We start from the raw sequence: 57,671 nt of genomic DNA, 5'->3' as shown, positions 1-57,671 counted from the left end.
GACGCTTTACTTCAAACACTTACACATGCGAGTGAAGGGAATGTAAAGTCGTTCTTGTTTGAGCTATGTATGAAGAATAGTGACATTTATGACAAGTTCATGAAAGAAATCGCAAGACTAAATGAGCAGAAAGTTGTTCAACTTAATAAACCACAGTCACTTCAGACGTATAAAGAAGAGATTCGTGGCATATATAAATCATATATGAGAAAAAACTTCATTGACTATACCGATGCGATGGATATGTTTAACGAGTTAGAGAGCTACTTAGAAGATGAAGTACCAAAGTTATACGACAATCCTGTACGTGCAATCAAGATGTTGAATTACGCTGTTATGTTGTTTGGTAAATATGATATTGATGATTCAGCTGGTGGCTATACATCACTGATGAACTTAGTAACAGATTTAAGTTCTGACATTATTGATGAAGCAAATGATAAGCAACAGGATGAAATCTTCAACATTTATTTAGAGTTATTGAAAGGTGAATTACTATATGAAAGAGAGATGATTGAAGAAATATTCTTTGAACATTTCGAAAGTGAAGCACAATTAAACGCTAAACTTATTTATCTGGAACGCAAGGCTGCGCAGGCGACACCAGATTCATATGCACAGAAGAATACTTTAGAGCATTTAATTATAGTATATGAAGTGCTAGGGCTTTCATCAGATGAAATCATACTCAAGCTCAAACCGTATCGACATACTGATCAAGTTCGAGACTTTCTCATAGAAGTTGAAATAAATAAAGGACATCACAAAAAAGCCATTGAACTGATTAAAGAAGGGATGCAGTCTAAGTACCCGGGAATTGCTCGTATGTATCACACACGTTTAATTAGATACTTTAAAGAAATTGGCCATATAGATTATGTATACGAACTATTTAATTACGTTATTCGTGAGCATTGGTCTGAGATGGAAAGTTATCGTGAACTAAAATCATTCTATACACAAGAAGAATGGGAACAAGTGAGACAATATATATTTAGGCAGAGCAATGATGAACAAATAGTACATTACTTTATTGAAGAAAAATTGTATGACCGTCTGCTTGAAGGGCTTATAGAAGGAAGATTTTACTATAGAATTTTCTTACATATGAAAGAGGAATTTCTGTCATATGATAAAGAGAAATCACTGCGTGTATACACACAGATTATACAAACATTAGCAGATGAAGCGAAGAATTGTAAGGAATATAAAGGCGTGATGCGATACTTGCAGGATATGAAATATATTACAGGTGGAGAAATCGTCGCACACCGTATCGCGAAAGAATGGCGCATGCTTTATAAGAAGCGACCAGCGATGATTGATGAACTGAATAAGGTGATGAAATAATCATAGTTCATCCCCATTACAGACTGCGAATCCAGTAAGTAATGGGGATGATGTGTTTATTTGTGAAAAATTGAAATTAATCAATCTGCTTTACAATAGCACCATCTTTAACGACGAGCTTAATGCTGTTATTGTCCTTTAATACACTAATATTCTCTAGCGGGTCTTGATCAACTAAGATTAAATCAGCAAGATAGCCTTCTTTAATTAAACCTAACTGGTCAATGCATAAACACTCAGCAGCAACTTGAGTAGAAGCTCTTATCGCATCGATTTCTGACATGCCGTATTCAACCATCAATTCTAACTCACGCAAGTTTGTACCATGTTTGAATACACCGGCATCTGTCCCCATCGCAATCTTAACATCTTGTTTATAAGCAGTCTTAAAGCCATTAATATGATCTTCTAGTACTTCTTTAGCTTGATCGATTGCAACTTGGCTCATGCCTAATTCTTCAGCGAACTCTAATACGGAAATGGGTGCTAACAACGTAGGAACTAGGTAAGTCCCGTGTTCAACCATACGCTTGGCAGTTGGTTCATCTAAATAAATTCCATGTTCAATTGAATGTATACCAGCATCAATACATTGATTGATACCTTCTAGACCTTGTGCATGTGCCATAACCTTTCTGCCATTTCTAAAAGCAGCTTCTTCTACGATAACTTTGAGTTCTTCTAATGAAAACTGTGTATAATTTGGATGATCGGTAGGAGAAGTGACACCACCAGTAGCATGTACTTTCAATACATCAGCGCCAGCTCTCAGCATTTCGCGTGCTTTCTTTCTGACTTCTTCAACCCCGTCACAAATCCCGTTTGGCATACCTGGATAATCAGTAGTAACGATATCAATCGAATTACCAGAATATTGATATCCATCCCCATGACCACCGGTAATCGTCAATGCATTAATGCTGCATACAGTTCTTGGTCCAATGAATAAGCCATCTTCAATCGCTTTCTTATAACCAATATCAGCACCTAATGCGTCTCTTACAGTTGTGATACCAGCATCAATAGTACTTTTTGCGTAATCCATCGCCTGATAGAAATTATATGAAAAGGGCGTTGCCAATCGACTTTCAACCGGTTTAAATTCAAATACCATATGCACGTGACTATCAATCATACCTGGAAGTAAGTATCGGTCTTCACCATCAATAATAATATCGGCATTATCAGTATCATCAAACGAAATAATTCTATTATCTTCAATTACAACAGAGCGATGATTCATATATGCACCGCGTTCAACATCAAGAATATTAACATTATTAATTAAAGTCTTCATATAAACCCTCCACTAAACTTATATTAAATCCATAACAACATTCGCGATAATAACAGAAGAAATCGTAACTGTCACAAAACCACCTATTAGCATCGGAGTGACAAGCTCGTTCAAAATACTTTCAACTTCTTCATCCGTCTGTCCGTGGCTACGTGCAACTTCCTGACATAATATATAATCTCCAGGGAAACCGAACAATGCAGTTAAAGCAACAGGCATTCCTTTATGAATCGGCCACTTCAGTAGCTTTGAAGCAACAAAGCCGCCTAATACAATACCGAGCGCACCTAAGCCTAATATACAAAGCACAGGTAAGATATTCTTCATAACATCCTCAGGCTTGACACCACCCATTGAACCGATAACTACAAATATTACTGCAATGATAAAGAAATTAAGAGAATTCGCCTTCTCTAACGTATTCTGAGGCAACACTTTAGTATTTAATAAAAGTACACCGAAAAATAAACAGAAAATGGTGAAATGAATACCAGTTACTTTACCTAACCATACACCTATAGCTGCAAATACAAAGACAATAAACAAACGAATCGTATTATTATTTAAAACCGAAATCTTAGATTGTGCATAAGTATCATCAGTTAAAGCACGCAGATCTGCAGGCGTGTTTCTTAATCGATGAATATAATCCTGCTTCACATATTGATTCATGAAATGCGAAGCAAGCGGCATGCCGATAACCCCTTGTAATGCCTGTACAAGTGAGGGCACTACAATTAAAGCAGACATACCAAGCGCAGTTAACTTCTCATTAGTGATCAGTAAAGCGATAACACCACCAGCAACTGGCCCAAGACCACTAGCCGCAGTCGGAAAACCGTAGATAGGGGTGATAATACCGAGAATAAGAATCGTTGCACCAACTAAACCGGATAAAGAGATGATAACGGCTTTCCATTGTGACTTGAGAACATGAAGCGGCATAATTGTGCCCATATGTAAGATCAAAGGACCGATAAGTACAGCACCTAATGCTGGGACTGTAGAATATTCAAGTATTTTAGGTGGAAATACGCCGAGCCATGATAAAACGAGGAATCCTAACATAGCGGTTAATAACATAGGAACACGCGCACGCGTGTAGATGGAAATAATTTCTCCAAGCGCTATTAAAGCGAATAGCATGGTTGTTGCAATGATTGGTTCTTTAATCATGACATCAGTCCTTTCAAATTTAAATTACTGATTAGTTTAACACTTTAAAGCGTTATGTCAACAATAAAACTGAAAATTCTGTGGATTAAGAAAATTATTTGAGAAAAGAAGATATAAATTCAATAGTTATCTCTGAATATATGAACAGCGACTTTACTGGAAGACTTAGACCAGAAGAAGTTTGATGAAATCAGTATGAACATTGAAGAAAAAAGCAAAATCTCTAAAGAAGAATTAGAAGTGTACTTAGCGTACCTTAGACTTATGGGATTCATTGCATACCTTGATGCCTATAAAGAGGACGATGTCGACAGTTCAGAAAGTGACACAGAGGAAAGGACTGATAGGGAAGAAGATTATGATACTGAGAGTGAAGAAGAACCCGAAGAGTCATCAGAGGAAATATATGATAGTGAAACGAGTGTTGAAGAAGATACAGTGGAGTAGGATGGAAATCGCAGTCGTTAGAGATTGCGGTTTATTTGTATACGACTAGGGATTATGAATTTCTATCGTATTTAATTATCTGGATTTTCTATTGTACAGAGATGGGTATGAAGATGAACAAAAGCAAGTTATTACTAAGTTATCAAACTGGGAGTTCCAGTTTAGAAACTCGATTGAACATTTCTATCCACAACATCCTTTGAATGGAGATATATGGGATGAACACGATGAATTAAATAGCTTCGGTAATCTCGCACTTATATCAGTAAGTGGCAATTCAATGTTCTCCAATCGTATACCGGAAGAGAAAGCTAAAGTTGAGCATATCATTAACCAAAGCTTGAAACTGGAAATTATGGCACATATAACGAAAAAATTAGGGTGGAGTAAAGAAAAGGTTAAATGTCATTGTGATGAAATGATAGCGATAATAGATAATGATATTAGAAAAGCCGATTCATAATCGAATCGGCTTTATTTATTGAATGAGGCTTAATTGTGTGGCGCCAGCAACAGTTCATAGCGTTCAGCTATCTTTTCATAACCTTGTCGCTGATACATATCGCGTGCGGTGTCATTTCCATCTGCAATAAGGAATACCTGCTTGCCATGTGCCAAGTCATACACCGCTTCTTGCAGACGACTCCCGATACCACGTTTACGATACGTTTCAATCACATAGAAGTCATCGATTTCTACCGTCTCGTCTTCTATAATCGCTTCTATCTTACCTGCAGGCATATTGTCTATGTATGCGACAATCTGTAGTATGTTATGCTTTAACAAATCACGTCTATGTGTCTCGTCTTTCAGCTTTACAAAGTCTTCTCCGTACTCGATTTCTCCAGCTGCACAGACCTTTAGGAAGTCATCGAATATTGGTCCGTCCTGTGTAACTACCTCGCAAACGACCTCATCGTTACGTCTTAACTGTTTCGGATGCTTTAGTTCATACAATTCCATCATCTCTAGGTTACAACCATGGGATTTCGCATAAGCGACAATTGATTCCGGAATCACTTCGTTGTCAGGAAAGATGAATAGTAGGTGCTGTTGATGATATTTCTTATGAAAATCACGCTGATACGATAAATCTTCTTTAAATAGTTCTAGTGTCGGCATCTCTTTATATTCGAAGTAGTTTGCGTAATACTTAATTAACTGGCTCGGCGTATGATAGTGAATATAACGGGCGCTTTCTTCTAATATGTCCGCACTATTATGTGTATCTTTAAATGACAGCATGTTATTACCTCGCTTTTTATTATTTATTATACATGATTTTATATACACTATATATTTTACAGTAATTGTATTAAAATGGTATTAATATGATAAAAGAGGTGCTACATGGATAAAAAGGATTTCAAGAGAACATTTCAATATTTTATAAAGAATTTATTTAACTTTAAAGGAGAACTGCCGTTTCATCTGTATAAGAAGCTGATGCTTATTCCGCAAATATGTGCTTTTATTATACTTGCATTATTCATGATCTATTTATTTAAAGATATATTCAGTGGTTATCCTTATCACGATTTGTCGCTGAAAGAAGCAGAACGTCTAGAGGCACTGGATCAGTTCAAACGCTTTAGTGCTATTATCTTTTTCTTCGTATTCTTGTATTTATCATCTTTATCTACAGAGATAAAACGATTCAGATTTCTAAGGAAGTCACCAGCTGTGTATTTAGCGCTTGGATGCATAGGTTTACCTTTAATCTATGCTTATAGTTATTATTCTAACGTTATTATGCATAGTACGAGTACCGTCGGCATATTACTCATCATTTTAATACCGTGGTTTGCAAACAATAAGAATAAACCGACTGACCGTGACAAATTGTATGAAGACTATGATCTTGAGGATATCGAGCATTTTAATCAGTGAAGTTATATTAAAACATATAGAAAGGTGGTCGTAATATGACGAAGAAACTATGGCTAAATTATCTTATCTACGGAATTATTGTAGTGATGTTATTATGGTTATTGATTGATAGTGGCGTGCAGCAGGAACCGTTTATATTTACTTTTCTTATAGTAGTTTTAATTGGACCATTCTTTATCATTTCTCACGAAACGAGACTCAGGCAGTTACTTCATAGAAATCGACTGGCAGGGTTAGAGCAACGTGTAGCACAGAAGAAGTACGAATATACAGTGCTTGCAGTAATATTGATTTTCTCTTTGTTATTGCATATGTATTACAAGATGAATGATATGGATACATCATGGTTGTTCAATTTTACCGTTGCTATTTTCGGTGCAGCGGTAGGTACGAACATGAGGCATATTGTTGATAGACAGGAGATAAAAGAAATAAAAGAGAAATCCATATTGAAGTGAATAGAATGCACCCCGAAAGTTAGATTTTAAGGCAAACGTTCAGGGTGCAGTTTATTTGTATTAAGCCTTTTATTTCTTGGGTAATGACTTAATCTCATCACGCTTACCATTTAAAACATCGTCTAAATATTTACCGTATAACCCTTCATCATCTTTAGAAATTAAATGACCATAACCTTCCAGCACGATACGTTTTGTATCCCATCCCTGACTTCGATAGAAAGCCTCACTTTCCTTACTTTTCTTTAATGTATTAAAGCCTTTTGCGTATTTGTCAGTACCATCATCATGTTCTCCCACAATCCATGTTAATGGGAATGATTCCTGGATGACGTCACTTTTAGGTAATGTATCTGTAATACCTTCAGACTTAGGTGATCCCCCGCCACCAAATAACACGGCACCACCACGTTTCACACCTGCTTTCTTCAAATCATGAAGCAACCAGTATGCCACTTCTTCAGAACCGCCCGAGAATGACCCGATCCATAAGTTGTCGTGATCTGGTAATGTGCGAATAAGCTCGACGAGATATTCATTATTATGCTCCCCGTTTGTCCACCAAGTCTCGTCCTTACTCGACGTCTTCGGTACAATGAGCGTTAATTGATGTGCTGCAGCTACCTGTTTTATGCCGTGTGGTCCTTCCAGATAATACTTTGTATCAGGTTCATAAAATTCTGCTGCCCCGTCACCATGTAGCCAGAGCAACGTTCCTTTTGCGTGTTTTGCAGGGTAGATAAGATAGTTAATCTGCGTACCATCACTCGTAGTGAATTGTTCAGGATTATTTGCTTTGTGGGTTACAACATGCTTCGTTTTATTCGTGATGATAATGAATAGAGTAATCAGAACGATTAAGCTGAAGCATATAATAATAAGTTTATTTCGTGATGTATTTGTCATAGCGCATCCTTTCGAACAGTAATATGTATATAGGATAAGTCTTTTAGGTGTTTAGTTCGCTAGCTTCGTAGTTAATCTAATTATCATACTTTGCATGATAGTCCTGCATTATAATTGCCGGGTCATTTGCGTCCATACCTTTTGCATTTTGCATCGTAATATTGATATCTTTGTATCCAATCTTATTATTCAGATGCATCGCTTATTTGTATATTATTATACCCTCTATCTTTGCAAATAAAATTTAAAAGGACATCTATATCAAATACCTTTCTGTACTATGTTAAAACTTACATATTATATTAAAAGGTAGAGGGAACTCATATGTAATCATTCTTTGAATATTACAAGTCATATAAGGGTTTGTTTATGCTGGATTTTGGTTCAGCAGTATTTGTCGGCGTACTGGAACTCATCTTTCCATATAGCACATGAGAATAAGGTGTGGATTGAATGCGAATCTCTAGGACGTTCTTTGATAGAGGAAGGTTATATTATAAAGCGTTTCTAGTATTATTGTTGAATAATAAATCATAACCTTTGTTGTAACTTAATCTTAGGTGTTATTATATTAGTATGATTGAGAACAATAATATAAAGTTGAGGTGGGGAATATATGAACAATAAACATTATGATGTGATTTATATCGGAAGTGGTCATGCAGCATGGCACGGCGCACTTATCTTGAACCAGATGAAGAAGCGTGTAGCGATAATTGAAAAAGATAAGATTGCTGGTACGTGTACGAATTATGGGTGTAATCCTAAAATCTTATTAGAGGGGCCATTTGAAGCGATTGAGTCTCTCAAGCATTATGGTGATATTGTAGATACGTTCCCTCAAGTGAACTGGTCGAAGTTAATGGATTATAAACGCGAGACGATTAATCCGATGCATGAAGGATTGGAACAAATCTTCAAAGATCAGGGCATTGATATTATCAAAGGTGAAGGGCTGCTGAAAGATGCGCACACGGTGAGCGTTGATGGAACAGAATACCACGGGAAGTTCATCGTGCTTGCAACGGGACAGCGTAGTCATTTACTAGATATTGATGGTAAGGAACTCATGCACAACAGTACCGACTTTATGGAGCTGGATACGTTCCCTGAACGCATCACCTTCCTGGGCGGTGGTTATATCAGCATAGAGTTCGCTTCAATTGCTGCGAAGATGGGCAGTGAAGTGTCGGTGATTGGTCATTCTGATACTGTGCTGAAGCAATATCATCAGCCATATGTACAGAAACTGGTCAAGAAGCTGGAAGATGAAGGTGTGACATTCCACCTGAATATTGATGTCAATAAGCTTGAACAGACAGAGGATGGTTTGAAGTTCACTGACGACAAAGGCTTTGAACTATATACAGATTACGTTGTAGATGCAACAGGGCGTGTACCGAATGTGGAAGGTATCGGATTAGAGCAAGTGGGTGTGGATTACGATAAGCAAGGTATTAAAGTCAACAAGTTCATGCAGACATCTGTGCCAAACATCTATGCCAGTGGAGATGTTGTTAGTAAGAAAACACCGAAATTAACACCGACGGCAACATTCGAATCGAACTATATTGCATTAAATATTTTAGGAAGCGATGCAGACAAGAAGAAATTCCCGCTAAAGGCATTAAAGTTATTACCGATTAAATATCCAGCGATTCCAAATGTCGTGTATTCACTTCCTCGAATTGCACACGTTGGTATGACCATAGAAGAGGCGAGTAAGAAGTCGGGATATAAAGTGAAGACGATTAAATTTGGGGAACAGCTGGAATTTCAGTATAAGCATGAACGTGATGCTGAAATGAAAGTCGTGCTTGATGGACGCAATAGATTGAAAGGTGCTGTAATCTATGGCAGTGCAGCAGATGATTTAATCAATATTCTAACACTGATTATTAATAAGAAAATGAGTGGGCGGGAAGTAAATAAGATGATATTTGCATTTCCAAGTGCATCAAGTGGTGTTATCCAGCTTCTTGGCATGCATATGATGGGCGTGGATATCGATTTATAACATAAAGTGCGAAAGACATTAGTCTTTTGCACTTTTTTAATGTATATTGACTTTTTATGACATTTAGTACTAATATGAATTAATGGTAAAAATAACAAATGCCTATAGGAGATGGATGATGAAAAAGATATTGTTAGGTATATTAATCGCGATACTTGCCTTAGGTGCTGTACTGGATACGAAGGATTATGTGTTAGGTAATAAGTTCGATGAGACAAAACTGTATGGTGATATGAGTGATTTAGGAAGTTATGATGATGCTGTTAATGATATGGAAAACAATTTAACGGAAGCAGGTATGGATGTCGCATCCAGATCTTCTCGCATTTATAAATTGCCGAATAATCATTATTATATTCTGCAGATGTTTGAAAGTTTCTATAGAAAGTCAGACTATTTATATACAGGATTGATTGAAATTAATAACGCCAATGATACTTATTTAACGTACCCTGATAACAAACTAGAATTAATAGAAGTCAATAATAAATTTGAACAGAATTCATGGAAAGTAAATAGTGAGGCAGGGACATTTGATTTTAAAGTTGGGAAGTTTGGCGACGTTTCTGATGATGATAAACAGATGATGGATGACGATGGCAAACATGGTCTAAGTATATCTTTAACACCGAAGGAAGGTGTTATCACAGTTGGTAGAAATGGTGTTTGGTTTGATGATGATAAGCGTAAAATAGGTATGCAAAACGCGATGAAATCATATGCAACTGAAAAAGAAGCGGTGAATGCCGTGAAAAAAGATGATTTCGGAAAACTGATCGGTGTGATGCAATCTAAACAAATGAACTTCTATGTTTATAGAAATCAGATTGATATCTTTAAAGAATATACAATTATCCCGGTAAGCTTGAAAGATAACCAATATACTGCTGGTAAGTATGAACGTTTTACAATTGAAACAGATAGTATTGCGGATATTAAAGCAGAAGAACAAGTGTATAATGTAAATTACACGTTGAGATTCCAGCAATCGAGTGATAAGTTTGAGAAAATAGCAAACCAGTTAAAAGATGGAGATATGCATATCGCGGTGAAGGTAAGAGGTGAAGGTCATGCAAAATAATATGTCGATGAAAGATGCGGTCATTGCATATTGGACGAAAGGTTTTCAATTCTCTGGACGTGCACGACGTAGAGAATACTGGTTAAATTTATTAGCGACAATCATCATTGAATTAGTGATTGGATTGTTAATTATGATTATCGATGTAATTTCAAGCTATAAAGCGAATTTAAGCGAACATTACCGATTTTTCGTAACGACATTATTCCCATATATTAATACGATTCCTGCAATGGCTCAGGCAAGTCGTCGCTTGCAGGATATTAATATTAACGGTAAAGTTGCGATTGTAATCATGACAGTCGACGTTGTGCTTAGTTTCATTTTTACGCACGTTTATCCTATTTTACCGATTGATTTCACCGATAAGGGCGGGTTGGCACCGATGCTGATGTTGACACTTCTTTTATCACTGCCTTGGTTATTCTTATTTATCTGCAACTTCATCCGTGGTAATCATGGTCCAAATAAATACGGAGAAGATCCGAAACAAACTGTATATTAAAGAAAAAATTCGTAGCCTTTTAATGGCTACGAATTTTTTTATCCTGTTAAGATATCTTCTTTTGGATAGCTATAAAGTTGTTTATTTGGTCTAGAGAATGTAAGGACGATTGTCAGTACACCAACTTTACCGATCATCATCATCAGGATGATAAGGAGTTTACCGATGACCGAGAGTTTACCGGTAATCCCCATCGTCAGACCGACTGTACCGAATGCTGAAATAACTTCAAACATGAGTGGTAAGAACGGTAGATTTGGTTCTGCCAGCACGAGACAGAAGACAATCGTAAAACAGAATCCTGAGCTCAATACTGCAATCGCTAAACTTTTAAATAAAAATCTTGGATCAATCGTACGTTTAAATAAACTTAAATGTGCTCTTTGTTTGATAAAGCTTAACGTACCAAATATGATAACGACGGTTGTTGTCAATTTAATACCACCGGCAGTTGATGTTGGTCCACCACCGATAAACATGAGCAGCATCACAATAAGGATGGTTGGTGTTGTTAGAGCACCGATATCAATCGTATTAAATCCCGCTGTTCTCGTCGTGATCGCCTGGAAATAAGCCATTTGGAACTGATCAAACGTTGAATGCCCACCAAGCGTTGCTTTATTGCCATATTCGAGTATAAAGATGATGAGTGTTGCACAAAAGTTAATAATTAATGTACTGAATAACATCACTTTCGTATGCACTCTTAGTTTTTTAAAGTGCTTTGTTTTGTATAGATCAAGAATAACTGTAAACCCGATTCCACCGATGATGATTAAACTTGTAATGATGAAGTTGATGACTGGATTTGTTCTGAATTGTACTAAGTTATCGCTATGCAAGGCAAACCCTGCATTGTTAAACGCACTGACAGCAGTGAAGACGCTATGAAATAATCCTCTTTTAAACCCTAGTTGAGGAATCCATTCCAGACAGAGTAACAATGCACCGATACTTTCAAAGATTAAACTGACTGAGAAAAGTATGAGTACGAGACGTATGATTCCGCCTGTATTCTGTTGGTTTAAGGCTTCGGTTGCGAGTGATCTTCCTTTGAATCCTACCTTCTTACCGAGCATGATAAATACGATCATGGCCAACGTAATAATCCCGAGACCACCAGCCTGTACAAGTATCATAATGATGATATAGCCGATATAATTGAAGTTGGCTGTTATATCAATTGTTGCCAATCCGGTAACAGTAAATGCACTTGTAGCAATAAACAGACAATCTACAAATGATGTAGGTTGTTTCTGAGAGAATGGCATATAAAGTAATAAAGTACCGATCGTAAGAAAGACTAAGAATGCACTGATAATAACTAAATATGGATTTCTTGTACTTACTTTATTTTTTTTCTCCATTTGGCATCCTCTTTTTTAGAATGATTAAGTAAGAATAGCGTACATGATAGTTACAGAAAATACAATTCAAATTTTAATATTTTGAAAAGACATTTATTAATTAATTTTTATTGATATAAATAAATATATTAATGCAATCGAACTATATTGAATTATTCACTAGTAGATGTTACGATATAGTTGTAAAAGAGATAGAAAATATTATCTGATCACAATAAGCAACACGACTTATTTTTTTACATCACTATATCGTATTATCTAATAGTGAGAGGAGGCGGACTATGAACGTTCAGTTAAAAAAAGGTGTACTTGAGCTCGTCGTTTTACAGGAGATATTGGTAAAGGATCAATACGGTTATGACTTATCACAAAGTATTTCACAACATCTTTCCATTGCTGATGGCACGCTATATCCGATGTTGCGTCGTTTAGTATCGGAAGGTTATCTGGATACTTATATGGGTAAGACGTCAGGTGGTCCGGCAAGGAAATATTACACGATTACTAATGAAGGAAAGGTTCATTTACAGCATTTAAAAACAGAATGGTACGGTATGGTTGAAGCGGTAGATGCACTTATTAAGAGAGGGGGAGAATAATATGAATAGACAACAATATTTAAATACGTTAAGTAAAGAATTGAATGGTTTACCTCAAGGTGAATATGAATCTTTAATGTTTGAATATGAATCACATTTTGAAGATGGCGCGATAGATGGTAAAAGTGAGGCAGAAATCATTAATGAACTAGGAGATCCGGTTCAAGTTGGTAAAGAACTGCGAGCGATGTATCATGTATCGAAAGCAAAGACAGATCCGAGCACGTCAAATGTAGCACAGATGATATTCTCGATTGTAGGTTTAAGTTTTTTAAATTTATTTATATTGCTCATTCCGTTCGTTATTTACGTTAGTATTATGGTCTCGTTTGCTTTTGGAGCACTAATGTTAATCATATCACCATTCTTTTTAATACTAGATCTTTTCTTTAATGGTGCGAGCGCAGTCAATGGTTTTGAAATATTTATGACGGTATTTTGTGTAGGATTAGGCTTATTATTTGGCATAATTTTATTTAAAGTGATGCAGTTTGTGAACCGTTTTATCGTTCAATATATTCAATTCAATAAAAATATCATTCAGGGAGGTAAATCGTCATGAAGAAACTTTTAATTGTCGCAATAAGTTTGATGGTTATCGGAATGATAGGGATGGCAGTGTGTAGTATGATGTTTGGCTTTGGAAGTAGTTACGGACAGTATAATCATAACGAAGTACTTACTGATGAATATCAGAAGGTGGCTATAGATGTTAATACATTGATGTTAGATGTGAAACAGTCTGATGATAATAAAACGCATATTGATATCAAGCATGCAAAAAATGAAAATCAAATAAAGTATACAGTAAAAGATGACACGCTATATATTTCTGGTGGCGAATCAAGTGGTATCGATGTTGACTTTAACTTCGGATTCAATCAGGAACAGAACAATATGAAAGTAATACTTCACTTACCACAACAACAATATGATGAATTTATGATTGAATCAAATGTCGGGGAGATCAATATTGATAAGTTAGATGCCAAACTTGCTAAATTTGATATGAATGTCGGAGAAATAAACGTTGAGGAGATGAATGCTGATGATATTCAGTTTAGTGTCGATGTTGGTGAACTAACGTTAAGAAATGTTGATAAAGATGCCAATATTAAAGGTGACGTCAATGTTGGAGATGCTTCAATCTATTATAAAGAAAAACCGGACAACGTGAATGTCACTACTGATAGCAATATGGGTGACGTTGAATTAAATGATGCTATTCCTAAAGGTGGTACTGTTGGTAAAGGAGAACACACCATTGACCTCGAAACAGATATGGGTGATTTAACGGTAGACGTAGAATAATTAATTTTAAAGGGATATTTTTTAACATAATCTTAACTTTAGAATGCTTTGAAACTCCTTTATAATCATCTAAGAGAAATTCAAACATTAAGGATGTTAATAATGAACTATTTTTTAGTTGGCGATATACATGGGTGTTACAATACATTAAAGAAAATACTAAAGCACTGGAATCCAAAAGATGAGCAGCTGATCTTTGTCGGAGATTATATCAATAAAGGAAAACATTCTAAAGAGGTTGTTCGCTGTGTACGCAAGCTTCAGCAGGATTATCCGAATACAATTTGTATTCAGGGCAATCACGAGTATCAAATGGCGCAGTATATTTTTAATGGAACGTCAAAGTCAGACATGAAAGAGAATTATAAGCATACGATAGAAGATTATGAATTATGTGATAAACATATAGATGATGCAAGATGGATGCGGGATTTACCGTTGTTTCACGAGAATGGTGTGCTGTATGTATCTCATGCGGGCGTTAACTTTTTAGGGTTTAGAAAGTTTAATACAGAGAGTATGTGGAGTGTGTTACGTTTCCGCGGTAAGCTTAAAAAGATGAAGAAGCTTCAGGTCATTGGACATACACCAACTGAAATTGGGAAGCCGATATATTTAAAACAATACAATACGTTAAACATTGATGCCGGAGCAGGGAATCATGATGCGCTTGCTGCAGTCGTCATTAATAAGAATGGTAAATTGGTTAGAACGTATATTGAGAAAATATTGAAGAGTGATTATTAAACGGAAAGAGAGCGGATATTTTATCCGCTCTCTTTTAGTATTTATAATGGTTAGCCCATATTTTTAACGTCTTTTGGTGTAATTTTTACGATTTTATCGATATTAATTGAGCAAGTTGATGATTCATCGTTAATCGGTAAAAAGCCTGTCTCATTTAAATCAAGTTTCTTAATGAAGTTATTAAATGCGATCTTTTCATCGGTCGTAAAGAACTCCTGATGGTTTACTGTTTCACCGTTGTCTAATTGAATTTCAATGTTTAAATAATTGCTTTCTGCATCCATTTAAATTAAAAGCTCCTTTTAAAATATTATTTATTCATTAGTCAGTATTCCCTTATTAAAAGTTAATAAACATTTCATTCAAATGATTGTTTGAATATGTATAATGCGTTATACTATATTCAAATAAATATTTGAATGACAGTAAGATATATTGTGAATGGAGTGTTGTAGATGGCTCAAGATACTTGTGATTTATATTTGTTTGATGTTGAGAAGGTAAAGCGTGTGAAATCACAACAGGATTTAGTTGATTTAAATCCAGTGCTTGTTATTTATAAAGCCTTAGCAGATGAGAAACGCTTGAAGATTTGCTTTAGTTTATTGCTCGAAGATGAATTATGTGTATGTGACCTGGCAAATATACTGGATGCGAGTGTCGCTACGACAAGTCACCATCTCAGATATTTAAATCAGGCGAAAGTGCTTGATTTTAGAAAGGAAGGTAAAAATGCATTCTATCGTTTGAAAGATGATCATATTAAGACATTGATCCGTACAGCATTAGCGCATGGGGGTGAATCTGATGAGTAAAGAGAAAGAGGAAACATATCGTCTGGAAGGTTTGAGCTGTACGAACTGTGCAGCAAAATTTGTGAAAAATATTGAAGCGATTCCTGGTGTAGATACAGTGGATTTAAATTTTGGGGCTGCGAAATTGAATGTAACGGGTGACGTCACTGTTGAACAGTTAGAAGCGGCGGGGAAATTTGATCATATTAAAGTACGTCCGGCGAATGTAAAACGTACAAAGAAAGTTCCATTTTATAAGAATAAAGCGCATTTACCATTTGCCATTGCTTTAATTCTGTTTATTGCGGGCTTAATCACAGGTTTTAATGTTGGTGAAGATAGTCTGTATACGAAAGTAATCTTTATCGCAGCGATTGCAATCGGTGGTTATTCATTATTTATGGAAGGTATGAAACAACTGTTCAAATTAAACTTTGATATGAACGTCTTAATGACGATTGCAATTATTGGTGCGATGTTAATTGGCGAAGTACAGGAAGGTGCCATGGTCGTTCTGTTATTTGCAATAAGTGAAGCGCTTGAAGGATACGCGATGGAGAAATCGCGTGACAGCATTCAGAGTCTGATTGATCTCACACCTGACATGGCATTAAAGCGAATTGGTAATGAATATGCAGAAGTTGCTGTAGAAGATTTAAGCATTGATGACGTCGTGCGCATACTGCCAGGTAAGAAAGTACCGATTGATGGTGTTGTAATAAATGGTCAGAGCAATGTTAATCAGGCAAGTATTACAGGCGAAAGTATCCCTGTTACAAAGGGAATGGATGACGAAGTATACTCAGGAACACTGAATGAATCTGGACAGTTAGAAGTGCGAGTTACTAAACGCAGCCATGAAACAAAGCTTGCGAAGATGATTCATCTTGTGGAAGAAGCGCAAAGTGAGAAAGCACCGACACAGAAATTTGTAGATAAGTTTGCGAAATACTATACACCGCTCATTATGCTCATAGCATTGCTTGTAATCGTAATCCCACCATTATTTGGTGGCGACTTCAAACATTATCTTTACCAAGGTTTATCAGTACTCGTTGTAGGTTGTCCATGTGCGCTTGTTGTCTCAACACCGGTTGCGATCGTTACCGCAATTGGTAGTGCTGCACGTCGTGGTATTTTAATAAAAGGTGGTATTCATTTAGAGAACGCAGGTCATATCGATACGATTGCTTTTGATAAGACAGGCACATTAACTAAAGGAGAGCCTGTGGTTGTAGAACGTGTTGATTTCACAGTACTAACGCAAGACGAAAAAAATGTTATCTATACCCTTGAAAAAGATGCCGGACATCCATTAAGTAAAGCAATCGTGAACAGTCTAACGGATTGTGAAACTGTTAAGTTAACAGATTATGAAGTTGTTACCGCTAAAGGGGTACAAGGTAGTTATAAAGATAAAAAATATCGTATCGGACAACCGAAATTCTTTAATGTAAATGAGACTGATGCACAGAAACTTGCTGAAACAAATAGGAGTGGCGCAACAAAAGTATTGTTCGGCACAGAAGAGCGTATAATAGCTGTCTTCTTTATTCAGGATACACTTCGTGATGAATCAAAAGATGTCGTGCGCAGGTTGAATAAAGAAGGAATAGAGACACTGATGCTCACAGGTGATAATAAAGCTGTAGCCGATGCAATCGGAAACTCTTTATCTATCACACACGTGCACTCAGAGTTATTACCTGAAGATAAGTTGAAATTAATTAAAGACTATCAGCGAAAAGGAAGTCACATTGCCATGGTTGGTGATGGTGTGAATGACGCACCGGCACTCGCACAGGCAGACGTAGGATTCTCAATGGGCGGTGCAGCAACTGATACTGCGATTGAGACTGCTGATATTACATTTATGAAGGATGATTTAAGCGATTTACCGAAAGTGATTCGCCTAAGCAAGCGTACATTAAATATCATCAAACAAAATATCGGTTTTGCTTTGGGACTTAAATTAATTGCGATATTACTCGTTATTCCAGGCTGGTTAACGTTATGGATAGCGATATTTGCTGATATGGGTGCGACATTACTCGTTACTTTAAACAGTTTAAGATTACTGAAACATAAATAATGCATCCCTCACCATAAAACTGTAAAAAGGCCGTGCCTACGTTATAATGTAAGTAAAACAGACAGTTGAAGGTGAGGGGTTTTTATGTGGATTGATATTTCTCAGACATTAAAGCAGGGTATAGCAACATGGCCAGGGGATCAGCCTTTTGTGTATCAGATGGATAGTCAGTTAGAAGGTCAAACTGGTGCCAACGTAGGCAGTATTAAAATGAGTTTACATACTGGTACACATTTAGATGCACCTTTTCACTATGACCATGAAGGCGTAACGATCGATGAGATTGATATTAATCGCTTAATCGGTGAAGCGCAGGTGATTGAATTAATCGATGAGGAAATTGTTACTCAGAAATTATTAGAGGACTTTGTGATTGATAAGCCAATTGTATTGTTTAAGTCAGTATACAGCAAAGATCAAAGTGTATTTTTAGGAGACTTCATGACCTTTGAAAGTGCTGCCATTCATTATCTCGGAGACCTTGGTGTTGAAGTGATTGGCACGGATATGCCAAGTATAGATACAGTAGATAATGAAACGCTCGATGCACACAAAGCTTGTTTAGAAAATCAAATATTGATTATAGAAAATTTAGAATTAAATAAAGTGAGGGTAGGGTATTATGATTTTATTGGGTTGCCACTTAAGATAGAAGCTGATGCCAGTCCAATTCGTGCAGTTGTAAAAAAGAAATTATAAGATGAGGTGAGTTACATGCGCATTGGTATTATCGGGGCAGGTATTGGCGGTTTAACTGCTGCAATTGCTCTAAAGTCTGCCGGACATGAGGTGGATATATTAGAAAAGCGCCATGTATTGAAACAGCTCGGTGTTGGTTTAGGTGTTGGCGGTAATGCTATACGTGCTTTGAAACAGTATGGAATAGACGAAGATATTCGTGCAGCGGGAAACCCGTTAATTGAATGTCAGTTTAGAACAGATAACGATGAGCTATTAAATACGCTTATATTATCATTATCAGAAGAAGAAAATATAACGATTCAGCGTGAGCAACTACATGATATTTTATTGCAGCATAATGATGCCGATATCCATTTAATAAAAGATGTTGTAGGTATTAAAGACTTTAATAATCCAGCTTTAATATTACAGGATGGTGCCAAATATCAGTATGATTTAATTATCGCAGCTGATGGCGTACATTCTAACATTAGACGACAGATGTTTAAAGATAGTGAAGCAATCTATCAAGGTTACACGTGTTTTAGAGGAACGAGTAAGGCAGTATCTGTTGATCATAAAGTTGCGCTTGAGTATTGGGGAGATGCAGGTAGGTTTGGTATCGTACCACTGAAAGATAATCAAGTGTATTGGTTCTGCTGTATGAATGCCGAAGAAAGAGATACAGAATTTAGAAATTATAATAAGAAGAAACTGTTGCAATACTTTAAATCATTCCCTGATGCTGTGTTAGAAACGCTTGAAAAGACTGTCGGAGATCCTATTCAACATGATATTTATGATATCAATCCATTGAAGACATTTTATAAAGGCCGCGTCGTATTGTTAGGGGATGCAGCACATGCAACAACACCTAATATGGGACAGGGCGCATCACTCGCTATGGAAGATGCGGTATGTCTGGCGAATCAACTCAAAAAGTATCCGATAGATGAAGCATTAAAAGCATATGATAAATTAAGTGTAAATCACACGAAAAAGGTGATTTTAAAATCACGTCAAATCGGTAAATCAGCACAACTAGAAAATAAAACACTTATTAAAGCAAGAAACAAAGCGTTGAAATTAGTACCTTTATCATTTTTAGAGAAACAAACATTCTTCTTAAGTCATCGTCATATTAATTAATACAAAATAAAAAAGCTCATCATGAGCTTTTTTAATTAAGTCTAGTCACTTTTAAATTTTGAATTTCCTGATCCAGATTGTTATCAAGCACTTCAAAGAAAGTCATTAAGAAACGAATTTTACCACGTAACTCATATTCATTGAAGATAAGTGGCATCACATCGTTAGGATGTACTGGATTTTGTTCGATTGCATAATCAATGTTATCGAAATAATTTTCTACATCATAGAAATTTAATGTGTGACCTTTTTCTTTAAATAGCTCGTAATCACCAATCTGGTCTTTATGTTGATCTAAGCCTTCATGATATGCATAAGCGATTTGGAGTAAATTGTATTTGATACTTTTAAACTTTGATCCGAAATTATAGTTAAATTGTGACGCGCTTAATTTTTGGATTTGGCTGAGTAATTCATCTCTTGAAGATTTTACTTCTGTATAAATTTGATTATTATTGTTATTCATTCGGTTCACCTCACAGTTTGATAGTTACTTATACCCTGAAAGCATATATTTATGACATAAAAAGGAGAAACAATGCAAAATTCATTGATTAAAGAATTAAAAAGTTTATACACGGGTGAAGGCTTTTCAAGTGTAATGTTCTTTCTTATCTGGATGTACTGTTGTTTCAATCATGAATATCAGGAAATGGCACGTAGCCTCCATATTGCTTTTCCGCTCATAACGTTATGTTTTATTCTTGCTATTGGTGCGTACTTCTGGAAACTGATGTATGACGTAGTAAAGAAGCGTGGTAAGATGCATATGACGATTAAACCGCATTTGTTCATATTATTTAAGCGTGTATCTATTATACTCATCATGATTTGTAGTATGATATTTTTCTATGGGGTCATGACAAGTGAACGATATTTATTGTTAAGTGCTTTATTGCTTTGCTTTGCGATCGTTGGATACATCAATTATTTTCATATTCGATTATCCTATTTAACGCCGCGAGAATTTGGGACACTGCTTAAACATAAAAGATTGAGACGTTCGCATTTAAATCGCGTCATGCACGAGGAGGCTATAGATTGAACTTAAAACAGAGTGAAACGAAACATTTAACAGCAGTGCATGCTTTAATTGATATTATTCAGAATAAATTAACCGGAGAGCTCACAAAATCTACGACTGAACTCATCGAAGAACGCCGCTTTGCTTTTGAAGAGCTCGGTACAGAAATTTCTGATGATGCGCAGATTGAATATTCGCAAGTACTACCTTCTTTAAAATTACAAGAAGAAATTCAGGTTAACCGAAATAAGGTCACACAGCAGATTAATAAGATAAAAATCGTCCTTATTTTGGTGCTGTCACTTTAAATGATGACGAGCATGAAACAGAAAAGTTTTATATCGGATTAAATAGCCTGAAGGATCCTTCAACAGGAGATCTCATAATCTATGACTGGAGAACACCGATTGCCAGTACATATTATGAGAACCAACTTGGTGAAATAAGCTATAATGTGCCGTCTGTCGGTACACAAGTCGTAGATGTGTTGTCACGTATACAGATTGTTATTGAACAAGGGCGTCTGTTAGATGTTTTCGATTCAGAAATATATATTGGTGATGATGCACTGCAGCATCTGCTCGTTGATAGTGCGAAAGATAAGATGAAATCTATCGTTACAACGATTCAGCAGGATCAGAATGCAATTATACGCATGACTTCAAATCATGATATTTTAGTGTTAGGACCACCAGGATCAGGTAAAACGTCGATTGCAATGCAGCGTGTTGCCTACCTTCTATATTTACATAGAAATAAAATGACATCAGAACATATGCTGTTTATTACACCGAATGAGATGTTCGGCGATTATATATCTGATGTATTACCGGAGTTAGGAGAAGCACCGATTAATGCGACGAGCTTTTTCAGGTTAAAAGATAAAATGAATCGTCGTCACTTTCATGTCGAATCGTTATTTCAAAATATTGAGCGCATGCGTCATGCAGATGATCACGCACGAGCGTTATTTAAAATTAAAAATAGTAAGTTACTGTTACAAAAGATGGATCAAAAGATTGCATCGATTGCAGTGAAAAATATTAAATTTAATATATTAACAATTGGAGGCACACCTTTTGTAACGAAAGAGCATCTATCTTATTTATTTTATGATAAATTTGGTGAATCTCCGATTGATGCACGACTTAAAAAAATTCAGGTAGAATTAGAGCCGATTTACGAGGAACATTTACAGCAAGCGATAAAAGACAGAACGAAAGCATTAAAGAAAGTAACGCGATATATCGGTACAGATGAAGAACTTGAGAAGCGTGCTAAACGTGAAAAGACAAAGCAATATAAAGTGCTGAAACAATATATTAAAGATATTCAGTTTATCAATATTGAACGTATTTATCTCAATATATTAAAGTCGATAGATCAGAAAGCATACGAAGCAACACTCAATCAATTTAGAAACAAACAAATGTATTATGAAGATATAGCGCCATTGCTATATTTATCAGTTAAGATAAAGGGATTGCACAGAGAAAGTATGATGCAGCACATCATTATTGATGAGGTGCAGGATTATTCAGTCGTCCAATTAGCTGCAATTAGTGCGGTCTATCCCAATGCACGAAAGACGATGCTCGGCGATAGTAATCAAATTGTACATCCTGCAGTGACATTTGAATTACCAGATGACATCAATGTCATTCATTTAACAAAATCTTATCGCTCTACAGTTCAAATTACTGAATTTACGAAAGGTTTGATAGGTAACAATGATACAGAGTCTTTAGGTGTTCAAGGCGAAGATGTATTAGAACTAGATTACGAAGCGTTTGTTAATACTGTAGAAGCATTGCAATCTGAAAGTGTCGCCATTATCGCACGTGACGTTCGACATGCTAATAAGATAGCCCAGACTTTAAAGGGATGTACTTTATTAACGCACGATCAATATACATTCACTAAAGGAAAAGTTATCATGCCGAATTATATGGCCAAAGGGTTTGAATTCTCGCATGTATTTATTGTCGGGTTTAATCAGTATGATCGGGAGCAAGATCAGTTACTTTTATATACAATCGCCAGTAGAGCGACACGTCATCTTTATTTGGTAGGTGATATCAATGATTAGTATTATAGAACCGATATTTAGGCAAATCGAATTTCAGGTAGAAAGTATAAAAATGCTTGCAAACAAAGTAGATATATTTATGTTAGAACAGGAAATCTATCCGGGTGGCAGAACTTGCTTTGAATTGCTAACACATATTGCATTGATACCTGAAGCTGATGTAATGCTTATCAAAGGTGCAGAGAAGTCTGAAATGGATGATTATTATCACTACTGGCAAAAAGAAGTGACATCAATAGAGGTTTTTGAAGCGAGACTTGAACTCAGCATGAATATGCTTCATGATTTTTATAATCAGCTTGAAGAAGATGAAATGCTTAATATGAAAATGACATATTGGCAGACACGTCAAACATATTTAGACTGGTTACTCGTTATTTTGACGCATTTAACACATCATAGAGCACAGCTGTATAGTGCGGTTAGACAATTTGGTGATGATGAAGGATTAAGTAATTTATTTGAATAAAAAACAGCTGACTATTTTGTCAGCTGTTCCATAATTGATTCGTATACTTCATTCCAGAATTCAGGTGTATTTTTATATTTTTCATGAATTTGATGGTGGACTTCTTTTTGTTTAGATTCAAAAAGTTTATCATCTTTAGCAGGTAAATCTTTACGTAAAACCATAACAAAATTTTGAACTTTCTCAGCGCGAGGACCCCAGTTTGTATATTCTTTACCCGATTCATCCAGGAAGACAAATTTTGGAATAGAACGTCCTCCATTTGTTAAATACTGATCCATCAATGATGGATTTGAATCACGTAAACTAATGCTTAACGGCATATCTGTCGCTTCCGCAATTTTCATCAGCACAGGTAAGTTCATCATCGCGTCACCACACCAATCTTCAGTGATGACGATGGCCTTTAAGTGTTTGTCTTTTACAGTTTGTAAACGTGGATCATCTGCAGGTAATTCAAAAGTTTCATAGATTTTATGCATTTCTGCTTTATTTACTTCCATTTGGTTAATATATTGCTCTAAAGATAAGCCTTGATTAAAATATTCGATTAAAGTCGTCATAAGTGCCTCCTGTAAGCTTTAATAATATAAATGTATTATAACAATATCAGAATAATCAAACAAAAGATATTATTTTCACTAAATAAATGAACATAAATTCATAAATATTACGGTATATACGGATGTTTAGCATGATGTGAAGTGATACACTTATCTTAGCTAATAATTTTTCATACATGTAAGTCTTCTCTATGGGTAGTTTAACTACCCATCTTTTTTTTATTTTCAACATTTGTAATTTTATGGTATATTAGTAGAGATAAAAATAGGAAAGTGTGAGAAGTATGAAAAAATACGTATCAATTATTATCGTGCTCATACTAAGTGTCAGCATCGCATTATGGTTATATAACTATTGTACTACGCCTGACAATGATTTAAGTGAAGAACGCTTAGGTGATGTTAAAATTGGTGAAAAGTATGAAGAAAAAGATAAAGATTTTGTGAAAGATGCACGTATTCAGTTAGAAGGTAGAACATTTTATCGATCTGTTAAACGCAGAGGGTTGATCATTAGAAAAGATAATAAAAACAATCATATCACAGCAGTATCTTTATTTAAGAACCCCGCAGTTAAAACGAGTCGTGATGTTACAATCGATAGTTCGAAACAAGAGGTTATCGATGCATACGGAAATACTTATAAAAAGTCGTTATTACCCAAACAGCAGACACAATTTCATTATAAGGATAAAGAGCATCATATCGGTATGAAATTTGTCTTTAGAGATAATAAAGTAAAAAGAATAGAAATATTTGCAGAGTAAGAGGTGACATCGTCGCCTCATCTTTTTTGTTTTCATTTACTTCGGTTTCCGATATAATGATATCAATAAGAGATTGAGGAGGAAATTATATGAATTATAAAGAAATTGTAAAAAAATATGCTGAAACAGTTGTAAGCGTAGGTTTAAATGTACAACCAGACCAAACGGTTGTAGTAACAGCTGATATTGATGCAATTGATTTTGTACGTGAAGTGACAAAAGCAGCGTATGAAAAAGGTGCAAGAGAAGTAATTCAGAAACTAACTGACGGTCCATCATCTCAAATGAAATTTGAATATGCGCCAATTGAAGTGTTTGAACATATTCCGCAATATAGAATTGATGAAACGAATGATTTTGTACAGAATAAAGTAGCACATTTACGTGTCTATTCACAAACGCCTGAGTTATTGAAAGATGCAGACCCAAAAAAGATTGCTGCACAGGCAAAAGCATTAGGTGAAGCGAATAAAGATTTCTCAAGAGCAGTTGGTCGTTATGACTTCTCTTGGTGTATTGTAGGATTTCCGAATGATAAATGGGGTGAACTTGTATTCCCTGAACTCAAAGGAGAAGATGCAAAGTTAAAGTTACTTGAAGCGATGATAAAAGCAGTGCGTGTCGATCAGGATGATCCTGTAGCTGCATGGAAACTACATAATGAAACCTTAAATAAAAAAGCACAGCAGTTGAATGAAAAAGCATATGATAAATTACATTATAAATCATCTACAACAGACGTTGAAATTGGTTTGACGAAAGGACATGTATGGTTAGGAGCGAGTGCTATAAACTCTGACGGCGTAGAGATTCAGGTTAATATGCCGACAGAAGAAGTATTTACTTCACCAGACTATCGTCGAGTTAATGGTGTTATCGGTAATACACGCCCGCTTGCTTATCAAGGCGCAATTATAGATGACTTTAAATTAACGTTTAAAGACGGTGTGGTTACTGACTTTGAAGCAGGAGTCGGTTATGACGTTCTGAAGAATATGCTGAACAATGATGAAGGTGCACGTCGTCTAGGTGAAATTGCATTAGTACCAGACGATTCTCCGATTTCTAATTCTGGCATCCTTTATTACAATACGTTATATGATGAGAATGCATCTTGTCACGTTGCATTAGGTCGTTCGTTCCCTAATGCGATTAAAGATGGTAAATCTTTATCCAAAGAAGAATTGATGGATAAAGGGTTAAATCAATCAATGATTCATGTTGACTTTATGATGGGTGGCAGTGATCTATCAATTGATGGTATTAAAGAAGATGGCACAGTTGAACCAGTATTTAGAGATGGTAACTGGGTGATTTAATTTTTAGTGGGTGAGTGGTCGATTTAAGTTATAATTCGCCCACTCAAGCACATTTTAACTTCAAAATAATAAATGAGTGGGCGAAAAACATTGTTTTCCGCCCACTCATTTTTTATTCTACGGCATTTTCAGTAATAATAAATGTTTTATTATCTGCATCAATTACCGCATTTCGTCCATACGGTACAATACATTTTGGTTCATTATGTCCAAATGATGCATTAAACAACACCGGTTTATCCTCATGTCCCCATTCTTTCATGATCTTCTGAACGACTTCTTTATATTCATCATATAAATCACCGTTTTGAGGACGCCCAAATATAATGCCGTTAATACGGTCTAAAGTACCTAATGCACCTAAACTACGCATAAAATCTTCCATCAACCATTGTGGCATCAATACTTCAGAGGTTTCTAAAAATAATATTGCACCATCAAAATCTGTTTCATCTGGATAGACATCAGTGCCACGTAAAGAGATCATTAACTCCAGACAACCGCCGATTAACGGTCCGCTTGCCTGTCCTTTTCCATTTACTATGTCATATCCAGTATTATCAATTTTTTCACGGTCTATTAATTCATTTTCTTTATCCCAGCTTAATCCGTGTTTGTATACAAAGTCTGATGTCGGAATGTCACCGATGATTTCATTCTGAGTAAGCGTCTTATTAAAATGATTTCGTGAATACTCTGGAAAAGCATTATTCTCTGCAAAATCCGTAAGTAGTGACAAACCATAAAAACTTGAAAATCCAGCTTTTAAACAAACAAAATGTGTAAACGTTGAATCGGAATAACCCATAAAGATTTTAGGATGTTGACTAATGATCTCAAAATCCAGATAAGGTAGCAAACGTACGCTATCATCACCACCAAGCGTAGAGATAATCGCCTTAACTTCCGGATCAATAAATGCTGCCATTAACTCTTCAGCACGTGCTTTTGGATGATCATAGTTAAATGCGAGACCTTTTAACGCGTTAGGCATAACTTTTACTTTGTAGCCCATCTCTTCAATACGTTTAATGCCAAGCGTTGTACGATGTTTCATCGTTGGCTCGCCTGCTAAACCTGAAGATGATGAAACAAGCGCAATCGTGTCTCCTTTATTAAGGCGTTTTGGTTTCTTAAGTTGAAGCATAATATCACCACTTTCCATAAATTATCTCAATTATATCAGAAAATTTAGAAAATAAAACTGAATATAAAAAATGAGTAGTCGGAAAAGATTAATTTCCTGCTACTCATTTTATTAATTTATATTTCACTGTCTATTTTAATAGATTGTTTTGGTGCTTCAGTACCATGTAGTTTTGGTAATACGATATCTAGTGTACCATCTTTTTTATAGGTTGCTTTAATCGCTTCCACCTGAACATCTGGTAAGTATAAAGAACGATGCATTGAACCAAATGAGCGTTCACGTTTAATATAGTTATGTTCATTGTTCTCTACAACAGTTTCTTCAAGGCGCTTCGCTGTAATACTTAATGCATCATTTTGATAGTCTAGTTGGATATCTTCCTGTTTAATTCCTGGTAAATCTACATGAACAGTATAATCATTATTTGTTTCTTTAATATCTAACTTAAAACTGTGATTATAAGCGTTATCTGCAAATTGACTAACCGATTTCGTTAACATGTCGTTTGCAACATCAAATACATTTTGCCCGCGAGAAAAGATACTATATTTATTATCCATGTTCATCACTCCTATTGATTTGATATATTTATCATAACATTAAGGTCAAATATAGTCAAATTATTGAGTGTCATTTGTAATAGCATCTAATAAATAATCGACGGTTGCAATAGTATAGGTTGGTTGTGCCTCTCTAATCTCATCTGCATCTCCGTAACCATAGAGTACACCGATTGTATCGATATTATTCTTTTGTCCACCGATGATATCATGTTTGCGATCACCGATCATGATGCATTCATCTCTATTGAGTCCGTGTGTATCAATGACATGCTGGATTACTTCTGCTTTATTAGTCCGTGTGCCATCTAACTCACTACCGGTAATAGACTCGAAGTAATGTGCAAGATTAAAATGTTCTAAAATCGGTACAGCAAAATACGTTGGTTTACTTGTTGCGATATACAACTTTTTATCCATCGATTTTAATGCTTGTAATAGTAATGGAATGCCTGGATATACTTCATTTTCAAACATTCCTTTATCGCTGAAGTATTCTCTGTACAGTCTGATTGCTTCGGCATTATTGTCGCCTGATAATTGATAGAAAGTTTCATAACTTTCATGCAGTGGTGGACCGATAAACGGAATAAGTGCTGCATTATCCGGGGCTTCAATATTTAATTTTTGCAGAGAATAGATAATGCTATTCGTAATGCCCATATAAGGGTCAGTTAACGTACCATCTAAATCAAAAAGTATATGTTGATACATTAATGGATGCCTCTTTCATATTGCATAGGCACATTAATATCATCGCGCAATGCTTTCACAGCATGGATTGCCCAGTATGGATCGTTAAGCATTCCGCGACCCACTGCAATTAAATCTGCATCATCGTTACGAAGTGTCATTTCAGCTGTTTCGGGTGCGTCTAAAATACCTACAGCAATTACGGGTACATGAAACTTTTCTTTGAAGCGTTTTGCAAATGATACTTGATAGCCAGGATAGTTACCTGGTTTATCAATGCCAGCAGGTGCTTCACCTCCTGTAGAAATGTGAAACATGTCGACACCAGCATTTAAATATTTTTCTGATATGGCTAAAGCATGTTCTATATCATAGCCACCATCCATATATTCTCGCGCTGAAATTCTAAAGATTAAAGGCATATCTTCCGGCATTACTGATTTCGCAGCTTTAATTACTTCAACGCCAAACAATGAAAGATCCTTGCCGTATTCATCGTCACGTTTGTTGATACCTGGGGAATGGAATTGATGAATTAAATAACCGTGTGCTCCGTGAAGTTCAATTGCATCAAACCCAGCTTCAACTGCTCGACGTACACTTTCTTTATATTTAACGACCATCGCTTTGACTTCTTCGTTTGAAAGTTCACGAGGATAGCGAATTGGACCAAAATCTGTAGGTTCTTCTACTGGCGTTGTAGATGATGAAACTGGCGTTTCAACATCACGAGCTTTTCTACCTGCATGGGCAATTTGAATAGCAGCTTTGGCGCCATTATTATGAATACCTTCTACAATATGCTTATAAGCTGGAATTTGGGCATCATCCCATAAACCAAGACAGTTTTTCGTAATACGACCTTCTGGTTCAACATTTGTCATTTCTACAATAATAAGTCCCGTTTGACCAACAGCACGTGATGCATAATGTACGTAATGCCATTCAGTAGGCGTTCCATCCTCTTTTTCTACAGAATATTGACACATCGGTGGCATAACGATTCTGTTTTTTAGTTCCAGACCTTTGAATGAATAAGGAGTATTTAATAATGTTTTCATAATGATGCTCCTTTAGTTTTTTTATTTATTATAAAGCTTCTATCCGGAGAATGATAAACATCTGTTTGAATAACAATGAAATATCATTTTAAATAACGTATAATAAAAGTAAGTGAAGGTAAAGGGTGTGTATGAGATGTTTGAAGTGAAAACAGAGATTAAAATTATTCCTGATGGCTACGAATCTACAAACCGTTATTTCCATAAGCATGTATTAAATAATTATTTAGAGTTAGGTGTTACGTTGATCGGTCGATGGGTGAATGAGGACAAGACAATCATTACAGAGATTTGGGGATACTTAGACGAAAAGCATTATCGAGATTTCTTTGAGCTCCGTAAAAAGACGAAACACTATCAAAACTCATTACCAGATAAGTTAGCAAATGATAAGTGGATTATTTCAAAGAAAGATATGACCATAACGCCGACTGGTGATTATAAGATGGACTTACATATCGTCTCTACAAATGTACTCGTACAGAATGAAAAAGATGAAGTGTTGCTGGTAAGAAGTTTACATCGTAGTGACACGTTAGAATTACCTGGTGGTCGATTAGATAAAGATGAGGATATGATTAGTGGTGCAGTGCGAGAAGTAAAAGAAGAAACTGGATTAGATGTCGCGATTAAAGGTTTATTGTACAGTTCGCATAACAAAACGAGCGGGATAGTCAATTTTACTTTTTTTGGTGAAGTGATTGGCGGTACATTGCAAAATGGTGATGAAGAGACAACGGATGTTGGATTTTATGCTATCAATAAAAAGAATATTTCGAAGCTTGTGACACGTAAAGTTTCGGAAGACCGCATACTTAAGGCATTAGAGAAAAAAGCACAAAAATTTGATCTGTATGAGAATAATCCGTATAAAATAATTCAATCATTTAAATAAACCCTGAATCTACGTCGATTCAGGGTTTATTTTATTCACTGGCAAAAGTAATATCGCTGTTGATTTGTCCCGTAAACGATTGTACTGGTAGTGGTTTACCATCTAACCAATCCTGAAAATTTAAGGTTGTCGGTGTATTGTTACCACCGAGCGCAAATTGGACGCTTAAATCTTTAGGAAAGTAACAACTTGTATGAATCGTTCCGCTCCAGCTGGAATATAGTTCGCTGAATATGCCAGCTTCAGGGTCATTCATTATTTTAAATGCATTAGCGGCATCCGTATTACTATTTGTCTGCGCTTTTAAATTACGCATACGCATCTCAGAATCTGTTAGTACACGTCGATTCTCATGTGTTAACACTTCGAAGTGATTTGTGCAGTAATGATGTTCACGTACAATGATGTCGCGCGGTGTGGCTTCGACGATTTGCGTAATACCTTTTTTATCAAGCAGAATGTAGCTGAAACTAGAGCGGTGTGGAATTTCCTTTAAGAATTGCACAGCATCATCAACCGACTGACAACATTCAAGTATCATACGACCAATCATATAACATACGAAACCGTCTCCCGGTACTTTGCGATGCATGAAATTATATCCCATCGTAAGACCATGTTCGTTCATCCCGTCCATTCTACCAGTGATACGTGAAACAGGTGCCATCGTTGCATAGCCGGAATCATTTGGCTGGAAGAAGGTGAAGCGGCCATCATAAGTAGCAGGATGATAATCATAGTTTCTAACTAAAAAATTTTCGGTGGTGAATACACTACATCCGCTAGGTTTAGCATACACTCGGTAATGACCGAAGTTCTGTATGATTTGAGTCATGTCCATCTTTAATACAGCCTGCAATCCAAGCAATTCTTCCCAGATACCTGGCGCGAAACGTTTAAATGCAGCTTTTGTTTCCTGAATATCTATATCGAAACGTGGGCGACGAATACGCCATTCACGTGCGCGCTTCTCCATCATTAATGTTGTTTGAAGCCACTTTCCCTGTTCTCTCCCGAAATCGAAATGACTCCCACGAAACTCTGTGATTACACTTTTAACTTGTTGCATTGATACACCTCCGTAAACACTATAGAGAAAGTATAACAAAGAATAAATACTACTTACAGGGATGCTATTTTTTACACTTTATACGTTTGGATTAATCACTATAAGAGCAGAAAGTGCAATTGTGATAATTTTGGCTATAATGTTTTTATCTTTTTCAGTGAGTAATTTCATGCTATGGCGAAAATATTAGGAGGATGTGTATGTTTAGTAGAAGAAAACTTAGTAGAGGAGAGTTGATTATTTTTGGTACGGCAATTACTTCGATGATCCTTATCGCTTATATCGCTTCAGGGTTTACTATGGATGGAGGAATTATGATTATGGCAGTAGGATTAAGTTATTTAATTAATGCAATAGAACCTGGTGCTGAAGTGGATGATGAAAGAGATTAACGTGTATTACTTGAAAGTTTTAGATGGATGACAATGTGTTTATATATTATATGGGCTGTATTATACATTGGAGCTTCGTTTAATTTTTTTCATCTTTCTAAAGAAATGTATATTATCATACCGATGGCGGTTTGTATCCTTATACAATCAATAGCTAGAGTATTGCTTAGTAAATTTATCATGTGAATAAAAGTTTAAATTGAGCATGAATATTGATGGGCCGATTCCAAGTAAGAATCGGCCCATAATAATTTCTAATATCAACTACTAGTAAACACCAACTGCATCCCAAGCCGCTTTGATAGTATTTGCTTCAGTTTGACCATATAAGTCTAAAGCTGATTGAATTAATGCTGCTTTAGTATCTTTAAAGTTTGATGTTGATGTTAAGTAGTAAGATAATGCACGGTAATAAATTTGTTCTGCTTTTGATTTATCCATTTTTGTCATAGTATTGTAGAATGCTTTGTTAGGAATTCCTGAGTTGATGTGTACGCCACCCCAGTCACCGTTCTCAGTATTAGGTAAGCGTTGGTAGTTATTCATATGCGATGGTTGATTGTAAAGTTCTGGTTGTGAGAAACTACGTAACGCATCCCCAGCTTTTCTCGGTGTATAAACATCTTCACCCATCAAGAAGTCTGGGTCTACAAAGTAACCGAATACGTCCGACATTGATTCATTAATTGCGCCTGGCTCATTTTCATAAACAAGCCCTGCTGTGTGCTCAGTTACAGCATGTGTTAATTCATGTGCGATAATATCGTTGGCACCTGATAATGAAGTGAAAGTAACACCGTCACCATCGCCGTAAACCATAGCTTCGCCATTCCAGAATGCATTGTTGTAATTTGAACCATAGTGAACTACTGAGTAGATTGGTGCGCCTTTTCCGTCGTAAGAGTCACGATTGTGAGTATTTTTAAAGTAATCGTAAACTACATCGCCATAATAATGCGCATCAACTGCTGCTTTTTGACTTGAAGATGTGAAGTATTTATCAGTGTCTCTTACGATATTGAAGTTTGTTTGTGTGTTAGAAGCATCATAAGTTTCAATATTTCCAGTATGTGTAGTATCGGCTAGATAGAAGTAACTACCTTCCTGAAAGATATTTAAATTTTTATATTTATTATCAACACCGTATCCATAACCTGTCGTTGCAGCATCGTATAACATATTTTGTTTTTTGAGAATTGCGCCAGTTTCAGCATCAATTTGAACGTGCCAGTTTGCAGCTTCTGGAGAAACGTAGATTAATTGGATATTGTACACATATTTATTTTTATCTGCATTGACCGCTACTTCGGCTTTTTTAACGACTTTGCGGTTATCAAGATTTTTCACTTTATCTTTATCTGCACCGACTGCTTTAAATGCTAAATCAACTGCTTGATCTTGAGATAATTTTTGTACGTTTGTTGGGTTCACTTCTTTTTGGTCAAGTTCACCATTTACATGAACAACCTGGTTTTTATCGTTAACATGAATTTTAATTTCTTTATTTAGTGCTTTTTTACCGTTATTATGAGGTTTTAATGTATAGTGTGTGAATCCTTGATCGTCTTTTTCTACTTTTGTAATTTCATATTGTTTATAAAATTTCTTTGCAGCTTTGTCACCTGGTAAAGATTTTAAGAAGTCTTTTGCATCGATTTTTGATTGTACTTTCTGAAGGTGGTGAAGTGATTTGCTTGTTTCTGTTTTAGCAGAAGCTGTTTCGCCTTGAGATAAACTTGCTAGTAAAGTCGATGATAATACGACAGCAGGTAAAATGTACTTTTTATTCATTAATAACACTCCTTATTTGTCTAAAATTTAATTACAAGATTTATTATACGGATTATCAATTTTAATACACTCGTATACACCGCAATTATTTTTACTCAAAAAAGTTAACATGAACGTATTTTACTCATTATATGTCTTTTTCATAGAATTATTTAAAACTTATGTTGAACAAAACCCTTTAATTTTAAGAGATTTAACAAAATTAACAATTTATTAGATTTTAATTTAAAAAAGTAAAAAAAGATGTAGCTAATTATTAGCTACACCTTTTTCAACATATGCTCGAATCAATTTACGATCTTTTTCTCCAACTGTATCAAAAGTAAATATACATAATGCTGCTTTGTCTGAAACATTATAATGTTCATCTCCACGAGATATTTTAATAATGACTACATTAGCTGTACCGCGTTCAGTTTTATGCATTACATCGAATTGCCACTCTAAATTTGAACTTTTGGTTTCATCGAGACAACACTGGATACCTGCGATTAATTCATCATATCCTTTTTCATATTCAATACCGTCATCATGGATGATATTCGATTGAACATTTTTATCGATGATTTCTTTAGTTTTTTCAATGTTGTTGTTCTGCCATGCAGCTAGTAAATGTACGTGTGGCATTTGTCTCATCCTATCTTCTTTTTTATTTACACTATATCATAATCTTGAATATATAATATGGGAAATTCTATAATCAAGTTAGCCACCTACGGTGTGCTTTAAAAAATAAAAAATGAGCCATGTGCATCCATGTTAATATTGTAGTTACCACAACAAACAATAAGGAATGAATGCAAATGACTCATCTAAATGGTACCACTAATCATGTTAAAGGAAAACACTTAACTGAATTTGAAAGATATCAAATTCAGGTTTTGAAGAGTGAAAATTATTCAAATCGTGCTATTGCTAAAATTTTGAATAGAGCACCTCAAACAATTAACAATGAGATCAATAGAGGAACTGTTAAACAAATTAAGCGCGTAGTTTCTAATGGTAAAGAATATTTTTATGATTATGAATGCTATTTCCCTGATGTTGCTCAACTTAAATATGAAACAAATCGTATGAATTCTTACAGGACTCCAAAACATCAGCTATCTCATGCTTTTATTGATTGGGCTGATAAGATGATGTTGAATAAAAAATGGTCTCCCGATGTCGTAGTTGCCTATGCTAAAAAGAATAATATTTTTTGTGATTCTATTATTCCTTGTGTTTCAACACTATATAACTGGATTGAAAGAGGAATTATGAAGACCTCTAATATCGACCTTATAGAGAAGATTTCACGAAAACCAAATACAAATAGAAGACCTAGTCGAAAAAATAAAAAAGTATTAGGAAAATCTATCGAAGATAGAAGTCATGAAATCAATTCTAGAGATGTCTTTGGTCATTGGGAAATAGATACTGTAATTGGTTCTAAACTTAAAAATGAAAAAGCGTTACTTACACTTGTTGAAAGACAGACACGATTTGAAATCATCGTTCCTATTAAAAGTAAAACTAATGATGCTGTCACATTAGCATTAAGTCAATTAAAAGATCAAATAGGTAATTCATTTTCACGAATATTCAAGTCTATTACTTCTGATAACGGATCAGAGTTCTGTGACCTTACAGAGACATTACCTGATACTGAAATATACTTTACGCACCCTTATTCATCATGGGAACGAGGTACTAAAGAAAACCACCATAAATTCATTAGAAGGATAATCCCTAAAGGAATCAGTATGGGATCAGTATCTGATGAGATAATTTATCGTATCCAAAACTGGATGAACAATTATCCCAGAAAAATTCTAGATTACGAAACACCTACATACCTGTTTCTGAAGTCACTAAAATCCGAAGGATTATTAAGTGAACCATTAAGTTACTATCTCTATTAATTTGGATGTTGTGGCTAACTTGCAATTGAAATTTTCGGAATATATAATATTAATTATTTCATTCCATTTTACTCATGTGGTAAAATATATTTAAAGAATCAGTAGAGGAGTGAAACACAGATGGAATTTGTTAAATCTCTATTCAAAGCAATCTTTATTACATTTTTAGTATTATCTGTTATTGTTACTGCTGGTGCAGCTTTATTTGTTATCAGCTTTAAGAAAGATTTTGAAGATATCGAACGTCGTACGAAAGAAATCATTGCTAAAATTGAATCAGAAAATGTTTAAGACTCTGTTATTTAGAGTCTTTTTATTTTGCATAAAATAAATTTATCTGGGGTGTTCAATTGAGTCCATTACAATCTATTTCACAAGAAGAATTACATGGTTTAGAAAATATTCATTCAGAGCAGGAAATGTTACAGCTGATCCAATTGATGAGAAAACAAAGACCAGTTATTCATGATATCGTAATAGGGTGTAGTAGGAATAATCATGATTTGATAAAAGCATATCAGTTTAAATTTTTGTGGGAACAATTTGGAGGTTTAGAAGGTACAGGCGGAACTGTGCTTGCAATTGTAAGCTGGAACCCACACTCATCTTCGTTTAATAAATATGTTAAACGTATCGCCAGACACATACCAGATGGTTTCGTAGCAATCGGAGAAACTGGAGGTTTTGAACAAATTATGAGAAGATTGCATCGTTTCACAGATGTAAAAGCAGATAAAACATTTGTATTTTCTTCTTTAGAATCTCAGCAAATGATTAATAGTGGTGGTATCTTTATCTTTGAAGGTATGCAAGGCACTTCAAAACTCGGTACTTATTTTTCAGTTCGTAATGGACTAATTCAAATTACATAAATTAAAACGCACATGCCATAAGCATGTGCGTTTTCTCATTAAATAATATCATCATCACGTTTTTTACGTGTGAAGTACAATAATGCAACACCCGCTGCGATTGTCATAAGACCAGCTAATGGGAGTAATAAGCTCATTGCCTCACCAGTATGCGGTAAATATTGGTCTTCATTGTTTGTCGATTTTGTGTTCGTTGTTGCATTGTTTGTTGAAGTATTATTATATGAACTTTTTCCAAAACGATTATCAGAAGCGCTATCAGATTGATCACTAGAACCGTTGGTAGTGCTATTATTACGATAGTCATTATAATTGCTGCCCGATGCATAGCTGCTATCAGATGCATAGCCATCACTTGGCGTGTTTTGTTGTGACGTATCATCCGATGTAAATGATGGACGTGTGTTTTCTTTACTTGTTGTGTTGCTGGAATAATTATTTGATGGAACATTATTATTACTTTCAGTACTATAATAACCATTTTCTTTACTTGTTGTGCCAGACGTAACTGAAGACTCACTATTACGTTTCATCGGATTTACTGCCTGTTGTTTTACTGGAAGCTGTGGTTTTACGTTAATATTATTAGATGAATTACGTATACGTGACGGTTCTCTATCCGTTACTTCATTAGAGCTATCTTCTTTCTTACTTCTTGCGAGTAATGGTGGTATATCATCAGGAGATTTGCGAATCGTTTCTTTTAACTGTGAATTTTTAGTTGTCGATTCAACAGAACGATCTCGTTTAATCGGCTTTGTTTGTGCTTCAAAGATTAAAAATTTCTCTTCACCAGGTTCAATCTTTACATTATCCGATTCCATAGTTTTGTTGAAACTTACTTCATAGATCTTGTTTGGCTCAGTTGTATTAAAAGTTACGCTTCCGTTTGATACTTCAGCTTGATCAACAAGTTCTCCATCATATTTTAAATATACAATGATACCATCTTCTAGATTTAAAAATGAACGATCTACTGCATGAACTTTAATCGTTAGATTATCTTCTGGAAGAGGAGTTTCAGTCACCGGCATATCTTCTGAAGAAGGTATAACTTTCTCGGGATTAACAACTTCGATATTATTCAGTTCGCCAGGATTAATTTCATATTCTTGTCCGGCTATTTCAATCACTTTGATATCTTCAGCAATCACTGAATAACCATCATCTAAAGCAGTAAGAGATTGTTCTTCTTCGTTTACATTGATAATAAAAGGAAAGTCTTTAATAGGTTCATCGTGTATATCATGAAAATAAAGTACTGTAGGGGTTGCTTCGGCATGTGCTGTTGAAACTGTCGTGAGGGAAGCCATAATAGCAAATGATAAAAGTATTTTTTTCATATGGAACTCCTTTTTGCTTGTTGAATATATTATGACATAATTCAAAAGTAAGTGCTATAGAGTATCCAATAATTCACAATTGATTTAGTAAGTTAAAACGTAATTTATATTGTTTAATATATTGTCATATAAACGGTGTTTTTTCTTTGTTAATGTCCATTAAATGGTTATTAAGTGAAAATAGTAAATCGACTACAATGAAATAATATTGTAATTATTTTTTTAAATTCTATCGAATTTTTTGAATATTTCGTGTATTATTATATTAGCAATATATCATTTAGTGAATGGAGGAAATTATTATGAGAGAAGAGTTAGAACAAGTTGTTTTAAAGATGAAAGAAATGAACTTATCTCTAGAAGAATTGCTAAACCAAAACAAAAATTTAGGATTTAGCGAAGACGTAGTAACTGTAATTGACTCTACCATCCATCAAAACTTCAGAGGGCAGACTAACTTATGGGTTCAAGATCCTTGATATGTTAGAAGAATATATTAAAGATATAATCTCTCCTTTGAAATTAGAAGAAAATCATAAAAATGAACTTCAGTCATATGCCTTAAAAAAGATTAAGCGTGATGGCTGGGGAAATTATTATTATATTATTAGTAAATTATTTAATCGAAGACAAGCTGATATGCAAAAGAATTCTGTTGCTATTCAGCTTGTCTTTTGGGCATTTGACCTTGTTGATGATGCTGTAGATGGTGATCAGACGACGCCTGGATTATCCCATGAGCAACAGATTGTACTTTCACATATTGTTATGATGAAAGCAATTAACTTATTTGATATTGAAATAAGAGAAGACATCATGTCTTTAATCGCTTTATCTGGATATGGTGAGTTTGAAGATATAAATTTTACTTATAATATGTATAGTAATATTACTGAAGATGATTATATCAAGATGACAACCTCTAAATCAGGGAAACTTATGGAACTTATCGCTGTAATAATTGATAAGGAAAACCAACCATTAAGAGATTTTATGCTCAATATTGGAATTGCTGCCCAAATAAAAAACGATATTGATGGGATTCTTATTGAAGAAAAAAGTGATTTTGAAGATAAAAAAATGTATTTACCACTTATAAAATATATATTCTTTTCAGAGGATATATATTTAATCAACTGTACACGTGAAAATATTATTCAATCAGGGGCTTTAGATTACTGTAAACTGTTGTATAATTATTACATTGAAAAAGCATATGCTATTTTATTTGATGCTTTTCCATCAATGTCAGATGATTTAAAGGAACTGAAAGATGAATTCAATTTTTAGAAATAAGAAGTTTGGTATTTATCAATATTTCTTTTTTATTATTTTTACTTTAATTCTTAATCTCCGATTCTATGCTGCATGTAAAGAAGTCATTATCATAGGAGACGATCAAACAGAAATTTTGATTTTTACTATATGTACAGCAGTATTCAATTTTTTTGTTGCATCGATGTTATATCAGTTATTCAATAATCTTATTTCTTATGTATTAAATCATTATTTTATTATTTGTCTTTTACTTGCAAATACAATCTCATTTTCTAAACATGGAGATGAAATTAACGACTGGGTAACAACAATTGAAATATTTTTATTATTCACTGTACTTGCGATGTTGTCTAAATTTTTTAGTGTATACCCAGTATTTTCGCGTTCAAATCATTTAAGTAGTATTGTTAAATTTAACAATTATCTTATCATCGTACTTATCGTAATTGCGACAGTATTGAATATTGCTGCAAGACACGGTGAATTTGTTGCATTCTCGATGTTTATGCTCATCACAGTGTGCATCATTTTATTGCTAAGTGTATTTTATGTGATTTTCTCAATCATTCGTAACTCGCACGGTATGATTCGTCGTGAGTTGTATTTTATTCTTGCTTCGCTGTTACTTAGTATTTTACCGATGTTTACGCTTAATTTATTTTTGCATTTCTTTGATAGCAGTATTCCTTACTACTATTTATTACCGACACTCATTATCTTCCCATTGTATTTACTTTATTCTTTCTGTAAATTCAAGATAATTGTTTCAGAATCATTTTTATCTATTGTCTTTGGTTTGTTCCAGATTTGGAATGTATTGATGTTATGTTCTATGATTGTGTTCTATATATTGTTCATTGAGCATCCATTGCTCATTACCGCAATCATTTTCCATAGCTTATTATTGGTTGGATGTGTAGCACTATACTATTTCCGTAATCGTTACACTGTAAAATATCGTGCTGTGAATATTACAAACAATATTAATGAAAATATATATGATACTTTAATCCAGAATAATATTAAGTTATCTAATTATTATTTATTTATTGAAACGCAGGACCAATCTGAACAGTATAAGTTTCCGGCTGGAACGTTTAATTATGATGATATCATCTCTAAGACGCATATGATTTTTGAGCGTTCAACGATTGCGATTAATCAGCTGCAGGATATTACCGTATATGTTCATCGTACTGCAGTAAATAATGCATTTATAGCCATCCATTCTTCCGAGGCTGAAAAGTTTAAATATCTTGAATTTGTTCATTTATTAGAACAGTTTGAGTTCTTTATGAAAAACTATTCTACGAAGTTAATGGATGATGATTATAAGAATCGTATTTATTTATCACATGCTGCACTTGAAGAAGAACGCGAACGTTTATCGCTTTTCTTACATGATGATATTTTGCAGAATATTATTCTCGCATTGAATGAGACGAAATCTTTAGACAAAGATGGAAGTCATGCGCACATTGAAGAGATTCTAGATGAATCAATTTATGCGATTCGTGAAGCATGTGAGGATCTATTTCCGGCAGATTTAGACGACTTTGGGTTAAACGAAAGTTTAAATAGTTTAATTCGTCGTCATCTATATGAATCAATTATTGATATTCAGCTGGATTATCAGGAAAGCAACGTTATAATTGATAAACTCATAAAAATTAGTAGTTATCGCATGATTAAAGAATTGATTAATAATGCGATAAAACATGCCGATGCTAAACATATTAAAGTTGAAGTGGTTGAATCAATCTCATCTTTATCATTTAAAGTTTCAGATGATGGTAAAGGTATCCCGTATCATAACGTATCCGATATTTTAGTAAGAGGATCTAACAATGGGTTAAAGTACTTGATAAACCAGGTAAACTTGTTTGATGGTACTGTAGAATTTTCGGTGTTTGACGAAAATGCATACAGACAAGGTCTTATTGTAAGTGTTACATTGCCGTTAGAATAGAGGTGGTTTCATGGTAAAAATTATTATACTTGATGACCATGAATTATTCGGTCACGGGGTTGCCAAGATTATTGAGGCTGAAGACGATTTGTCAGTGTTAAAAGTATTTACAGATCCGAATCTGCTCACGCATTATATTAAAACGTTACAGCCTAATATTGTGCTGTGTGATATTAAAATAAAAGATGTGAATGGCTTAAACATCGTAAAGACATATTCTAAAAAATATCCGAAAGTAAAGTTTATTATGCTTAGTGGGTACAACTTAGAAGAGTATAAGATTAAAGCTTATGAAAACGGTGCGGTCGGATTTATTTTAAAGGATGAATCTACTGATAAACTTGTAGATGGCATACGTGCAGTTTACTATTTTAATCAAAATTTAAAGCATGATATGGTATTAGCGAAACCTTTGCTTAGTGATCAGGAGAAAGAGATTTTGCGTATGATTGCTAAAGATATGAAAAATCAGGAAATCAGTGAAGCTTTATTTATCAGTAAGCGTACGGTTGAATATCACATTACGAAGCTGATTAGAAAGCTTGGTGTGGAATCAAGGTTAGGTGCTGTAATTAAAGGGATAAAGCTAGGGATTATTGAAGAAAGTGAAACGAAAATATAGACGCAGGACATTGTCCTGCGTTTTTTTTAATGGGTGTAAATATTGATGATATCCATAAATGAAATAAAGAAAGTCTGGTGATTACTTGTTACAGAACCTATGATAATGGCTGCCCATTGATCTATTTTCTCTATCGTCATATCGACAGACTGAATATAACCATCCATATAGTATTCGATTGTCACATCCTGATGTTTAGCAAGTGCAATGTGTAATGTTTCATTGATTTCCTGCATACGATCTTCAGAAAGCTCTGGGCGTTCAACTTTATTTTGATTTTCTATTTGTCGTCGTACATCGGCGAATTGTTGTGGCATCGTAGCAAATGGGGCCCATTTAATCATACCGCGTCCTTTAGGAATGTTGCGATTCAGTTGCTCCGGTTCAACTTTTCTGTAATCAGTTTCGCCATAGATAGGGTGGATCATTGTCTCACATCCTTCTTCTTTTCTTTTATTATACGAACATATGTTCTTATTTTCAATAAAAATAAGCAGTGGAATTTTACACTGCTTATTTGTTCGTTTTAAATTGATGTTTACCAGGGAGATTAAGTGCAATGACAATCAGCGTCACACCCACAATGCCAAGAAGTGCGACATAGACACTCATCATTACACTGTTTAACACAACACCCACGATTAAACCGGAACTTGCTACAAGTCCTGCACCGCTATAACCAAGCGAACTAAATGCGATATAGCTTGCGCGTGCATCATCTGGCATCAGTTTCGCCATATATACAGAATAAATCGGACTTTGAATCAATTCTCCGATAGTTGCAAATAATATACATAGCATGAGCATCCACCACACTGTAATTGTATGCGTTAATGCATACCCGAATGTGTACATTAGTCCACCAATGACAAGCATTGTACGCTGATTAAATGGTTCGACGAGTTTATTGACAAGAAAAGTGATCGTTACAACAAGTACTGTATTTTCAATGAGCAATAAACTCATCATGCGTACACCATCAATGTGTATACCGAACAAATCAATAGGTTTAAATACTTCATGTAAACGTACCCCGATATAGTTTGTTAAAGCAAATTCAGCAGAGAAGATAAATACGGCAGCAGCAGTGAAGAGCACGAAGCGCGTGTCCTTTAAAGCAACTTTATATTTACCGAATAGATCGCGCATCCAGTGCATATCAACGATGACTTTCTCTTTCTCAGTCGTTGGATCTTTTAAAAACTTGTAGAAGATAAACGTATTAATTAACATGATTGCAATGATAATGATAAAGAGCAGGAATCGATGTTCTTTATAAAATAGTCCACCAATTGCTGTTCCGACAGCAGTAGCGAGGTTATTAGACCAGTATGTCGTCACGTAAACTGATTTTCTGCTTACTTCATCGGTAGAATCAATGATCAATGCTTCAAGTGCCGGAAAAATCATGGCACTAGGAATAGCGAGACACATAAAGATAATGGCCACAAGCCATGCAAGATTAATATCCGGGTGAATGAAAATCGCCATCACTGTAAAAAGGATAGCAAATATAGATTGTCCCCAGATAAGCTGTCCTTTCCGACTGAAGCGGTCTGCAAAGTAGCCGCCGACAAGATTACAAAGCAATCCGAAAATAACATTCAGTGACATGAGGATACCTGAAGTGACTTTACCGAGTTCATCAGCAATATATAAAACCATAAAAGGCATAACGCTCATTGACGCAGCGTGATCAAAGAAACCACAAATAATTCGCAGTTTAACATTAGATGGAAAGTCTTTAAATTTCATTACGGGATACCTCTAGTTGTTTTTATTCTTATTATATTTCATAATAATCTGAAAATATACATAAAAAAATAAGCTAGAACAAAAGTTCTAACTTATTTCGTAATTGAAAGCATTAGTTCACGTGCAACTTTTGCAGCAACTGCATTAGAAACGCCACTGTGGTCGTATGGTGGTGACAATTCTACGATATCTGCTGCAACAACGTTCAGTTGTTCGAAGACTTTAAATGCAGGTTCAAGTTCTTTATAAGTTAATCCACCAGGTTCAGGTGTTCCTGTGCCAGGAAAGATTGATGGGTCTAAACAATCCAGATCGATTGTAACATATACAGGCGCATTACCGATAATGTCTGGTAAATCCTTTAATGTATCGATTGAGAATTTCTCAAGTACCGTATGTTTCTCGCTCCAGTCGAACTCTTCTTTCGTACCTGAACGAATACCGTACTGATAAATTCTGTTATCACCGATAAAGTCATGTATACGACGTACGACTGTCGCGTGGGATAATGGTTCCCCCATATAGTCATCACGTAAGTCCGTATGTGCATCGAGTTGCACAAGAACCGTATCCGGATACTTTTCAAGAACAGCACGCATAGGGCCAAGCGTTACTAAGTGTTCGCCCCCAATCATAAACGGCAGTTTGCCTGCATTTAAAATCGTACGTGCTGTCTCTTCAAGTTCTTCTAACACTTTCACTTTGTTGCCGATTGTAATATCCACGTCGCCTGAATCCATAATGCGGACGTCTTCTAAGTCTTTGTTTAAGAATGGGCTATATGTTTCAAGACCATAGGATTCAGAACGGATTGCATCAGCTGCAAAGCGTGTACCAGGACGGTTTGAAACCGTACCGTCAAATGGTGCACCATATATTACTGTTGTTGCTTCTTCAAATGAAGCTTCGCAACTCATATACACATGTTTATTCGGTTGCATCATCGAGCATCTCCTTAACGAATGTTGGAAGGGCGAATGCACCTGTATGGATATCAGTGTTATAGTATTTTGTTTTTAAGCCAAGCGCGTTCCATGCATCTAAGTCAGCATCTTTTAAAGGATCGAACTTCTTAGAAGCAAATCCGAATAACCAGTGACCAGATGGATACGTCGGCATATGAAACTGGTACACACGTGTAATCGGGAACAGACCTTTGATCTTAGAGTGTGCACGTTTCATTTCATGTGCGTAACTTGGGTAGTAAGGTGATTCATGCTGATTGATTAATATACCGTCATCTGTTAATACACGGAAACAGTTGTTGTAGAAATCATGTGAGAATAAACCTTCACCAGGACCGATTGGGTCTGTAGAGTCCACTAAGATAAGGTCATAGTAACCATCTTCTTTGTTCTTCACATAGGCTAAACCGTCTTCGAATAATAAAGTGACACGTGGATCTTCAAGTTTCCCTGCAGTGATTGGAAGATATTCTTGAGATAAACGTACAACACGTTCATCAATTTCTACCATATCAATTTGCTCGATAGATGCGTAACGTGTTAACTCACGTACAGTACCCCCGTCACCACCACCGATAACAAGCACTTTCTTAATGTTAGGATTTGTTGCCATTGCAACGTGTGTAATCATATCGTGATACACGAATTCATCTTTTTCGTTAACCATCATTAAACCATCTAAAGTAAAGAAAGTACCTAATTCTTCTGACTTGAAGAAATCAATTTGCTGGAATGGTGTTTTTTCAGTTAAGATATGCTCAGTTGTTTTAATAGAGAATTTCACGTTATCCGTGTGATTTTCTGTATACCATAAATCTAACATGTACAATTCCTCCTTATTTAGCTGCTACTTCAACAGGTTTGAATGATTCTACGACGATTTGACCTTTAGAATATTTGTGGATTTTATCAGCCATACCACGACCGATTTCATATGAATCAGAAAGTTCAGCTTTTAAAGCTTTCTGTAAGTAATCTTCTGCACGCCATGGGTCTACAGTATCACCACAAGTGAATACATCAACTGAAGCGTAGCCATATTCAGGCCATGTGTGGATTGTTAAATGTGATTCTGAGATGATAACAGCACCACTTACACCGTATGGATTGAATGTATGAAAACAGCTTTCCACGATTGTTGCACCACTTACGCGGGCAGCTTCATTCATGATTTCTTCAACTTTATCATGGTCCTTTAAAATATCTTTGTCACAGTTATAGTATTCGATTAAAACGTGTCTTCCAAGTGTAGTTAATTTCATTATTAAATATCTCCTTTATTATCAATTATAAATACTTCGTTTTTGTTTTCTGCGCCAATCTTAATAATTGGCTGGTCGTTAATAAATTTCCAGTAGTCGATGACTTCCTGGGTGATCATTTCACCTGCCATCAGGATCGGAATACCCGGTGGATAGATCATTAAACTTTCTGCACAAACTTCATTTAGTGCATCTTCAATCTGAACGACTTTCGTCTCAGAGTAAAAGACATCTCTCAAGCCCATCTTCTGCATCGGAATCGACATTTGCTTCAGAATCGGTGGGACGAAAGGTTTGTTTAGGTTAAAATGTTTAGCGCTAATAGCTGAAAGTGCATCAAAGAGTTGATTCAATTCGTTTTCATTATCCATAAATGACACAATCCCCATAACGATATTAGGTTCTGCAAGCTCCATTTGGATATCGTAGTCGCTACGTAGTAGGTGATACACTTCAAAACCAGATAAATCAAGACGATGATCAATATAGATGGTCAGTTTAGTTTCGTCTAACTGCTGATGATATTTGTTGTTAAACTTCTCTGGCTCTAACATGTAGAAACCTGGAATTTTATTAATTCTTTCTCGAAATGACTGAACGAGTGATAATACATTGTTGATCTTCTCTTCACCGTGCAGTGCTAAATGATGACGTGCAATATCAAGCGATGACATCAGCAGGAATGATGCAGAAGTTGATGTCAGCATATTGATAATACTCTTTACCTTATGCTTATCAATCAGCTTACTGTTAAACAGGAGGACACTCGTCTGTGTAAATGAGCCGCCTGTTTTGTGTAGGCTCGTTGCTGCCATATCGGCACCAGCTTCCATACTGGACAATGGTAAGTGCTCTGAGAAACAGTAATGTGCACCATGAGCCTCATCTACAAGAACAGGAATGCCGGCGTTATGTGCAATTGAAACAATTTCTTTTAAATCGCTTACTGCCCCGAAATAAGTCGGGTTCATAATGAACAATGCCTTCGCATCGGGATGTGCTGCAATCGTTTTGCGTATAGTTTCTACACTGATATTATGTGCAATCCCGTATTCTGTATCAAATTCAGGTACCATATAAACAGGTGTAACATCAGCGAGTGCCATCGCATTCAGTACTGATTTATGAACATTTCTTGGAAGTAACAGTTTATCTTTCGGCTTGAGTGTAGACAGAATCATTGCCTGTATACCAGACGTCGTACCATTTAATAAAAAGTGTGCTTCCTCTGCCTGAAACAAATCAGCCATCAAAGCTTGTGATTTCTGAATGACACTGGTTGGATGATCAAAGTTATCTAACGTTGGCATTGAATTTACATCGTGACGTAAAGTACGCGTACCATAGTAGTTCAATTTATAGTCAGGATCCAGGCCACGCTTATGTCCTGGAACATCAAAACTTGTAACGTGTTGTTCTTCGTACTCTTTTAAGGCCGTAAATAAAGGCGTCAATGTATGCTTTGATTTATCGATACTATGAAAAGCCTTGGAGTAATATGTTTGAGTCATTGGCCACTCCTTAAAATTGGGAAAGATTTAAATATTAGTATTACTTAACTATTAGTAATGTAAAACTGTCATTTATTAATACCAAACAAATTGTAATGTATTACTAAACTATAATCAACAAAAAATTTTTATTTTTGCTAAATTATTTTCAACTTTTCGCAATCTGAATGTGATTTTGGTAAAATGAAATTAACAGGAGGCGATACAATGAGTGAAGTAAAAGGATTTATCGGATCTTATACAAAGCAAGACGGTAAAGGGATTTATAGCTTTACATTGGATACAGAAGAAAAGACAATCAAGACGGTAGAAACAGGATATGAAGTGCCTGGCTCAACATATATTCAACAACATGGTGATAAATTGTATGGTATTAAAAAAGCAGATAGCAATGCAGGTATACAAAGTTATCAAATTAATGGAGATGGGACATTAACAGTGATTAATGACACCTTATCTTCTACAGATTCAGCATGTCATATCTGGATAACACAAGATGGAAAATATTTATTAGAAGCGGTTTACGGACCAGGTGTTGTAAGGTTATATAAATTAGATGAAACAACTGGTGAAGTATTAGAATTGATTGATATTGCACAGCAAGAAGGAACCGGACCGAATAAAGAACGCCAGGATCACGCACATACGCATTATATCCAGGAAACACCAGATGGAAAATATGCAGTCGCTGTTGATTTGGGAACTGATGAAGTAATTACATTTACTTTTGGAAATAATGGATTTAAACGCGTTGAGACTTTAAAAGTTGAGCCAGGAATGGGGCCTAGACATTTAATTTTTAATGAAAACGGCAAATATGCATACTTGTTTACAGAGTTAAGCAATGAAGTTGTTGTAATGAAATATGCAGATGGTAAATTTGAAATGCTAGATAAATTATCTACTATTCCAAGTGACTTTACAGAAAACTCACAAGGAGCAGCGATTCGATTAAGTCATGACGGTAAATATTTATATGCTTCCAACCGTGGACATCAATCTATTGCTGTATTCAAAGTATTAGGTGATGGAGAGAAGATTGAATTAGTTGAAATTGTAGGAACTGGTGGAGACTGGCCACGTGACTTTAATATTGATCCAAGCGATACTTTTCTTGTTTGTGCGCATGAAGCTGATGGTGTGTTGACTTTATTTGAAAGAGATAAAGAAACAGGAAGGTTAACAATGTTAGAAAACGATAAACGTGCACCAGAAGGCGTATGTGTTCAATTTTTATAGAAATAATTCCTACCTCGAATTGAGGTAGGAATTTTTTTGTGAGTAGTGAGGTTTGAAATGGGTAAACCCCCAATTTCGAGAGTGAAACTGATGCTGAAATTGGTAAACCCCCAATTTCGAGAGTGAAACTGATGCTGAAATTGGTAAACCCCCAATTTCGAGAGTGAAACTGATGCTGAAATTGGTAAACCCCCAATTTCGAGAGCCGAACTGTTGCTGAAATTGGTAAATCCCCAATTTCGAGAGTGGAACCAAAGAGGAAATTGGTAAACCCCCAATTTCAGCATCAATTAAAGTTATTAACGATAAAAAGTTAAAGGCCCATTCTTAAATATTTTATGATGTATATTCAAATATGTACGTATCTTTTCGCTACTAATATAATTTTCTGTCCATTTTTTGACCAGACTCACGGTTAATCGCTCCATCGGATAAATTAAATGGATGTCTTCGATTGCTTTTTGTAGATAGTCATTACAATTAACTTCTTTTTTACATGCTGGACACTTAAATTTTCGATTCGAAACTTTTTCGTACTTTGCAACATGACAATGGCATACAACGCCCATACCTAAATCTTCAATACTAATACGTTTTCTAAAATTGAATTTTTCATCTGTATATTGCAAATCTATTAATTTTTTAGCAATATATTCATCATATTTAGCGATAGTAATCTTACTATTCTCTGTAATTATTTTGTAAATATCTTGATACTCTAATATATTGTCATGAACTTGGTAACCATAAACTTTATAATCGGGATTAACAAATGTAGTGTAGTAGTTGAAGGGTAGGTCAATGAGGTTTTGTGTAAGAAGTATTTTAAATAATTTAGGTGTTCTAATTCTTTGTTCGTTTAACTTTTCAATAGGTGTACCATTCAGAAAGTAGAATAGATTGTCTTTATAGCAGACATCACAATACATATTTTTAATTTCAAATATAAATATTTGTCCCTTCATGATTATGAGTGCATCAATTTGAAAGTATTGTTTATTAACATTAAATTGTAAATTATTGAATACTAGTCCGTGCTTGAGATGTTGGTTAACTAAAGCATCGAAACTCCGTTCACCATTTATTCCTTTTATCCGCGTATCAATCTCTTCATTATCTTCATAAGAAAGTTTAGCCCGAATGCTTAGCTGCAGTAAATAGGATAATTCCATATCAAATTTTCTTTCTTTAATAATCATTAAAAATCTCCTTTTAACATTTCAATGATAAAATAATAATAACAAATTAGTATTAAACACATGTAAAATAATTGTAAAAATGGAGTGATGATATGAAAATTGCGATTTATCAAATGGAGATTATTCCAGGTGAACCCAAGAAAAATATTGAAAAAGTTGCAAATTGGTTATCGACACTCGATGATGGAGAAATTGCTGTATTACCAGAGATGTGGAACACCTCATATACTTTGGAGGAGTTAGTGCATATCACATCTGACAATGGGCAACGAGAAATTGAGAAGTTAAGTGAACTTGCAAAGCAATATCAAATAAATATTGTTGGAGGATCAATTGCTGTCAGAGTCGAAGATAAGATTTACAATCGAGCAATTGTTATTAATAAAAAAGGTGAACTTATACATCAATACGATAAATTACACTTAGTACCGATGCTAGATGAACCAAATTATTTAACACAAGGGAATAATATTTCAATTTTTGAAATAGATAATGTAAAGATGGGCGTTATTATTTGTTATGATCTGCGATTCCCTGAAATATCGAGGAAATTAGCTTTAGAAGGAATTGAAGTACTATTTGTTGTAGCAGAGTGGCCGATAGAACGTATCAGTCAATTTGAAAAATTACTGTATGCCAGAGCAATTGAAAACCAAGTTTATGTCATTGCAAGCAACAGTATCGGAAAGTGCAATAATACGGTATTTGGTGGAAAATCGATGGTGATAAATCCATTAGGAGAAGCCACTACAAAAATAATATTAGGGGAAGGGACAATTCAAGCAACTGTTAATATAGAAGAAATTAGAAATATAAGAACTAAAATACCTTTATTAAAAACACGCAGAGCAGATATATATTAGCACTTAATGTAAAAAAATTTCGCTATATATAAAACGTCACAATTTAGACACATTTAAAGTAAATAATTCTACACAGAAATGATTATTTTTAACATATTTAATAGTAAAGTGAATTAATCTGAAAAATATTATAAGAATATATTATTAAATTTAAATTTTATTCATAAATATTTCATAATGATTGGTCTAACAGTTTAATTTCTATATACATGATTAATAAATATAGGGGAATGATTAAAATGTTATTGAAATAAAGTATAATGTAAATATTTTCAAAATAAATAACTTAGAGTTGTACATTTGATATTTTTTTTAAGAATACTGAAAATTATATTAATTTCAATCTTAAGCGATTTAATAAGGGTTTACTTAAGAAAATAAAGTCTATAGAATAAAAGTGTATAATGTGTTCATTGTAGCATTATTGCATTTTTTTATTTTAAAGGAGGATTTTGTATGAAAAAATCAAACAAAAGTAAATTAGATTTCCTTCCTAACAGATTAAATAAATTTTCAATCAGAAAATTTTCATCTGTGGGTACAGCTTCAATTTTAATTGGATCTTTAGTGTTTACAGGAAGCCAGGCAAATGCAGCAACAGATGACACAGCAACGACTGAGGCAGCGACTACAGAAGCAGCGGCATCAGTAGTACCAGTTGAGGACACTGGCAACCATAAAATTGCTGGTCGTATCTTTGACGATCTTTTAGGCGCTAACGGTGAAGCTAACAACAGCTTACGTGATGAAAATGAAAGTTTAGTATTAGCTACTCCTGAAGAGTTAGCAGTTTTCAAAGTTGAATTACGTGATGAAGCTGGTAATATCGTTGCGGAAAAATCTTTAGATGCAACTGGTTACTATGAGTTTACTGGTTTAAAAAATGGTACTTATAATGTAACATTTAAAAATCCATTAACTTGGTCACCAGTTATCGCTAACGTTGATTTTGATGCAAGTGATGACAGAGACTCAGATGGTCCAACAGATGTTCGTGTTGTAATCAACAACAATGATTCATTACATGTAGACCAAGGATATAAAAAAGGTGCAGGACATTCAGTAGATGATTTACCAGGTACTGTTGAGCCTCCAACAACAGAAGCGCCTCCAACAACAGAAGTGCCTCCAACAGAAAAACCTGATACTGGTAAATATTCTTTAGGTGATAAAGTTTGGGAAGATAAATTAGAAGAAGATACTAAAGCTCCAAATAATGTTCAGGATGCTGACGAAAAAGGTATCGAAGGTATTAAAGTAACTTTACATGACTATGCTGGCAACTTTGTAGGTGAAACTTACACTGATGCTAACGGTCAGTACAGATTTGATAACTTACCAAACGGTACTTACCGTGTTGATTTTGATACACCACTTGGCTGGTCACCAGTTATTGCTAACTTAGGAGACGAAGTTATTGATTCAGACGGTCCTGTGGCAGTTTTAGCTGATATCAATGGTAAAAACAATCTGGATGTAGACCAAGGTTATGTAAATAATGGTGGAGGCGGAGTAGTTACTCCAGTTCCAACGCCAGATCCTGGTAAACCAGAGCCAACTCCTGAACCAACGCCAGACCCAGTTATACCTGAAGGTAAATACTCTATCGGAGATAAAGTATGGTGGGATGATCAAGATAAAGAAGGCAACTTAGATAACTTACAAGATCCAAATGAAGCACCCGTTAAAGATTTAAAAGTTACAATTCGTGACGAAGCAGGTAACTTAATCGGTACAACTTATACTGATGCAAATGGTCATTATCAATTTGATAACTTACCAAACGGAACTTATATCGTTAACTTCCACAATCCATTAGATTGGTCACCAGTTATCGCTAACTTAGAAGCTGATTTACATGATGTAATCGATTCAGATGGTCCAACAGATGTACGTGTTGTCATTAATGGTGCGAGTAACTTTGATGTAGACCAAGGTTATGTATTAAAAACTGGTTCTCCAGTTATTGTACCTCCAGGCGGCGGTGGAGAAGTAACACCACCAGTAACACCTCCAGGTGGTGGAGAAGTAACACCTCCAACAAAATTACCATTACCTCCAGAAGTATGTTCCGTTGTTTCTATCGGTGAAGGTACAGCTGGTAACTTATCTATCGGAAACAAAGTATGGTGGGATGCTAACCGTAACAACATGCAAGATGCTGGAGAAAACCCAGTTGTAGGATTACGTGTAACATTACGTGACTACTCTGGTAATACAATTGGTGAAACTTATACTAATGCTTGGGGAGAATATGTGTTCCATGGTTTAGCTGAAGGGACTTACATCGTAAACTTCCACAACCCATTAGACTGGTCGCCAGTTATCGCTAATATCGAAGCAGACTTACATGATGAAGTTGATTCAGATGGTCCAATCGATGTTATCGTAAACTTAAAAGATAAATCTAACGCGGATGTAGACCAAGGTTACTATGGTACTGGCGAAGCTGGACCAAATTGTGATACAGGTATTACGCCTCCTGGCGACAACGGTGGTGGAGACAAAGATCCTGGCACTAAACCTGGCGACAATGGTGGCGGAGACAAAGATCCTGGCACTAAACCTGGCGACAACGGTGGTGGAGACAAAGATCCCGGCACTAAACCTGGCGACAACGGTGGTGGAGATGACAAAACACCAGTAACACCTCCAGCAGATGGTGGCCAAGTACCTGATGTTAAAGATTCTGAGAAAGCTACCGTAACTCCAGATAGAAATAACTTACCTGATACAGGTGAAGCGAACAATGCAGCAATTGCAACAGGTGCAGCAGCAGCATTATTAGCTGGTGGCGCATTAATCGCAGCTTCTCGTAAAAGAAGAGACGAAGAAATTTAATAATTAACCTAAAAAGGAAGATCTCGAATTTGAGGTCTTCCTTTTTTATTACTATATTATTTAAATATTTGTTTGACGTATCTGAATTTTCCTTTGTAAGGAGGGAACATAATTCCGGATTCCAGCTTGGTACTTTTTGTCATATATGCTTTTTGGTGACTGAATAATTCAAATGTATATTTTCCGTGGTAGTGTCCCATACCTGAGTGTCCAACACCGCCAAAAGGCAAATAAGGGTTAGCGACATGCATGATTGTATCATTTACACATCCACCGCCAAATGATACACGTGTGAATACGTCTCTAATAAAATCCTGATCATCGCTAAATATATATAATGCTAATGGTTTTTCATATTGCTGAATTGTTTCAAAAATTTCTTCTTTGTTATTGTAACCGATGATTGGTAAGATAGGCCCGAATATTTCTTCCTGCATCGATAAGTCGTTTAATCTAGCATCAATAAGTGTCGGTGCAATATGTAGTACATCTGCTTTTGATGTGCCTCCGATAAGAATACGTTCATGTGCTTCATCAATCATTGCTGTTAAGCGATTAAAGTGCTGGTCGTTGATAATGTGACCATAGTCTTCACTTTCTAAAGCATTCTTTCCGTAAAATTCATTCAATGTAGATTGCATCGCTTTAAGAAATTTTTCTTTAACTTTATTGTCGATCAATACATAATCAGGTGCAATACAAGTTTGACCGGCATTCATGAATTTACCGAACGCAATGCGTTCAGCCGCCACTTTAATATTAGCAGTATCATCTATAATCGTAGGGCTCTTACCACCGAGTTCTAACGTTACTGGTGTAAGATGTTTGCTTGCTTTTTCATAGACGATTTGTCCTACTTTTGTACTACCTGTAAAGAAGATATAATCAAATCGAACGTCCAGTAAAGCTGATGTCACTTCTTTTTCTCCTTGAATCACTTTTACGTATTCAGGTTCAAAAACTTCCTCCAAAATTTGTTCGATAACAATGCTTGTTTGAGGTGTATGTTCTGAAGGTTTGACAACTACGCAGTTTCCGGCTGCGATAGCACCGATTAATGGTGACATAACGAGTTGGAATGGATAGTTGAATGGTCCGATGATAAGCACAGTACCATAAGGTTCATACATTAAATAACTTTTACCTGGAAATTGCATCATCGGCGTATTGATAGACTTCACCTTGCTCCAGTTTTTGATTTCTTTAATATATGTAGAAAGTTCTTTTAACACGATGCCGATTTCAGTAGCGTACGCTTCAACTTTCCCCTTACCAAGATCGCTGTTTAAAGCGTTGATAATATCGGTTTCATGTGCTTTAATTGCTTTTTTTAACGCTTTTAATTTTTTTCTTCTTATTTTAATCTGCTTTGTTTCATGTGTTGCAAAATAGTCTTTCATCTTTTTGATATCTTCGTGAATATTCATGAAAATTCCTCCATTTAGCATTGTTAAGGTGTATACTAATTAATAAATAAACGATAAAAATTCCGGGGTGAAATAAATGAAATTTGGTCTTATCGGAACAAATTGGATTACTGATCGATTTATCGAAGCTGGTAAAACTGTTCCAGAATTTGAACTACATAGTGTCTATTCCAGAACGATTGAACGTGCGCAAAGTTTTGCGGAAAAATATGATATTCCTAATTTTACAGATAATATGGATAAATTATTGAATGATGAAGCAGTGGATATCATTTATATAGCTACACCAAATATATTACATCATCAACAGGCAATACAAGCAATGAATCATGGGAAACATGTTTTATGCGAAAAACCGATCGCCACAAGTGAAAAAAACTTTAATTTAATGTATCAGGCGATGGAAAATAACGATGTGTTCTTCATGGAAGCGATGAAAAGTATTTACTCACCATCTTTTATCAAACTTCATGAATGGATAAAAGAAATTGGAACAATACGTCGTGCTAACTTCCACTATAATCAATATTCCTCTCGCTATGATAAATATAAGGATGGCATTGTAGAAAATGCTTTTAAACCTGAACTGGGGAATGGGGCATTAATGGACTTAGGCGTTTATACAATCAGTCCTTTAGTTAATTTATTCGGAATGCCTAAGACAATTCAGGCGACTGGCAAACTGTTGTCAACTGGCGCTGATGGGCAAGGTACGATAATTTGTAATCATCATTATATGACATCTGTACTCAGCTATTCAAAAATTATTGATAGCCATCTACCATCTGAGATTATTGGTGAAGAAGGTATTATACTAATAGATAAAATCTCTGCACCAAATAAAGTCCAGAAGTTGAATCGTCATGGAGAAGTTATTGATGAAATAGTGAGTGATGCACCACCTATGTCATATGAAATAGCACATTTTATAGAAGCGATTAAAAATAAAGATTTTAATGCACTCAATTTGGAAACTTCACATCACACGATGAAAGTTATTGATGAAGTAAAAAAACAAATTGGTATTTTAATTAAATAAGTTATTGATTATTCAGAAAATTTAAATTATAATAAAGCCATACCATTTTTTCATTCTTTCAAATATAACAAAAAGAGACGCACCCCGCGTCTCTTTTTGTTATTTAATCAGTTGTTTTAATGCATCATCGCGTTCCATTACGATACGCGCATAAGAACATAACGGTATTATCTTTAAATTATTTTCCTTAGCGTAATCTGTAACTTTTAACACTAGTGCTTTTGCGATGCCCTGACCACGTAACGATGGATCTGTATATGTGTGATCGATTGCGATTGTGTCTTGTCCTGAAGGCTGGAAAGTGATTTCTGCTTCTGGTTGTGCTTCATCACCGATATAAAACTTATTATTACCTTGAATAATTTCCACTACAAACACCTCTTTTAATTATGATAATACATCTGTAAGCTGTGGAACAACTTGTTTCTTACGAGATACAACACCTTCAAGTACAGCTGTGTTTTTATCTAATACGACATTGAATGCTTTTTCAACTGCTGCCTGTTGTTGTCCTAATGCTAACACTTTAGAGTTAGAGTTTAAGATATCAGTAACAACAAGTACAAATAATGCATATCCTTCCTGTGCTGTTTCAGCATTGATTGCATTTTCTAATTCTTCCTGGCGGCTTAATACTTCATCGATATCAACAGTATTCACTTGCGCGACACGAACTTCGTGCTCACCCATAGAGAATGATTTAGCATCGATGTTTAATAATTCTTCAGCTGTCTTATCAGCTGTCTTTGCGCCAGCTTTTAACATATCTAATCCGTAAGATTGAATATCAACGTCAGCAATTGCAGCTAATTCTTCAGCAGCCTTAACGTCTTCATCTGTGCAAGTTGGAGATTTAAATAATAATGAATCTGAAATAATTGCTGATAACATCAATCCTGCGATTTCAGGTTTAATTTCAACACCATGTTCTTTGTACATCTTATTTAAGATTGTTGCAGTACAACCAACTGGTTCTGCACGGTAGTATAAAGGACCTGCTGTTTCAAAGTTAGCAATACGGTGATGATCTACTACCATTAAGATATTCGCATCTTCAATGCCGTCAGCTGATTGCTGAAACTCATTATGGTCAACTAAGATAACATCTTCACCATGTAAACGTTCAATCACACGTGGTGCATTTACGCTGAAGTGTTTTAAAGCGAATTCTGTTTCGCCATTTAAGTCACCTAAACGTACCGCTTCGATGTCTTTTCCTAAAGCTTTTTGTAAATCTTCCATTACTAAAGCTGATGTTACTGTGTCTGTATCTGGATTTTTATGTCCGAAAGTTAAAATTTTCATAATAGTCTCCTTTTAGTATAAGTCTTATCTATTTTATCATGATTAATTAATCTCTTCTACAGTCATGCCTAATACATGCTTGAAGTGTTGTAGTGCATAATGATGCCCTTCTGAATTAAATGAAGCAACCGCTCGTTCATCGACTGACATTTCAAATCCTAAATTATACCCTTCTACTGCTGTATGAAGTACGCAAATATCAGTGCATACCCCAGTAAGTTCGATCTCTTTTATATTTCTTTCGCGTAAAAGTTGTAATAATGGCGTACCACTAAACGCACTGTAACGCATTTTATCAATCCAGAATACATTGTTATCATCTTTATCGCGTAAATAAAGTTCGTGCAACTTACCATAAAGATTTCTACCATCCGTATCTTTAATGTTGTGCGGTGGGAATAATTTCGTTTCAGGATGATAAGTATCGTTTTCAAAATGTAGATCCATCAATACAAAAATCGGCTTATTGTTATCTTTATAGTCATTCCATTTTTTAACCATCGTATCTTCCAGCGCAATTGCAGGTTCTCCACACGTCAGTTTACCATCAAGCGCTACAAAGTCATTG

63 protein-coding genes (2 of these 63 cut by a window edge) are annotated in these 57,671 nt (G+C 35.2%); 35 read left to right on the top strand and 28 right to left on the bottom strand.

Annotated features, from left to right (window positions below; genetic code table 11):
• Positions 1-1,350, top strand: the 3' portion of a protein-coding gene (locus HT586_RS10600) for an SWIM zinc finger family protein (RefSeq protein ID WP_203545772.1). Its footprint begins 303 nt before the window's first position; 1,350 of the gene's 1,653 nt are visible here — the last part of the coding sequence; its start codon lies off the left edge, out of view; it ends in the stop codon at positions 1,348-1,350.
• A 76-nt stretch (positions 1,351-1,426) separates the two neighbouring features.
• Here HT586_RS10600 and HT586_RS10595 read toward each other — a convergent pair whose 3' ends face one another.
• Together HT586_RS10595 and HT586_RS10590 are read right to left on the bottom strand one after the other, a co-directional pair.
• Positions 1,427-2,647 carry a metal-dependent hydrolase family protein gene (locus HT586_RS10595; protein WP_203545771.1) on the bottom strand — a complete coding sequence of 407 codons (1,221 nt, stop codon included), beginning with the start codon at positions 2,645-2,647 and terminating at the stop codon, positions 1,427-1,429.
• Between the two features lie 18 nt (positions 2,648-2,665).
• Entirely contained in the window at positions 2,666-3,823 is a 1,158-nt protein-coding gene (locus tag HT586_RS10590) for a hypothetical protein (protein ID WP_203545770.1), read from the bottom strand.
• 195 nt (positions 3,824-4,018) lie between these two features.
• Between HT586_RS10590 and HT586_RS10585 the strand changes: the two genes are divergently transcribed.
• Entirely contained in the window at positions 4,019-4,270 is a 252-nt protein-coding gene (locus tag HT586_RS10585) for a hypothetical protein (RefSeq protein ID WP_203545769.1), read from the top strand.
• A gap of 58 nt (positions 4,271-4,328) precedes the next feature.
• A complete protein-coding gene (locus HT586_RS10580) occupies positions 4,329-4,733 on the top strand; it encodes an HNH endonuclease family protein (RefSeq protein WP_188018452.1) in 405 nt (134 codons plus the stop codon).
• A 29-nt stretch (positions 4,734-4,762) separates the two neighbouring features.
• Here the strand turns inward: HT586_RS10580 and HT586_RS10575 are convergent, their stop codons facing one another.
• Positions 4,763-5,515: a GNAT family N-acetyltransferase gene (locus HT586_RS10575; protein WP_203545768.1), complete on the bottom strand. Its 753-nt coding sequence runs from the start codon at positions 5,513-5,515 to the stop codon at positions 4,763-4,765.
• Positions 5,516-5,620: 105 nt separating this feature from the next.
• Here HT586_RS10575 and HT586_RS10570 point away from each other — a divergent pair, with 105 nt between their 5' ends.
• Entirely contained in the window at positions 5,621-6,160 is a 540-nt protein-coding gene (locus HT586_RS10570; RefSeq protein ID WP_203545767.1) for a hypothetical protein, read from the top strand.
• A 35-nt stretch (positions 6,161-6,195) separates the two neighbouring features.
• A complete protein-coding gene (locus HT586_RS10565; RefSeq protein WP_203545766.1) occupies positions 6,196-6,618 on the top strand; it encodes a hypothetical protein in 423 nt (140 codons plus the stop codon).
• Between the two features lie 69 nt (positions 6,619-6,687).
• On the opposite strand, the gene HT586_RS10560 is transcribed toward HT586_RS10565, so the two are convergent.
• On the bottom strand, positions 6,688-7,524 hold the full coding sequence (locus tag HT586_RS10560) for a hypothetical protein (protein WP_203545765.1): 837 nt from the start codon (positions 7,522-7,524) through the stop codon (positions 6,688-6,690).
• 76 nt (positions 7,525-7,600) lie between these two features.
• Entirely contained in the window at positions 7,601-7,723 is a 123-nt protein-coding gene (locus HT586_RS12545) for a hypothetical protein (protein ID WP_257790032.1), read from the bottom strand.
• Between the two features lie 417 nt (positions 7,724-8,140).
• Here HT586_RS12545 and HT586_RS10555 point away from each other — a divergent pair, with 417 nt between their 5' ends.
• The 3 genes from HT586_RS10555 (at position 8,141) to HT586_RS10545 (ending at position 11,127) form a co-directional block, all read left to right on the top strand.
• Positions 8,141-9,541, top strand: a complete 1,401-nt coding sequence (locus HT586_RS10555; RefSeq protein WP_203545764.1) for a dihydrolipoyl dehydrogenase family protein — start codon at positions 8,141-8,143, stop codon at positions 9,539-9,541.
• Between the two features lie 118 nt (positions 9,542-9,659).
• Complete coding sequence (locus HT586_RS10550; RefSeq protein WP_203545763.1) at positions 9,660-10,622, top strand: hypothetical protein; 963 nt, start codon at positions 9,660-9,662, stop codon at positions 10,620-10,622.
• Positions 10,612-11,127: a DUF805 domain-containing protein gene (locus tag HT586_RS10545; RefSeq protein WP_203545762.1), complete on the top strand. Its 516-nt coding sequence runs from the start codon at positions 10,612-10,614 to the stop codon at positions 11,125-11,127. The genes HT586_RS10550 and HT586_RS10545 overlap by 11 nt, the downstream gene beginning before the upstream one ends.
• A gap of 38 nt (positions 11,128-11,165) precedes the next feature.
• Here the strand turns inward: HT586_RS10545 and HT586_RS10540 are convergent, their stop codons facing one another.
• Complete coding sequence (locus HT586_RS10540) at positions 11,166-12,494, bottom strand: TrkH family potassium uptake protein (RefSeq protein ID WP_096075844.1); 1,329 nt, start codon at positions 12,492-12,494, stop codon at positions 11,166-11,168.
• A gap of 281 nt (positions 12,495-12,775) precedes the next feature.
• On the opposite strand from HT586_RS10540, the gene HT586_RS10535 reads away from it, so the two are divergent.
• The 4 genes from HT586_RS10535 (at position 12,776) to HT586_RS10520 (ending at position 15,151) form a co-directional block, all read left to right on the top strand.
• A complete protein-coding gene (locus HT586_RS10535) occupies positions 12,776-13,093 on the top strand; it encodes a PadR family transcriptional regulator (protein ID WP_133354818.1) in 318 nt (105 codons plus the stop codon).
• Position 13,094: 1 nt separating this feature from the next.
• On the top strand, positions 13,095-13,655 hold the full coding sequence (locus tag HT586_RS10530; protein WP_157742147.1) for a DUF1700 domain-containing protein: 561 nt from the start codon (positions 13,095-13,097) through the stop codon (positions 13,653-13,655).
• A complete protein-coding gene (locus HT586_RS10525; RefSeq protein WP_096075847.1) occupies positions 13,652-14,404 on the top strand; it encodes a DUF4097 family beta strand repeat-containing protein in 753 nt (250 codons plus the stop codon). Before HT586_RS10530 ends, HT586_RS10525 begins: the two co-directional genes overlap by 4 nt.
• A 102-nt stretch (positions 14,405-14,506) precedes the next feature.
• Positions 14,507-15,151, top strand: a complete 645-nt coding sequence (locus tag HT586_RS10520) for a metallophosphoesterase (RefSeq protein WP_203545761.1) — start codon at positions 14,507-14,509, stop codon at positions 15,149-15,151.
• A gap of 50 nt (positions 15,152-15,201) precedes the next feature.
• On the opposite strand, the gene HT586_RS10515 is transcribed toward HT586_RS10520, so the two are convergent.
• On the bottom strand, positions 15,202-15,435 hold the full coding sequence (locus HT586_RS10515; protein WP_111715722.1) for a hypothetical protein: 234 nt from the start codon (positions 15,433-15,435) through the stop codon (positions 15,202-15,204).
• Positions 15,436-15,606: 171 nt separating this feature from the next.
• Between HT586_RS10515 and HT586_RS10510 the strand changes: the two genes are divergently transcribed.
• The 4 genes from HT586_RS10510 to HT586_RS10495 all read left to right on the top strand — a co-directional run bounded on the left by HT586_RS10510 (position 15,607) and on the right by HT586_RS10495 (position 19,867).
• The gene (locus HT586_RS10510) at positions 15,607-15,966 is read left to right on the top strand and encodes an ArsR/SmtB family transcription factor (protein ID WP_096075850.1); all 360 of its coding nucleotides are present in this window, start codon (positions 15,607-15,609) and stop codon (positions 15,964-15,966) included.
• Positions 15,959-18,037, top strand: coding sequence for a heavy metal translocating P-type ATPase (locus tag HT586_RS10505; RefSeq protein WP_203545760.1), 2,079 nt, complete (start codon positions 15,959-15,961; stop codon positions 18,035-18,037). Before HT586_RS10510 ends, HT586_RS10505 begins: the two co-directional genes overlap by 8 nt.
• Positions 18,038-18,121: 84 nt before the next feature.
• Positions 18,122-18,736 carry a cyclase family protein gene (locus HT586_RS10500; RefSeq protein WP_096075852.1) on the top strand — a complete coding sequence of 205 codons (615 nt, stop codon included), beginning with the start codon at positions 18,122-18,124 and terminating at the stop codon, positions 18,734-18,736.
• 15 nt (positions 18,737-18,751) lie between these two features.
• Positions 18,752-19,867 carry an FAD-dependent monooxygenase gene (locus tag HT586_RS10495; RefSeq protein ID WP_096075853.1) on the top strand — a complete coding sequence of 372 codons (1,116 nt, stop codon included), beginning with the start codon at positions 18,752-18,754 and terminating at the stop codon, positions 19,865-19,867.
• 31 nt (positions 19,868-19,898) lie between these two features.
• On the opposite strand, the gene HT586_RS10490 is transcribed toward HT586_RS10495, so the two are convergent.
• Entirely contained in the window at positions 19,899-20,333 is a 435-nt protein-coding gene (locus HT586_RS10490) for a DinB family protein (protein ID WP_096075854.1), read from the bottom strand.
• Between the two features lie 72 nt (positions 20,334-20,405).
• Here HT586_RS10490 and HT586_RS10485 point away from each other — a divergent pair, with 72 nt between their 5' ends.
• From HT586_RS10485 to HT586_RS10470, 4 genes are all read left to right on the top strand, one after another.
• Complete coding sequence (locus tag HT586_RS10485; RefSeq protein ID WP_133354828.1) at positions 20,406-20,912, top strand: hypothetical protein; 507 nt, start codon at positions 20,406-20,408, stop codon at positions 20,910-20,912.
• On the top strand, positions 20,909-21,199 hold the full coding sequence (locus tag HT586_RS10480; RefSeq protein ID WP_203545759.1) for a hypothetical protein: 291 nt from the start codon (positions 20,909-20,911) through the stop codon (positions 21,197-21,199). The genes HT586_RS10485 and HT586_RS10480 overlap by 4 nt, the downstream gene beginning before the upstream one ends.
• A gap of 146 nt (positions 21,200-21,345) precedes the next feature.
• Positions 21,346-22,980 carry a HelD family protein gene (locus HT586_RS10475; RefSeq protein WP_203545758.1) on the top strand — a complete coding sequence of 545 codons (1,635 nt, stop codon included), beginning with the start codon at positions 21,346-21,348 and terminating at the stop codon, positions 22,978-22,980.
• The gene (locus HT586_RS10470; RefSeq protein WP_096075857.1) at positions 22,973-23,449 is read left to right on the top strand and encodes a DinB family protein; all 477 of its coding nucleotides are present in this window, start codon (positions 22,973-22,975) and stop codon (positions 23,447-23,449) included. Before HT586_RS10475 ends, HT586_RS10470 begins: the two co-directional genes overlap by 8 nt.
• 11 nt (positions 23,450-23,460) lie before the next feature.
• Here HT586_RS10470 and HT586_RS10465 read toward each other — a convergent pair whose 3' ends face one another.
• Entirely contained in the window at positions 23,461-24,012 is a 552-nt protein-coding gene (locus tag HT586_RS10465; protein ID WP_096075858.1) for a thioredoxin family protein, read from the bottom strand.
• Between the two features lie 284 nt (positions 24,013-24,296).
• On the opposite strand from HT586_RS10465, the gene HT586_RS10460 reads away from it, so the two are divergent.
• Together HT586_RS10460 and HT586_RS10455 are read left to right on the top strand one after the other, a co-directional pair.
• Positions 24,297-24,779, top strand: a complete 483-nt coding sequence (locus HT586_RS10460) for a hypothetical protein (RefSeq protein WP_096075859.1) — start codon at positions 24,297-24,299, stop codon at positions 24,777-24,779.
• An 89-nt stretch (positions 24,780-24,868) separates the two neighbouring features.
• Positions 24,869-26,098, top strand: a complete 1,230-nt coding sequence (locus HT586_RS10455) for an aminopeptidase (RefSeq protein ID WP_203545757.1) — start codon at positions 24,869-24,871, stop codon at positions 26,096-26,098.
• 112 nt (positions 26,099-26,210) lie between these two features.
• On the opposite strand, the gene HT586_RS10450 is transcribed toward HT586_RS10455, so the two are convergent.
• From HT586_RS10450 to HT586_RS10435, 4 genes are all read right to left on the bottom strand, one after another.
• Positions 26,211-27,263 (bottom strand): S66 family peptidase, encoded by a 1,053-nt coding sequence (locus tag HT586_RS10450; RefSeq protein ID WP_238999233.1) that lies wholly within the window; start codon positions 27,261-27,263, stop codon positions 26,211-26,213.
• Positions 27,264-27,361: 98 nt separating this feature from the next.
• Positions 27,362-27,808 carry an Hsp20/alpha crystallin family protein gene (locus HT586_RS10445; protein ID WP_157742149.1) on the bottom strand — a complete coding sequence of 149 codons (447 nt, stop codon included), beginning with the start codon at positions 27,806-27,808 and terminating at the stop codon, positions 27,362-27,364.
• A gap of 60 nt (positions 27,809-27,868) precedes the next feature.
• Positions 27,869-28,522: an HAD family hydrolase gene (locus HT586_RS10440; RefSeq protein ID WP_096075862.1), complete on the bottom strand. Its 654-nt coding sequence runs from the start codon at positions 28,520-28,522 to the stop codon at positions 27,869-27,871.
• Positions 28,522-29,562 carry an oxidoreductase gene (locus HT586_RS10435; protein WP_203545756.1) on the bottom strand — a complete coding sequence of 347 codons (1,041 nt, stop codon included), beginning with the start codon at positions 29,560-29,562 and terminating at the stop codon, positions 28,522-28,524. Before HT586_RS10435 ends, HT586_RS10440 begins: the two co-directional genes overlap by 1 nt.
• A gap of 136 nt (positions 29,563-29,698) precedes the next feature.
• Here HT586_RS10435 and HT586_RS10430 point away from each other — a divergent pair, with 136 nt between their 5' ends.
• Positions 29,699-30,457 carry an NUDIX hydrolase gene (locus HT586_RS10430; protein WP_203545755.1) on the top strand — a complete coding sequence of 253 codons (759 nt, stop codon included), beginning with the start codon at positions 29,699-29,701 and terminating at the stop codon, positions 30,455-30,457.
• A gap of 31 nt (positions 30,458-30,488) precedes the next feature.
• On the opposite strand, the gene HT586_RS10425 is transcribed toward HT586_RS10430, so the two are convergent.
• A complete protein-coding gene (locus HT586_RS10425) occupies positions 30,489-31,526 on the bottom strand; it encodes a C45 family autoproteolytic acyltransferase/hydrolase (RefSeq protein WP_203545754.1) in 1,038 nt (345 codons plus the stop codon).
• A 200-nt stretch (positions 31,527-31,726) separates the two neighbouring features.
• Here HT586_RS10425 and HT586_RS10420 point away from each other — a divergent pair, with 200 nt between their 5' ends.
• Positions 31,727-31,918 carry a hypothetical protein gene (locus HT586_RS10420; RefSeq protein WP_203545753.1) on the top strand — a complete coding sequence of 64 codons (192 nt, stop codon included), beginning with the start codon at positions 31,727-31,729 and terminating at the stop codon, positions 31,916-31,918.
• 267 nt (positions 31,919-32,185) lie between these two features.
• On the opposite strand, the gene HT586_RS10415 is transcribed toward HT586_RS10420, so the two are convergent.
• Both HT586_RS10415 and HT586_RS10410 read right to left on the bottom strand, forming a co-directional pair.
• Positions 32,186-33,709: a M4 family metallopeptidase gene (locus HT586_RS10415; RefSeq protein WP_203545752.1), complete on the bottom strand. Its 1,524-nt coding sequence runs from the start codon at positions 33,707-33,709 to the stop codon at positions 32,186-32,188.
• A 249-nt stretch (positions 33,710-33,958) separates the two neighbouring features.
• Positions 33,959-34,336 carry a hypothetical protein gene (locus tag HT586_RS10410; RefSeq protein WP_203545751.1) on the bottom strand — a complete coding sequence of 126 codons (378 nt, stop codon included), beginning with the start codon at positions 34,334-34,336 and terminating at the stop codon, positions 33,959-33,961.
• A 176-nt stretch (positions 34,337-34,512) separates the two neighbouring features.
• Between HT586_RS10410 and HT586_RS10405 the strand changes: the two genes are divergently transcribed.
• The 3 genes from HT586_RS10405 to HT586_RS10395 all read left to right on the top strand — a co-directional run bounded on the left by HT586_RS10405 (position 34,513) and on the right by HT586_RS10395 (position 36,485).
• Positions 34,513-35,613: an IS30 family transposase gene (locus tag HT586_RS10405; protein WP_203546518.1), complete on the top strand. Its 1,101-nt coding sequence runs from the start codon at positions 34,513-34,515 to the stop codon at positions 35,611-35,613.
• A gap of 120 nt (positions 35,614-35,733) precedes the next feature.
• Positions 35,734-35,904 carry a hypothetical protein gene (locus HT586_RS10400; protein WP_096075870.1) on the top strand — a complete coding sequence of 57 codons (171 nt, stop codon included), beginning with the start codon at positions 35,734-35,736 and terminating at the stop codon, positions 35,902-35,904.
• Positions 35,905-35,963: 59 nt separating this feature from the next.
• Positions 35,964-36,485, top strand: coding sequence for a type 1 periplasmic-binding domain-containing protein (locus HT586_RS10395; RefSeq protein WP_096075871.1), 522 nt, complete (start codon positions 35,964-35,966; stop codon positions 36,483-36,485).
• 38 nt (positions 36,486-36,523) lie between these two features.
• Here HT586_RS10395 and HT586_RS10390 read toward each other — a convergent pair whose 3' ends face one another.
• On the bottom strand, positions 36,524-37,828 hold the full coding sequence (locus tag HT586_RS10390; RefSeq protein WP_203545750.1) for an LPXTG cell wall anchor domain-containing protein: 1,305 nt from the start codon (positions 37,826-37,828) through the stop codon (positions 36,524-36,526).
• Positions 37,829-38,130: 302 nt separating this feature from the next.
• Here HT586_RS10390 and HT586_RS10385 point away from each other — a divergent pair, with 302 nt between their 5' ends.
• The 4 genes from HT586_RS10385 to HT586_RS10370 are packed head-to-tail and all read left to right on the top strand — an operon-like array spanning position 38,131 to position 41,697.
• Positions 38,131-38,307: a hypothetical protein gene (locus HT586_RS10385; protein WP_170120824.1), complete on the top strand. Its 177-nt coding sequence runs from the start codon at positions 38,131-38,133 to the stop codon at positions 38,305-38,307.
• 1 nt (position 38,308) lies between these two features.
• A complete protein-coding gene (locus HT586_RS10380) occupies positions 38,309-39,118 on the top strand; it encodes a polyprenyl synthetase family protein (protein WP_203545749.1) in 810 nt (269 codons plus the stop codon).
• Positions 39,102-41,075 (top strand): sensor histidine kinase, encoded by a 1,974-nt coding sequence (locus HT586_RS10375; RefSeq protein ID WP_203545748.1) that lies wholly within the window; start codon positions 39,102-39,104, stop codon positions 41,073-41,075. The genes HT586_RS10380 and HT586_RS10375 overlap by 17 nt, the downstream gene beginning before the upstream one ends.
• 10 nt (positions 41,076-41,085) lie before the next feature.
• The gene (locus tag HT586_RS10370; protein ID WP_099580964.1) at positions 41,086-41,697 is read left to right on the top strand and encodes a response regulator transcription factor; all 612 of its coding nucleotides are present in this window, start codon (positions 41,086-41,088) and stop codon (positions 41,695-41,697) included.
• Positions 41,698-41,723: 26 nt separating this feature from the next.
• Here the strand turns inward: HT586_RS10370 and HT586_RS10365 are convergent, their stop codons facing one another.
• The 6 genes from HT586_RS10365 to HT586_RS10340 all read right to left on the bottom strand — a co-directional run bounded on the left by HT586_RS10365 (position 41,724) and on the right by HT586_RS10340 (position 47,190).
• Positions 41,724-42,125, bottom strand: a complete 402-nt coding sequence (locus HT586_RS10365) for a YolD-like family protein (protein ID WP_099580966.1) — start codon at positions 42,123-42,125, stop codon at positions 41,724-41,726.
• An 85-nt stretch (positions 42,126-42,210) separates the two neighbouring features.
• Complete coding sequence (locus HT586_RS10360; protein ID WP_203545747.1) at positions 42,211-43,452, bottom strand: MFS transporter; 1,242 nt, start codon at positions 43,450-43,452, stop codon at positions 42,211-42,213.
• 92 nt (positions 43,453-43,544) lie between these two features.
• Positions 43,545-44,396, bottom strand: coding sequence for an agmatinase (speB, locus tag HT586_RS10355; RefSeq protein WP_133354854.1), 852 nt, complete (start codon positions 44,394-44,396; stop codon positions 43,545-43,547).
• Positions 44,380-45,240 carry a polyamine aminopropyltransferase gene (gene speE, locus HT586_RS10350; protein ID WP_203545746.1) on the bottom strand — a complete coding sequence of 287 codons (861 nt, stop codon included), beginning with the start codon at positions 45,238-45,240 and terminating at the stop codon, positions 44,380-44,382. Before speE ends, speB begins: the two co-directional genes overlap by 17 nt.
• Before the next feature lie 13 nt (positions 45,241-45,253).
• A complete protein-coding gene (gene speD / locus HT586_RS10345) occupies positions 45,254-45,679 on the bottom strand; it encodes an adenosylmethionine decarboxylase (RefSeq protein WP_111746310.1) in 426 nt (141 codons plus the stop codon).
• A gap of 2 nt (positions 45,680-45,681) precedes the next feature.
• The gene (locus HT586_RS10340) at positions 45,682-47,190 is read right to left on the bottom strand and encodes an aminotransferase class I/II-fold pyridoxal phosphate-dependent enzyme (protein ID WP_188018410.1); all 1,509 of its coding nucleotides are present in this window, start codon (positions 47,188-47,190) and stop codon (positions 45,682-45,684) included.
• A gap of 207 nt (positions 47,191-47,397) precedes the next feature.
• Here HT586_RS10340 and pglS point away from each other — a divergent pair, with 207 nt between their 5' ends.
• Positions 47,398-48,429, top strand: coding sequence for a 6-phosphogluconolactonase (pglS, locus tag HT586_RS10335; RefSeq protein WP_096075882.1), 1,032 nt, complete (start codon positions 47,398-47,400; stop codon positions 48,427-48,429).
• A 299-nt stretch (positions 48,430-48,728) separates the two neighbouring features.
• On the opposite strand, the gene HT586_RS10330 is transcribed toward pglS, so the two are convergent.
• Positions 48,729-49,628 carry a nuclease-related domain-containing protein gene (locus HT586_RS10330; RefSeq protein ID WP_203545745.1) on the bottom strand — a complete coding sequence of 300 codons (900 nt, stop codon included), beginning with the start codon at positions 49,626-49,628 and terminating at the stop codon, positions 48,729-48,731.
• Positions 49,629-49,720: 92 nt separating this feature from the next.
• Here HT586_RS10330 and HT586_RS10325 point away from each other — a divergent pair, with 92 nt between their 5' ends.
• Together HT586_RS10325 and HT586_RS10320 are read left to right on the top strand one after the other, a co-directional pair.
• A complete protein-coding gene (locus HT586_RS10325) occupies positions 49,721-50,491 on the top strand; it encodes a carbon-nitrogen family hydrolase (RefSeq protein WP_133354862.1) in 771 nt (256 codons plus the stop codon).
• 456 nt (positions 50,492-50,947) lie between these two features.
• The gene (locus HT586_RS10320; protein ID WP_203545744.1) at positions 50,948-53,332 is read left to right on the top strand and encodes an SdrD B-like domain-containing protein; all 2,385 of its coding nucleotides are present in this window, start codon (positions 50,948-50,950) and stop codon (positions 53,330-53,332) included.
• Between the two features lie 56 nt (positions 53,333-53,388).
• Here the strand turns inward: HT586_RS10320 and HT586_RS10315 are convergent, their stop codons facing one another.
• Positions 53,389-54,759 carry an aldehyde dehydrogenase gene (locus HT586_RS10315; protein WP_203545743.1) on the bottom strand — a complete coding sequence of 457 codons (1,371 nt, stop codon included), beginning with the start codon at positions 54,757-54,759 and terminating at the stop codon, positions 53,389-53,391.
• A gap of 76 nt (positions 54,760-54,835) precedes the next feature.
• Between HT586_RS10315 and HT586_RS10310 the strand changes: the two genes are divergently transcribed.
• The gene (locus HT586_RS10310; protein WP_203545742.1) at positions 54,836-55,798 is read left to right on the top strand and encodes a Gfo/Idh/MocA family protein; all 963 of its coding nucleotides are present in this window, start codon (positions 54,836-54,838) and stop codon (positions 55,796-55,798) included.
• A gap of 99 nt (positions 55,799-55,897) precedes the next feature.
• Here HT586_RS10310 and HT586_RS10305 read toward each other — a convergent pair whose 3' ends face one another.
• The 3 genes in view from HT586_RS10305 to HT586_RS10295 are tightly spaced (at most 39 nt apart) and all read right to left on the bottom strand, a layout consistent with a single transcriptional unit that may run on beyond the window.
• The gene (locus HT586_RS10305) at positions 55,898-56,167 is read right to left on the bottom strand and encodes a GNAT family N-acetyltransferase (RefSeq protein WP_133354870.1); all 270 of its coding nucleotides are present in this window, start codon (positions 56,165-56,167) and stop codon (positions 55,898-55,900) included.
• An 18-nt stretch (positions 56,168-56,185) separates the two neighbouring features.
• On the bottom strand, positions 56,186-57,106 hold the full coding sequence (locus tag HT586_RS10300; RefSeq protein WP_203546573.1) for a manganese-dependent inorganic pyrophosphatase: 921 nt from the start codon (positions 57,104-57,106) through the stop codon (positions 56,186-56,188).
• 39 nt (positions 57,107-57,145) lie between these two features.
• On the bottom strand, positions 57,146-57,671 hold the 3' portion of the coding sequence (locus HT586_RS10295) for a cysteine hydrolase family protein (RefSeq protein ID WP_203545741.1). 32 nt of this gene lie beyond the right edge of the window; the window shows 526 of its 558 coding nt (coding positions 33-558); its start codon lies beyond the right edge, outside the window; the stop codon is at positions 57,146-57,148.

It is taken from the genome of Macrococcoides bohemicum (assembly GCF_016865215.1).
In the GTDB taxonomy this organism is placed as follows: Bacteria; Bacillota; Bacilli; order Staphylococcales; family Staphylococcaceae; genus Macrococcoides; species Macrococcoides bohemicum.
Note: the sequence above shows the minus strand (reverse complement) of the source record. Positions and strands in the feature narration are given on the sequence as shown.

What these genes read in the sequence shown, in the direction of transcription:
- HT586_RS10470 (WP_096075857.1), top strand. Translation starts at nt 22,973, where the DNA reads ATGATTAGTATTATAGAACCGATATTTAGGCAAATCGAATTTCAGGTA.
- HT586_RS10435 (WP_203545756.1), bottom strand. Translation starts at nt 29,562, where the DNA reads ATGAAAACATTATTAAATACTCCTTATTCATTCAAAGGTCTGGAACTA.
- HT586_RS12545 (WP_257790032.1), bottom strand. Translation starts at nt 7,723, where the DNA reads ATGCATCTGAATAATAAGATTGGATACAAAGATATCAATATTACGATG.
- HT586_RS10560 (WP_203545765.1), bottom strand. Translation starts at nt 7,524, where the DNA reads ATGACAAATACATCACGAAATAAACTTATTATTATATGCTTCAGCTTA.
- HT586_RS10515 (WP_111715722.1), bottom strand. Translation starts at nt 15,435, where the DNA reads ATGGATGCAGAAAGCAATTATTTAAACATTGAAATTCAATTAGACAAC.
- HT586_RS10590 (WP_203545770.1), bottom strand. Translation starts at nt 3,823, where the DNA reads ATGATTAAAGAACCAATCATTGCAACAACCATGCTATTCGCTTTAATA.
- HT586_RS10430 (WP_203545755.1), top strand. Translation starts at nt 29,699, where the DNA reads ATGTTTGAAGTGAAAACAGAGATTAAAATTATTCCTGATGGCTACGAA.
- HT586_RS10405 (WP_203546518.1), top strand. Translation starts at nt 34,513, where the DNA reads ATGACTCATCTAAATGGTACCACTAATCATGTTAAAGGAAAACACTTA.
- HT586_RS10360 (WP_203545747.1), bottom strand. Translation starts at nt 43,452, where the DNA reads ATGAAATTTAAAGACTTTCCATCTAATGTTAAACTGCGAATTATTTGT.
- HT586_RS10520 (WP_203545761.1), top strand. Translation starts at nt 14,507, where the DNA reads ATGAACTATTTTTTAGTTGGCGATATACATGGGTGTTACAATACATTA.
- HT586_RS10370 (WP_099580964.1), top strand. Translation starts at nt 41,086, where the DNA reads ATGGTAAAAATTATTATACTTGATGACCATGAATTATTCGGTCACGGG.
- HT586_RS10365 (WP_099580966.1), bottom strand. Translation starts at nt 42,125, where the DNA reads ATGATCCACCCTATCTATGGCGAAACTGATTACAGAAAAGTTGAACCG.
- HT586_RS10330 (WP_203545745.1), bottom strand. Translation starts at nt 49,628, where the DNA reads ATGATTATTAAAGAAAGAAAATTTGATATGGAATTATCCTATTTACTG.
- HT586_RS10375 (WP_203545748.1), top strand. Translation starts at nt 39,102, where the DNA reads ATGAATTCAATTTTTAGAAATAAGAAGTTTGGTATTTATCAATATTTC.
- HT586_RS10320 (WP_203545744.1), top strand. Translation starts at nt 50,948, where the DNA reads ATGAAAAAATCAAACAAAAGTAAATTAGATTTCCTTCCTAACAGATTA.
- HT586_RS10530 (WP_157742147.1), top strand. Translation starts at nt 13,095, where the DNA reads ATGAATAGACAACAATATTTAAATACGTTAAGTAAAGAATTGAATGGT.
- HT586_RS10455 (WP_203545757.1), top strand. Translation starts at nt 24,869, where the DNA reads ATGAATTATAAAGAAATTGTAAAAAAATATGCTGAAACAGTTGTAAGC.
- HT586_RS10340 (WP_188018410.1), bottom strand. Translation starts at nt 47,190, where the DNA reads ATGACTCAAACATATTACTCCAAGGCTTTTCATAGTATCGATAAATCA.
- HT586_RS10465 (WP_096075858.1), bottom strand. Translation starts at nt 24,012, where the DNA reads ATGACGACTTTAATCGAATATTTTAATCAAGGCTTATCTTTAGAGCAA.
- HT586_RS10415 (WP_203545752.1), bottom strand. Translation starts at nt 33,709, where the DNA reads ATGAATAAAAAGTACATTTTACCTGCTGTCGTATTATCATCGACTTTA.
- HT586_RS10315 (WP_203545743.1), bottom strand. Translation starts at nt 54,759, where the DNA reads ATGAATATTCACGAAGATATCAAAAAGATGAAAGACTATTTTGCAACA.
- HT586_RS10440 (WP_096075862.1), bottom strand. Translation starts at nt 28,522, where the DNA reads ATGTATCAACATATACTTTTTGATTTAGATGGTACGTTAACTGACCCT.
- HT586_RS10325 (WP_133354862.1), top strand. Translation starts at nt 49,721, where the DNA reads ATGAAAATTGCGATTTATCAAATGGAGATTATTCCAGGTGAACCCAAG.
- HT586_RS10505 (WP_203545760.1), top strand. Translation starts at nt 15,959, where the DNA reads ATGAGTAAAGAGAAAGAGGAAACATATCGTCTGGAAGGTTTGAGCTGT.
- HT586_RS10595 (WP_203545771.1), bottom strand. Translation starts at nt 2,647, where the DNA reads ATGAAGACTTTAATTAATAATGTTAATATTCTTGATGTTGAACGCGGT.
- HT586_RS10450 (WP_238999233.1), bottom strand. Translation starts at nt 27,263, where the DNA reads ATGGAAAGTGGTGATATTATGCTTCAACTTAAGAAACCAAAACGCCTT.
- HT586_RS10385 (WP_170120824.1), top strand. Translation starts at nt 38,131, where the DNA reads ATGAGAGAAGAGTTAGAACAAGTTGTTTTAAAGATGAAAGAAATGAAC.
- HT586_RS10540 (WP_096075844.1), bottom strand. Translation starts at nt 12,494, where the DNA reads ATGGAGAAAAAAAATAAAGTAAGTACAAGAAATCCATATTTAGTTATT.
- HT586_RS10510 (WP_096075850.1), top strand. Translation starts at nt 15,607, where the DNA reads ATGGCTCAAGATACTTGTGATTTATATTTGTTTGATGTTGAGAAGGTA.
- HT586_RS10460 (WP_096075859.1), top strand. Translation starts at nt 24,297, where the DNA reads ATGAAAAAATACGTATCAATTATTATCGTGCTCATACTAAGTGTCAGC.
- HT586_RS10550 (WP_203545763.1), top strand. Translation starts at nt 9,660, where the DNA reads ATGAAAAAGATATTGTTAGGTATATTAATCGCGATACTTGCCTTAGGT.
- HT586_RS10445 (WP_157742149.1), bottom strand. Translation starts at nt 27,808, where the DNA reads ATGGATAATAAATATAGTATCTTTTCTCGCGGGCAAAATGTATTTGAT.
- speB (WP_133354854.1), bottom strand. Translation starts at nt 44,396, where the DNA reads ATGATGCAACCGAATAAACATGTGTATATGAGTTGCGAAGCTTCATTT.
- HT586_RS10310 (WP_203545742.1), top strand. Translation starts at nt 54,836, where the DNA reads ATGAAATTTGGTCTTATCGGAACAAATTGGATTACTGATCGATTTATC.
- pglS (WP_096075882.1), top strand. Translation starts at nt 47,398, where the DNA reads ATGAGTGAAGTAAAAGGATTTATCGGATCTTATACAAAGCAAGACGGT.
- HT586_RS10400 (WP_096075870.1), top strand. Translation starts at nt 35,734, where the DNA reads ATGGAATTTGTTAAATCTCTATTCAAAGCAATCTTTATTACATTTTTA.
- HT586_RS10390 (WP_203545750.1), bottom strand. Translation starts at nt 37,828, where the DNA reads ATGAAAAAAATACTTTTATCATTTGCTATTATGGCTTCCCTCACGACA.
- speD (WP_111746310.1), bottom strand. Translation starts at nt 45,679, where the DNA reads ATGAAATTAACTACACTTGGAAGACACGTTTTAATCGAATACTATAAC.
- HT586_RS10380 (WP_203545749.1), top strand. Translation starts at nt 38,309, where the DNA reads ATGTTAGAAGAATATATTAAAGATATAATCTCTCCTTTGAAATTAGAA.
- HT586_RS10565 (WP_203545766.1), top strand. Translation starts at nt 6,196, where the DNA reads ATGACGAAGAAACTATGGCTAAATTATCTTATCTACGGAATTATTGTA.
- HT586_RS10410 (WP_203545751.1), bottom strand. Translation starts at nt 34,336, where the DNA reads ATGCCACACGTACATTTACTAGCTGCATGGCAGAACAACAACATTGAA.
- HT586_RS10485 (WP_133354828.1), top strand. Translation starts at nt 20,406, where the DNA reads ATGCAAAATTCATTGATTAAAGAATTAAAAAGTTTATACACGGGTGAA.
- HT586_RS10535 (WP_133354818.1), top strand. Translation starts at nt 12,776, where the DNA reads ATGAACGTTCAGTTAAAAAAAGGTGTACTTGAGCTCGTCGTTTTACAG.
- HT586_RS10575 (WP_203545768.1), bottom strand. Translation starts at nt 5,515, where the DNA reads ATGCTGTCATTTAAAGATACACATAATAGTGCGGACATATTAGAAGAA.
- HT586_RS10500 (WP_096075852.1), top strand. Translation starts at nt 18,122, where the DNA reads ATGTGGATTGATATTTCTCAGACATTAAAGCAGGGTATAGCAACATGG.
- HT586_RS10490 (WP_096075854.1), bottom strand. Translation starts at nt 20,333, where the DNA reads ATGAATAACAATAATAATCAAATTTATACAGAAGTAAAATCTTCAAGA.
- HT586_RS10425 (WP_203545754.1), bottom strand. Translation starts at nt 31,526, where the DNA reads ATGCAACAAGTTAAAAGTGTAATCACAGAGTTTCGTGGGAGTCATTTC.
- HT586_RS10545 (WP_203545762.1), top strand. Translation starts at nt 10,612, where the DNA reads ATGCAAAATAATATGTCGATGAAAGATGCGGTCATTGCATATTGGACG.
- HT586_RS10420 (WP_203545753.1), top strand. Translation starts at nt 31,727, where the DNA reads ATGTTTAGTAGAAGAAAACTTAGTAGAGGAGAGTTGATTATTTTTGGT.
- HT586_RS10525 (WP_096075847.1), top strand. Translation starts at nt 13,652, where the DNA reads ATGAAGAAACTTTTAATTGTCGCAATAAGTTTGATGGTTATCGGAATG.
- HT586_RS10585 (WP_203545769.1), top strand. Translation starts at nt 4,019, where the DNA reads ATGAACATTGAAGAAAAAAGCAAAATCTCTAAAGAAGAATTAGAAGTG.
- HT586_RS10555 (WP_203545764.1), top strand. Translation starts at nt 8,141, where the DNA reads ATGAACAATAAACATTATGATGTGATTTATATCGGAAGTGGTCATGCA.
- HT586_RS10495 (WP_096075853.1), top strand. Translation starts at nt 18,752, where the DNA reads ATGCGCATTGGTATTATCGGGGCAGGTATTGGCGGTTTAACTGCTGCA.
- speE (WP_203545746.1), bottom strand. Translation starts at nt 45,240, where the DNA reads ATGTTAGATTTATGGTATACAGAAAATCACACGGATAACGTGAAATTC.
- HT586_RS10570 (WP_203545767.1), top strand. Translation starts at nt 5,621, where the DNA reads ATGGATAAAAAGGATTTCAAGAGAACATTTCAATATTTTATAAAGAAT.